General features: G+C 55.9%; 58 protein-coding genes (1 of these 58 cut by a window edge). 19 read left to right on the top strand and 39 right to left on the bottom strand.

The annotated features are described in order from the left end of the window. Window positions 1-247: 247 nt before the first annotated feature. On the bottom strand, window positions 248-811 hold the full coding sequence (gene gmhB / locus ABFX35_RS10740) for a D-glycero-beta-D-manno-heptose 1,7-bisphosphate 7-phosphatase (RefSeq protein ID WP_279029845.1): 564 nt from the start codon (window positions 809-811) through the stop codon (window positions 248-250). Window positions 812-999: 188 nt separating this feature from the next. On the opposite strand from gmhB, the gene metN reads away from it, so the two are divergent. From metN to proS, 6 genes are all read left to right on the top strand, one after another. Continuing rightward, window positions 1,000-2,031: a methionine ABC transporter ATP-binding protein MetN gene (gene metN / locus ABFX35_RS10745; protein ID WP_279029847.1), complete on the top strand. Its 1,032-nt coding sequence runs from the start codon at window positions 1,000-1,002 to the stop codon at window positions 2,029-2,031. Further along, the gene (locus tag ABFX35_RS10750; protein WP_095847479.1) at window positions 2,024-2,677 is read left to right on the top strand and encodes a methionine ABC transporter permease MetI; all 654 of its coding nucleotides are present in this window, start codon (window positions 2,024-2,026) and stop codon (window positions 2,675-2,677) included. Before metN ends, ABFX35_RS10750 begins: the two co-directional genes overlap by 8 nt. Window positions 2,678-2,730: 53 nt before the next feature. Next, entirely contained in the window at window positions 2,731-3,546 is an 816-nt protein-coding gene (locus ABFX35_RS10755) for a MetQ/NlpA family lipoprotein (protein WP_279026784.1), read from the top strand. 240 nt (window positions 3,547-3,786) lie between these two features. Beyond that, entirely contained in the window at window positions 3,787-4,200 is a 414-nt protein-coding gene (gene rcsF, locus ABFX35_RS10760) for an Rcs stress response system protein RcsF (protein ID WP_279026783.1), read from the top strand. After that, window positions 4,197-4,904 (top strand): tRNA (N6-threonylcarbamoyladenosine(37)-N6)-methyltransferase TrmO, encoded by a 708-nt coding sequence (gene tsaA, locus ABFX35_RS10765; RefSeq protein ID WP_279026782.1) that lies wholly within the window; start codon window positions 4,197-4,199, stop codon window positions 4,902-4,904. Before rcsF ends, tsaA begins: the two co-directional genes overlap by 4 nt. Window positions 4,905-5,024: 120 nt before the next feature. Further along, entirely contained in the window at window positions 5,025-6,743 is a 1,719-nt protein-coding gene (gene proS / locus ABFX35_RS10770) for a proline--tRNA ligase (RefSeq protein ID WP_346080973.1), read from the top strand. 78 nt (window positions 6,744-6,821) lie between these two features. Here proS and nlpE read toward each other — a convergent pair whose 3' ends face one another. The 3 genes from nlpE to ABFX35_RS10785 are packed head-to-tail and all read right to left on the bottom strand — an operon-like array spanning window position 6,822 to window position 8,512. Beyond that, window positions 6,822-7,508 carry an envelope stress response activation lipoprotein NlpE gene (gene nlpE, locus ABFX35_RS10775; RefSeq protein WP_279026779.1) on the bottom strand — a complete coding sequence of 229 codons (687 nt, stop codon included), beginning with the start codon at window positions 7,506-7,508 and terminating at the stop codon, window positions 6,822-6,824. Between the two features lie 38 nt (window positions 7,509-7,546). Next, window positions 7,547-7,960 (bottom strand): alternative ribosome rescue aminoacyl-tRNA hydrolase ArfB, encoded by a 414-nt coding sequence (arfB, locus tag ABFX35_RS10780; RefSeq protein ID WP_346080976.1) that lies wholly within the window; start codon window positions 7,958-7,960, stop codon window positions 7,547-7,549. A 3-nt stretch (window positions 7,961-7,963) separates the two neighbouring features. Next, a complete protein-coding gene (locus ABFX35_RS10785; RefSeq protein ID WP_279026776.1) occupies window positions 7,964-8,512 on the bottom strand; it encodes a YaeQ family protein in 549 nt (182 codons plus the stop codon). Between the two features lie 336 nt (window positions 8,513-8,848). Between ABFX35_RS10785 and ABFX35_RS10790 the strand changes: the two genes are divergently transcribed. Continuing rightward, window positions 8,849-9,049, top strand: coding sequence for a YaeP family protein (locus ABFX35_RS10790; protein ID WP_095849075.1), 201 nt, complete (start codon window positions 8,849-8,851; stop codon window positions 9,047-9,049). Further along, window positions 9,036-9,299: a Rho-binding antiterminator gene (rof, locus tag ABFX35_RS10795; RefSeq protein ID WP_095847471.1), complete on the top strand. Its 264-nt coding sequence runs from the start codon at window positions 9,036-9,038 to the stop codon at window positions 9,297-9,299. The genes ABFX35_RS10790 and rof overlap by 14 nt, the downstream gene beginning before the upstream one ends. 63 nt (window positions 9,300-9,362) lie before the next feature. Here the strand turns inward: rof and ABFX35_RS10800 are convergent, their stop codons facing one another. The 21 genes from ABFX35_RS10800 to rpsB all read right to left on the bottom strand — a co-directional run bounded on the left by ABFX35_RS10800 (window position 9,363) and on the right by rpsB (window position 33,816). Further along, window positions 9,363-9,680 (bottom strand): c-type cytochrome, encoded by a 318-nt coding sequence (locus ABFX35_RS10800; RefSeq protein WP_346080979.1) that lies wholly within the window; start codon window positions 9,678-9,680, stop codon window positions 9,363-9,365. Further along, window positions 9,677-11,002 carry a tRNA lysidine(34) synthetase TilS gene (gene tilS, locus ABFX35_RS10805; protein ID WP_346081690.1) on the bottom strand — a complete coding sequence of 442 codons (1,326 nt, stop codon included), beginning with the start codon at window positions 11,000-11,002 and terminating at the stop codon, window positions 9,677-9,679. The genes ABFX35_RS10800 and tilS overlap by 4 nt, the downstream gene beginning before the upstream one ends. A gap of 11 nt (window positions 11,003-11,013) precedes the next feature. Continuing rightward, the gene (locus ABFX35_RS10810) at window positions 11,014-11,406 is read right to left on the bottom strand and encodes a VOC family protein (RefSeq protein WP_346080981.1); all 393 of its coding nucleotides are present in this window, start codon (window positions 11,404-11,406) and stop codon (window positions 11,014-11,016) included. A gap of 22 nt (window positions 11,407-11,428) precedes the next feature. Further along, window positions 11,429-13,591, bottom strand: a complete 2,163-nt coding sequence (locus ABFX35_RS10815) for a lysine decarboxylase LdcC (RefSeq protein ID WP_279026772.1) — start codon at window positions 13,589-13,591, stop codon at window positions 11,429-11,431. A 154-nt stretch (window positions 13,592-13,745) separates the two neighbouring features. Further along, a complete protein-coding gene (accA, locus tag ABFX35_RS10820; protein WP_279026771.1) occupies window positions 13,746-14,705 on the bottom strand; it encodes an acetyl-CoA carboxylase carboxyl transferase subunit alpha in 960 nt (319 codons plus the stop codon). A gap of 12 nt (window positions 14,706-14,717) precedes the next feature. Further along, window positions 14,718-18,206 (bottom strand): DNA polymerase III subunit alpha, encoded by a 3,489-nt coding sequence (gene dnaE, locus ABFX35_RS10825; RefSeq protein WP_279026770.1) that lies wholly within the window; start codon window positions 18,204-18,206, stop codon window positions 14,718-14,720. A gap of 74 nt (window positions 18,207-18,280) precedes the next feature. After that, window positions 18,281-18,877 carry a ribonuclease HII gene (gene rnhB / locus ABFX35_RS10830; protein WP_121553634.1) on the bottom strand — a complete coding sequence of 199 codons (597 nt, stop codon included), beginning with the start codon at window positions 18,875-18,877 and terminating at the stop codon, window positions 18,281-18,283. Continuing rightward, window positions 18,874-20,022, bottom strand: a complete 1,149-nt coding sequence (lpxB, locus tag ABFX35_RS10835; RefSeq protein ID WP_346080985.1) for a lipid-A-disaccharide synthase — start codon at window positions 20,020-20,022, stop codon at window positions 18,874-18,876. Before lpxB ends, rnhB begins: the two co-directional genes overlap by 4 nt. 3 nt (window positions 20,023-20,025) lie before the next feature. Continuing rightward, window positions 20,026-20,814 (bottom strand): acyl-ACP--UDP-N-acetylglucosamine O-acyltransferase, encoded by a 789-nt coding sequence (gene lpxA / locus ABFX35_RS10840; protein ID WP_279026765.1) that lies wholly within the window; start codon window positions 20,812-20,814, stop codon window positions 20,026-20,028. A 3-nt stretch (window positions 20,815-20,817) separates the two neighbouring features. Then, window positions 20,818-21,273, bottom strand: coding sequence for a 3-hydroxyacyl-ACP dehydratase FabZ (gene fabZ, locus ABFX35_RS10845; RefSeq protein ID WP_145957819.1), 456 nt, complete (start codon window positions 21,271-21,273; stop codon window positions 20,818-20,820). A 356-nt stretch (window positions 21,274-21,629) separates the two neighbouring features. Then, the gene (lpxD, locus tag ABFX35_RS10850; protein WP_095847461.1) at window positions 21,630-22,652 is read right to left on the bottom strand and encodes a UDP-3-O-(3-hydroxymyristoyl)glucosamine N-acyltransferase; all 1,023 of its coding nucleotides are present in this window, start codon (window positions 22,650-22,652) and stop codon (window positions 21,630-21,632) included. A gap of 3 nt (window positions 22,653-22,655) precedes the next feature. After that, entirely contained in the window at window positions 22,656-23,153 is a 498-nt protein-coding gene (skp, locus tag ABFX35_RS10855; protein ID WP_095847460.1) for a molecular chaperone Skp, read from the bottom strand. A 221-nt stretch (window positions 23,154-23,374) separates the two neighbouring features. Continuing rightward, the gene (gene bamA, locus ABFX35_RS10860; RefSeq protein WP_346080987.1) at window positions 23,375-25,780 is read right to left on the bottom strand and encodes an outer membrane protein assembly factor BamA; all 2,406 of its coding nucleotides are present in this window, start codon (window positions 25,778-25,780) and stop codon (window positions 23,375-23,377) included. 35 nt (window positions 25,781-25,815) lie between these two features. Then, the gene (gene rseP / locus ABFX35_RS10865) at window positions 25,816-27,171 is read right to left on the bottom strand and encodes a sigma E protease regulator RseP (RefSeq protein ID WP_095847458.1); all 1,356 of its coding nucleotides are present in this window, start codon (window positions 27,169-27,171) and stop codon (window positions 25,816-25,818) included. Between the two features lie 29 nt (window positions 27,172-27,200). Then, window positions 27,201-28,049: a phosphatidate cytidylyltransferase gene (gene cdsA / locus ABFX35_RS10870; protein ID WP_346080989.1), complete on the bottom strand. Its 849-nt coding sequence runs from the start codon at window positions 28,047-28,049 to the stop codon at window positions 27,201-27,203. Between the two features lie 9 nt (window positions 28,050-28,058). Continuing rightward, window positions 28,059-28,817: a (2E,6E)-farnesyl-diphosphate-specific ditrans,polycis-undecaprenyl-diphosphate synthase gene (ispU, locus tag ABFX35_RS10875; RefSeq protein ID WP_095847456.1), complete on the bottom strand. Its 759-nt coding sequence runs from the start codon at window positions 28,815-28,817 to the stop codon at window positions 28,059-28,061. A 279-nt stretch (window positions 28,818-29,096) separates the two neighbouring features. Continuing rightward, window positions 29,097-30,293 carry a 1-deoxy-D-xylulose-5-phosphate reductoisomerase gene (gene ispC, locus ABFX35_RS10880; protein ID WP_346080991.1) on the bottom strand — a complete coding sequence of 399 codons (1,197 nt, stop codon included), beginning with the start codon at window positions 30,291-30,293 and terminating at the stop codon, window positions 29,097-29,099. A gap of 158 nt (window positions 30,294-30,451) precedes the next feature. Continuing rightward, a complete protein-coding gene (frr, locus tag ABFX35_RS10885; RefSeq protein ID WP_346080993.1) occupies window positions 30,452-31,009 on the bottom strand; it encodes a ribosome recycling factor in 558 nt (185 codons plus the stop codon). Between the two features lie 175 nt (window positions 31,010-31,184). Beyond that, window positions 31,185-31,910 (bottom strand): UMP kinase, encoded by a 726-nt coding sequence (gene pyrH, locus ABFX35_RS10890; protein ID WP_279029103.1) that lies wholly within the window; start codon window positions 31,908-31,910, stop codon window positions 31,185-31,187. Between the two features lie 147 nt (window positions 31,911-32,057). Next, window positions 32,058-32,909, bottom strand: coding sequence for a translation elongation factor Ts (tsf, locus tag ABFX35_RS10895; RefSeq protein ID WP_346080996.1), 852 nt, complete (start codon window positions 32,907-32,909; stop codon window positions 32,058-32,060). A gap of 181 nt (window positions 32,910-33,090) precedes the next feature. Beyond that, window positions 33,091-33,816 carry a 30S ribosomal protein S2 gene (gene rpsB, locus ABFX35_RS10900; protein ID WP_279029098.1) on the bottom strand — a complete coding sequence of 242 codons (726 nt, stop codon included), beginning with the start codon at window positions 33,814-33,816 and terminating at the stop codon, window positions 33,091-33,093. Window positions 33,817-34,223: 407 nt separating this feature from the next. Here rpsB and map point away from each other — a divergent pair, with 407 nt between their 5' ends. The 4 genes from map (at window position 34,224) to ABFX35_RS10920 (ending at window position 39,270) form a co-directional block, all read left to right on the top strand. Then, window positions 34,224-35,018, top strand: coding sequence for a type I methionyl aminopeptidase (gene map, locus ABFX35_RS10905; protein ID WP_121553629.1), 795 nt, complete (start codon window positions 34,224-34,226; stop codon window positions 35,016-35,018). Window positions 35,019-35,152: 134 nt separating this feature from the next. Next, on the top strand, window positions 35,153-37,831 hold the full coding sequence (gene glnD / locus ABFX35_RS10910; protein WP_346080999.1) for a bifunctional uridylyltransferase/uridylyl-removing protein GlnD: 2,679 nt from the start codon (window positions 35,153-35,155) through the stop codon (window positions 37,829-37,831). Between the two features lie 42 nt (window positions 37,832-37,873). After that, entirely contained in the window at window positions 37,874-38,698 is an 825-nt protein-coding gene (gene dapD / locus ABFX35_RS10915; RefSeq protein ID WP_095847449.1) for a 2,3,4,5-tetrahydropyridine-2,6-dicarboxylate N-succinyltransferase, read from the top strand. Between the two features lie 185 nt (window positions 38,699-38,883). Then, entirely contained in the window at window positions 38,884-39,270 is a 387-nt protein-coding gene (locus ABFX35_RS10920; protein ID WP_279029787.1) for a DUF3461 family protein, read from the top strand. Between the two features lie 57 nt (window positions 39,271-39,327). Here ABFX35_RS10920 and ABFX35_RS10925 read toward each other — a convergent pair whose 3' ends face one another. The 3 genes from ABFX35_RS10925 to ABFX35_RS10935 are packed head-to-tail and all read right to left on the bottom strand — an operon-like array spanning window position 39,328 to window position 40,910. Next, entirely contained in the window at window positions 39,328-39,777 is a 450-nt protein-coding gene (locus tag ABFX35_RS10925) for a flavodoxin (protein ID WP_346081001.1), read from the bottom strand. A 30-nt stretch (window positions 39,778-39,807) separates the two neighbouring features. After that, complete coding sequence (gene truC, locus ABFX35_RS10930) at window positions 39,808-40,581, bottom strand: tRNA pseudouridine(65) synthase TruC (RefSeq protein WP_346081003.1); 774 nt, start codon at window positions 40,579-40,581, stop codon at window positions 39,808-39,810. Then, entirely contained in the window at window positions 40,581-40,910 is a 330-nt protein-coding gene (locus ABFX35_RS10935; RefSeq protein ID WP_183096509.1) for a YqcC family protein, read from the bottom strand. Before ABFX35_RS10935 ends, truC begins: the two co-directional genes overlap by 1 nt. A gap of 169 nt (window positions 40,911-41,079) precedes the next feature. Between ABFX35_RS10935 and ABFX35_RS10940 the strand changes: the two genes are divergently transcribed. Next, window positions 41,080-42,318: an MFS transporter gene (locus ABFX35_RS10940; RefSeq protein WP_279029067.1), complete on the top strand. Its 1,239-nt coding sequence runs from the start codon at window positions 41,080-41,082 to the stop codon at window positions 42,316-42,318. A gap of 91 nt (window positions 42,319-42,409) precedes the next feature. Here the strand turns inward: ABFX35_RS10940 and ABFX35_RS10945 are convergent, their stop codons facing one another. Continuing rightward, a complete protein-coding gene (locus ABFX35_RS10945) occupies window positions 42,410-42,919 on the bottom strand; it encodes a GNAT family N-acetyltransferase (RefSeq protein ID WP_346081005.1) in 510 nt (169 codons plus the stop codon). 189 nt (window positions 42,920-43,108) lie between these two features. Here ABFX35_RS10945 and ABFX35_RS10950 point away from each other — a divergent pair, with 189 nt between their 5' ends. Beyond that, window positions 43,109-43,747 carry a LysE family transporter gene (locus tag ABFX35_RS10950; RefSeq protein WP_346081007.1) on the top strand — a complete coding sequence of 213 codons (639 nt, stop codon included), beginning with the start codon at window positions 43,109-43,111 and terminating at the stop codon, window positions 43,745-43,747. Here the strand turns inward: ABFX35_RS10950 and ABFX35_RS10955 are convergent. From ABFX35_RS10955 to syd, 4 genes are all read right to left on the bottom strand, one after another. Next, on the bottom strand, window positions 43,718-44,539 hold the full coding sequence (locus ABFX35_RS10955) for an AraC family transcriptional regulator (protein WP_346081692.1): 822 nt from the start codon (window positions 44,537-44,539) through the stop codon (window positions 43,718-43,720). The genes ABFX35_RS10950 and ABFX35_RS10955 overlap by 30 nt on opposite strands. A gap of 281 nt (window positions 44,540-44,820) precedes the next feature. Next, window positions 44,821-45,396 (bottom strand): VapC50 family PIN domain-containing toxin, encoded by a 576-nt coding sequence (locus ABFX35_RS10960; RefSeq protein ID WP_346081009.1) that lies wholly within the window; start codon window positions 45,394-45,396, stop codon window positions 44,821-44,823. Then, window positions 45,396-45,857 (bottom strand): helix-turn-helix domain-containing protein, encoded by a 462-nt coding sequence (locus ABFX35_RS10965; RefSeq protein WP_346081011.1) that lies wholly within the window; start codon window positions 45,855-45,857, stop codon window positions 45,396-45,398. The genes ABFX35_RS10960 and ABFX35_RS10965 overlap by 1 nt, the downstream gene beginning before the upstream one ends. Before the next feature lie 829 nt (window positions 45,858-46,686). Continuing rightward, window positions 46,687-47,238, bottom strand: a complete 552-nt coding sequence (syd, locus tag ABFX35_RS10970) for a SecY-interacting protein (protein WP_346081013.1) — start codon at window positions 47,236-47,238, stop codon at window positions 46,687-46,689. Between the two features lie 62 nt (window positions 47,239-47,300). Between syd and queF the strand changes: the two genes are divergently transcribed. From queF to xni, 3 genes are all read left to right on the top strand, one after another. Beyond that, window positions 47,301-48,146: an NADPH-dependent 7-cyano-7-deazaguanine reductase QueF gene (gene queF / locus ABFX35_RS10975; RefSeq protein WP_346081015.1), complete on the top strand. Its 846-nt coding sequence runs from the start codon at window positions 47,301-47,303 to the stop codon at window positions 48,144-48,146. A 196-nt stretch (window positions 48,147-48,342) separates the two neighbouring features. Further along, window positions 48,343-49,710 (top strand): nucleotide 5'-monophosphate nucleosidase PpnN, encoded by a 1,368-nt coding sequence (ppnN, locus tag ABFX35_RS10980; protein WP_346081017.1) that lies wholly within the window; start codon window positions 48,343-48,345, stop codon window positions 49,708-49,710. A 94-nt stretch (window positions 49,711-49,804) separates the two neighbouring features. Then, a complete protein-coding gene (gene xni / locus ABFX35_RS10985; RefSeq protein WP_346081019.1) occupies window positions 49,805-50,563 on the top strand; it encodes a flap endonuclease Xni in 759 nt (252 codons plus the stop codon). 255 nt (window positions 50,564-50,818) lie between these two features. Here xni and rlmM read toward each other — a convergent pair whose 3' ends face one another. From rlmM to ABFX35_RS11005, 4 genes are all read right to left on the bottom strand, one after another. Beyond that, on the bottom strand, window positions 50,819-51,919 hold the full coding sequence (rlmM, locus tag ABFX35_RS10990; protein WP_346081021.1) for a 23S rRNA (cytidine(2498)-2'-O)-methyltransferase RlmM: 1,101 nt from the start codon (window positions 51,917-51,919) through the stop codon (window positions 50,819-50,821). Beyond that, the gene (locus ABFX35_RS10995) at window positions 51,912-52,307 is read right to left on the bottom strand and encodes a DUF423 domain-containing protein (RefSeq protein WP_279029018.1); all 396 of its coding nucleotides are present in this window, start codon (window positions 52,305-52,307) and stop codon (window positions 51,912-51,914) included. The genes rlmM and ABFX35_RS10995 overlap by 8 nt, the downstream gene beginning before the upstream one ends. A 48-nt stretch (window positions 52,308-52,355) precedes the next feature. Beyond that, window positions 52,356-53,273, bottom strand: coding sequence for a transcriptional regulator GcvA (locus ABFX35_RS11000; RefSeq protein WP_095847431.1), 918 nt, complete (start codon window positions 53,271-53,273; stop codon window positions 52,356-52,358). Window positions 53,274-53,650: 377 nt separating this feature from the next. After that, window positions 53,651-53,875, bottom strand: coding sequence for a YgdI/YgdR family lipoprotein (locus ABFX35_RS11005; protein ID WP_095847430.1), 225 nt, complete (start codon window positions 53,873-53,875; stop codon window positions 53,651-53,653). 193 nt (window positions 53,876-54,068) lie between these two features. Here ABFX35_RS11005 and csdA point away from each other — a divergent pair, with 193 nt between their 5' ends. Both csdA and csdE read left to right on the top strand, forming a co-directional pair. Continuing rightward, window positions 54,069-55,274 (top strand): cysteine desulfurase CsdA, encoded by a 1,206-nt coding sequence (csdA, locus tag ABFX35_RS11010; protein ID WP_346081024.1) that lies wholly within the window; start codon window positions 54,069-54,071, stop codon window positions 55,272-55,274. A gap of 19 nt (window positions 55,275-55,293) precedes the next feature. Continuing rightward, window positions 55,294-55,728, top strand: a complete 435-nt coding sequence (csdE, locus tag ABFX35_RS11015; protein ID WP_346081026.1) for a cysteine desulfurase sulfur acceptor subunit CsdE — start codon at window positions 55,294-55,296, stop codon at window positions 55,726-55,728. Here csdE and tcdA read toward each other — a convergent pair. Beyond that, the gene (gene tcdA, locus ABFX35_RS11020; protein WP_095847427.1) at window positions 55,719-56,525 is read right to left on the bottom strand and encodes a tRNA cyclic N6-threonylcarbamoyladenosine(37) synthase TcdA; all 807 of its coding nucleotides are present in this window, start codon (window positions 56,523-56,525) and stop codon (window positions 55,719-55,721) included. The two genes, csdE and tcdA, sit on opposite strands and share 10 nt — an antisense overlap. 103 nt (window positions 56,526-56,628) lie before the next feature. Next, a protein-coding gene (mltA, locus tag ABFX35_RS11025; RefSeq protein ID WP_279029009.1) for a murein transglycosylase A crosses the window boundary here: on the bottom strand, window positions 56,629-56,797 show its 3' end. It continues 971 nt past the right edge of the window; only the last 169 of its 1,140 coding nucleotides appear in the window; its start codon lies beyond the right edge, outside the window; the stop codon is at window positions 56,629-56,631.

Below are 56,797 nucleotides of genomic sequence, written 5' to 3' on the forward strand. Positions count from 1 at the left end.
TCTGATAAATTGTTAAAGAGCAATGAGTTACGAGACTTGGCTCGTTCACTCGAGGTGGCGTATATTACGCTTTCCTCTTTCAGAGTCAACCCCAAATTTCAGGATTTTCTCTTTTCTTCCCGGCCGCCTCGTGAAGTGAATCACTTGCGCCGTGTCGATGGAGGCGCATTATAGGGAGCCGATTCAGAATGACAAGCGATAATCTGCACTTTTCTTTCAACCGCTCACTATTCGGCCGGAGCGTTTATTAAACCCGCGATTTAATCGCTTTCGGCAAGTCCGCCAGGCTATCTAGCACCCAGTCGGCCAATTCTTCACCCGCTTGCGTCACCGGCTTGCCGGTACGCACCAAAACCTTGGTGCCGACGCCAGCGGCAATCGCCGCCTGCATATCTTCCGGTTTATCCCCCACCATATAAGAGGCGGCCATATCAATATTCAATTCTTGCTGCGCCTGCAGCAGCATGCCCGGCTGCGGTTTACGGCAATCACACACCTGGCGATATTCTTCGATTGCCGCATCCGGCAAATGTGGGCAGAAATAGATACCGTCGAGATCCACATCGCGATCGGCCAATGACCAGTCCATCCATTCGGTCAACTGCATAAACTGATCTTCGCTAAACTTGCCGCGCGCAATGCCGGACTGGTTAGTCACCAACACCAGAACATAGCCCATCTTTTTTAATTCACGGCATGCATCTATGACACCGTCGATAAATTGAAAATCGTCAATTTCATGGACATAACCATGATCTATATTAATGGTACCGTCACGGTCTAAAAAAATAGCTGGAACGCGTTGTGTCACCGGTTTACTCCTGAGGGCCTGAAATCGGCCACAGTATCGCATGTTTTACCCACGGCTGAGAACGCCGGATAATATGCGTGTCCGTTGACTTAGACGTCTAGACACCTTAGCATCGGCCCACATCTTGGTACCAGGCCAAGAGCAACTGTTATCTAGCCACGGGCAACCACGCGACAAATTAGAAGAATATGATAAAACTTTCTAACATAACTAAAGTGTTTCAGCAGGGGGCGCATACCATTAACGCGCTCACCGACGTCACGCTTCACGTCCCCGCCGGGCAGATCTTCGGTGTTATCGGCGCATCAGGCGCGGGCAAAAGCACCCTGATCCGCTGCGCCAATATGCTTGAGCGCCCAACCTCCGGCCAGGTACTGATCGGCGGCCAGGATCTCACCGCCATGTCTGACAGCGAACTGACGCGTGCGCGCCGCCAGATTGGTATGATTTTCCAGCACTTCAACCTGCTGTCATCGCGCACCGTATTTGGCAATGTCGCCCTGCCGTTAGAACTGGACAATACCCCACGCGCTGAAATCAAAAAGCGCGTCACCGATTTGTTGGATCTGGTCGGGCTGGCGGACAAACACGATGCCTATCCGGCCAACCTGTCCGGCGGGCAAAAACAGCGGGTGGCGATCGCCCGTGCGTTGGCAAGCCAGCCTAAAGTATTGCTGTGCGATGAAGCCACCAGCGCATTGGATCCCGCTACTACCCGCTCGATTCTGGAATTGTTGAAAGACATTAACCGCCGTCTGGGCCTGACGATCTTGCTGATCACGCATGAAATGGATGTGGTAAAACGCATCTGTGACCAGGTGGCGGTCATCAGCCAGGGCCGGCTGATTGAGAAAGACACGGTGAGTGAAATCTTCTCGCACCCCAAAACGCCGTTGGCGCAGCAGTTCATTCAATCCACTCTGCATCTGGATATTCCCAATGACTATGCAGAGCGTCTCAACCCGGTGCGCACGGGCAACCTGAAGCCACTGCTACGCCTGGAGTTCACCGGCCAATCGGTTGATGCGCCCCTGCTTTCGGAAGCGGCACGCCGCTTTAACGTCAACAATAATATTATCAGCGCGCAAATGGATTATGCCGGCGGCGTGAAATTCGGCGTAATGTTGGCCGAACTGCAAGGCGATGAAGCCGGCACGGCGGCAACCATCCAGTTCCTGCAGGAAAATCAGGTTAACGTAGAGGTTTTGGGGTATGTCTGAAGCAATGATGTGGTTAATGGCGCGAGGCGTATGGGAAACCGTCATGATGACGCTGGTCTCGGGCTTCTTCGGCTTTGTGCTTGGCCTGCCGGTTGGCGTTCTGCTGTATGTCACCCGCCCGGGGCAGATTGTCGCCAACAACACGCTGTATAAGGTGCTGTCTGGGCTGGTTAACATTTTCCGCTCGATTCCGTTCATTATCCTGCTGGTGTGGATGATCCCCTTTACCCGCATGATTGTCGGCACCTCTATCGGCCTGCAGGCGGCCATCGTGCCGCTGACCGTCGGCTCCGCGCCCTTTATCGCCCGCATGGTGGAAAATGCCCTGCTGGAAATCCCCTCCGGCCTGGTTGAAGCGGCGCGTGCCATGGGCGCAACGCCGATGCAAATCATCAAGAAGGTTCTGCTGCCGGAAGCGTTACCCGGTTTGGTGAACGCTGCTACCATCACGCTCATTACGCTGGTAGGCTATTCGGCGATGGGCGGTGCGGTCGGCGCCGGCGGGCTGGGGCAAATCGGTTACCAATACGGTTATATCGGCTACAACGCGACCGTAATGAATACCGTATTAGTGCTACTGGTTATTTTAGTGTATCTGATTCAGTTTTGTGGTGAACGCGTCGCCAAGGCCGTTACCCATAAATAAGCTCATAGCAAACACGCAACGTATATATATACGAGTCTAATTGAGGAAGGGATATGTCGTTAAAATTTAAATCCATTGCGGCAATCGGCGCACTGATCGGTACTCTGGCTCTGGCCGGCTGTGGGCAAGATGAAAAAGATCCGAACCATATCAAAGTGGGGGTGATCGTCGGTGCGGAACAGCAGGTTGCCGAAGTGGCGCAAAAGGTTGCGAAGGAAAAATATGGCCTGGACGTGGAACTGGTGACGTTCAACGACTATGTGCTGCCAAACGAAGCGCTGAGCAAAGGCGATATCGATCTTAACGCCTTCCAGCATAAGCCTTACCTGGATCAGCAGATCAAAGACCGCGGCTACAAGCTGGTTTCCGTCGGCAACACCTTTGTTTATCCCATCGCCGCCTACTCCAAAAAAATCAAGTCGCTGTCTGAACTGCAAGACGGTGCGCAGATCGCCCTGCCAAACGATCCCACCAACCTGGGGCGTTCACTGTTACTGCTGCAGAAACAAGGCCTGATCAAGCTGAAAGACGGCGTTGGCCTGTTGCCGACCTCACTGGACGTGGTTGAAAACCCGAAAAACCTGAAGCTGGTAGAGCTGGAAGCGCCGCAGTTGCCGCGCTCACTGGACGATCAGCAAATTACGCTGGCGATCATCAACACTACCTATGCCAGCCAGATTGGGCTGACGCCGGCCAAAGACGGCCTGTTTGTTGAAGACAAAGACTCGCCGTATGTGAACCTGCTGGTTGCCCGCGAAGATAATAAAGACGCGGAAAACGTAAAGAAATTTGTACAAGCTTACCAAACGGATGAAGTTAACGAAGCAGCCAACAAGATTTTCAACGGCGGCGCGGTGAAAGGCTGGTAAGCCGGTTATTCACTTTTATACTCTAAATAATTCGAGTTGCAGGAAGGCGGCGACGCAGCGAGTCCCCAGGAGCTTACTCCAGTAAGTGACTGGGGTGAGTGAGGAAAGCCAACACACCTGCAACTTGAAGTATGACGAGTATAGGCGTTTTATTGTAAGGCGGGCTTAGGCCCGTCTTGTTATTTCCACCATAGCTTGCTTCAATAGCGCCACTTTATATAAAAAGGCAGAGGAATTTCTATGCGTGTTTTACCTCTCTGTTTGTTCGCGCTTACGTTGAGCGGTTGCTCCATGCTGCCCGGGGGTTCAACCCCAGCAAACAAGACCAGCAAACCCGCTGCTACCAGCAGCAGTACGCCGGCTAAAACGGCGCCGGCGCCGCGCCCGGCACCGGTAAAGCTTTATAAGAATGCAGAAGAATTAGTCGGCAAGCCCTTCCGCGATCTGGGCGAGGTTTCCGGTGAATCATGCCAGACGACCGCGCAAGATTCGCCACCGAACCTGGCAACGGCGCGCAAACGTATGCAGATCCGCGCTTCCTACATGAAGGCCAACGCCGTGTTGCTGCACGACTGCCAAATCATCAGCGGCGTGGCAGGTTGTTACCAACAGGCCGTTTGCCAGGGATCCGCGCTGAACGTTTCCTCCAAATGACAGCCTTTCATTTCAACCAGATAGGTACCATTCGTTCACCGTATAAAGAGAAGTTTGCCGTTCCCCGCCAGCCAGGGCTGGTGGAGGATGGCGGCGGTGAGCTGGTGCTGCTGCCGCCGTACAATCAGGCAGAAGCGGTGCGAGGCCTGGACGATTTCAGCCATCTGTGGCTAATGTTTGTGTTCCATCAAACCATGGCAGGGGGCTGGCGGCCAACGGTTCGGCCACCGCGCCTGGGTGGCAATGCCCGCATGGGCGTGTTCGCCACCCGCTCCACCTTCCGGCCAAACCCGCTCGGCATGTCCCTGGTGGAATTGAAAGGCATCCGTGCCCAGGGGGGAAATGTGGTGTTGGAGCTCGGCAGCCTCGATCTGGTTGACGGCACGCCGGTGATCGATATCAAGCCCTATCTGCCGTTCGCCGAAAGCCAGCCCCAGGCCCGCGCGGGCTTTGCCCAGGAAGCGCCGGCCGGCGATATGCCGGTTTACTTTTCGCCCCAGGCGGAGCAGCACCTGCAACTGCACCAACGGCGCTATCCACAGCTGCGCCGTTTTATCACCCAGGTGTTGGCGCAGGATCCGCGCCCGGCCTACCGGAAAAACGAAACGGCCGAGCGCGAATATGCCGTCTGGCTGCTGGATTTCAACGTGCGTTGGCGGGTGGTTGATCGGCAAACTGAAGTGCTGGCCCTGGAGGCCCGTTAAAATTCCTTCCGCTCTCTTTTGGCGGCCGGCTCACGCTGGTAAACTAAACCACTTTTATTTTTTTCGGCTGCCATGCTGACAGCCCGATGCTACTTGCTGTTCTAACGGAACCAAAACACCATGCGTACTAGCCAATACCTGCTCTCCACCTTGAAGGAGACACCTGCCGATGCCGAAGTGATCAGCCACCAACTGATGCTCCGCGCCGGGATGATTCGCAAGCTGGCCTCCGGTCTTTATACCTGGTTGCCCACCGGCCTGCGCGTTCTGAAGAAAGTTGAAAACATCGTTCGCGAAGAAATGAATAACGCCAATGCGATCGAAATCTCGATGCCGGTAGTGCAGCCCGCGGATTTGTGGCAAGAAAGCGGGCGCTGGGAACAGTACGGCCCGGAACTGCTGCGCTTTGTCGATCGCGGCGAACGCCCGTTTGTGCTTGGCCCAACGCATGAAGAAGTCATTACCGATCTGATCCGCAACGAAATCAGCTCATACAAACAGCTGCCGCTAAACTTTTTCCAGATCCAGACCAAGTTCCGTGACGAAGTCCGCCCACGCTTCGGCGTGATGCGCTCGCGCGAGTTCCTGATGAAGGATGCCTACTCGTTCCACACTTCACAGGAATCGCTGCAGGCGACCTACGACGCCATGTATGCCGCTTACAGCAAAATCTTCAGCCGCATCGGCCTGGATTTCCGCCCGGTGCAGGCAGATACCGGTTCGATCGGCGGCAGCGCGTCGCATGAATTCCAGGTGCTGGCGGATAGCGGTGAAGACGATATCGTGTTCTCCACCGGCTCCGACTACGCGGCCAATATCGAATTGGCAGAAGCGGTCGCCCCGGCAGAACCGCGCGCGGCAGCCACGGAAACGTTGCGCCAGGTTGATACGCCGAACGCCAAAACCATCGCCGAGCTGGTTGAGCAGTTTAAACTGCCGATCGAAAAAACGGTGAAAACCCTGCTGGTTCGCGCCAAAGAAAACAGCGGGCACCAGTTAGTTGCGCTGTTGGTGCGTGGCGATCACGAACTGAACGAAGTGAAGGCGGAAAAACTGCCGCAGGTGGCTGCGCCGCTCACCTTCGCCAGTGAAGAAGAAATCCGCGCCATTGTGGGTGCCGGCCCTGGCTCCCTGGGCCCAATCAACATGCCGCTGCCGGTAGTGATTGACCGCAGCGTAGCGGCAATGAGCGATTTCGGCGCCGGCGCCAATATCGACGGCAAACATTACTTCGGTATTAACTGGGAGCGCGATTTGCCGCTGCCGCAGGTTGCCGATATTCGCAACGTGGTCGAAGGCGACGCCAGCCCAGACGGCAAAGGCACCTTGCTGATCAAACGCGGGATTGAAGTTGGCCACATTTTCCAGTTGGGCACCAAGTATTCGGAAGCCCTGAAGGCAACGGTACAAGGCGAAGACGGCCGCAACCAGATCCTGACCATGGGTTGCTACGGCATCGGCGTGACCCGCGTGGTTGCAGCGGCGATTGAGCAAAACCACGACGATCGCGGCATTATCTGGCCAGACGCTATCGCGCCTTTCCAGGTGGCGATTCTGCCAATGAACATGCACAAGTCCTTCCGCGTGCAGGAACTGGCGGAAAAACTGTACGCTGAACTGCGTGGCCACGGCATCGACGTGATCCTTGACGACCGTAAAGAGCGCCCAGGCGTGATGTTCGCAGATATGGAGTTGATCGGCGTGCCGCACTCTATCGTGATTGGCGACCGTAACCTTGACAGCGACGAGATCGAATACAAGAACCGCCGCATTGGTGAAAAACAGATGATCAAAACCGGCGAAATCGTTGATTTCCTGCTGGCGCAGATCGTACGTTAATCGGTAAAACCCCATTGCCCTCTGGCGGTGGGTTAACGCTGACAGCAACAACCCGCCACGGCGGGTTGTTTTTTATCGTTACGATGCGCTGTCGCAGTGCTTGGCGTTATCGAACACCGCATTGCCATCCGGCACCAGCGCCTTGTGCATCTGCCCGTCTTCTGTTGATGGCTGAGTGCTAAAGTGGCCATCAAGCATCAAAAACACCGGTTCGCCGGCGGCCTTGCGGGCCCTGGCATACCCCTGTTCGAGGCTGACGTTGTTATCGATAGGGAAAGTTTTACCGGTGACGCAGTCTTTAAAGATCGCCGCATCGGCCATATAGGTGTAGCTGCCTTTCAGCGCCATCGGGGTGCTCGGCAGTTTCTTTTCCACCGGTGCCAACTGGTAGTTCAACGGCGAGCGAATCGGCACACCGCTTTGATCAAGCATTTCCAGGTTTTTACCCAGCGGGCGGAAATAGCGCTTATCCCCGTTGCTGCCGGTTAGCACCAGTTTATCAGCGGTGCGCTCCCATTTGCCGTACTCGGCAAAGGTTTGATCGCCATCTTTCGTCTCGCGATAGGTTTCCTGCAGCACAAAGGTCCCGTCGGTATCCAGATACAGTAACGTATCCAAACCGCTGCAGTCTGCGCAGGGCAATACCCCCTGATAGCTTTGCTGCATCGGCTGGAGCGGCTGCTCTTTAGGTTGAAAGTGGTTATTACATCCCAGTAATGAAAGTGCGCCCGCTGCTAAAAACAGGGCAACTGATATATTCTTCACAGTTTTTCTCCTACTGTGTTGCCGTATCCCATACTCCATCAGGTGCGGATCTTGCCGCGCAGTGCTTTGGTTGCGCCTTTGCGAACTTTGCCTTCTAACCGGCGTAATTTCGCCCCTTTGCTGGGCTTGGTCGCTTTACGTGTTTTTTCGACTACCAGCGCCTGAGCGATCAGCACTGCCAGGCGCGCTAATGCCGCCTCGCGGTTGAGCTCCTGGCTGCGGTATTCCTGCGCTTTGATAATAACCACGCCTTCGTCTGTCACCAAATGGTGCTTAAGCGCCAATAGCCTTTGTTTGTAATACTCTGGCAGGCTGGAGGCCCGGATGTCAAAGCGCAAATGGATAGCCGTTGAAGTTTTATTCACATGCTGCCCACCGGCACCCTGGGCGCGAATTGCCGTAAGGACTATCTCCGAATCCGGTATAACCACGTTTTTTGATAAAACCAACACCCATTACACCTGCGGCCGTTGCCATTCGGCAAATTGAATTTCCAGACTATTCTGAGCATCGGACAGCCAGATCATCCCTTCTTGCAGCGTGGCTTGCAGCACCATATTACGGTTTGCCAATGCCGCAAGCCGGGCTAGCTGGGCGTCGTCCAGAAAGCGTATATGCAAATTTTTGTGATTGGCCACTTTTGCCTGCATGCCCTGCCACCACACCTGGCCGGCGCGCTCGCCATAGGCATATAACACCACCTGCGCCGCCTGATTACAGGCTTTGCGCAGGCGTTTTTCATCCGGCAGCCCCAGCTCAACCCACAACTCCAGGCCGTTATGATCGTTACGCTGCCAGATTTCCGGCTCATCGGCAGTGCTCAGCCCCTTGGTGAACACCAGGCGCTCATTGGCATGGCAGATCCAGGCCAACAGACGCAGCATCATACGCTGCTCGGTTTCTGAAGGATGCTGCGCCAGCGTAAGCGCGGCGTCATAGTAAAAATGGCGATCCATATCCGCGATATTGACCGTGGCTTTGTAAATAGTTGCTTTTAGCGCCATGAGAAACCTCGTAATTATCAGGCGATAGTGTACTTGATTTCCCTCGCCGGCGCAGTGAAAGCTCGGCGCAGCAGCCAATGCGAGCCGCTAATAAATTAACAATATACTCTAAATAATTCGAGTTGCAGGAAGGCGGCGACGCAGCGAGTCCCCAGGAGCTTACTCAGGTAAGTGACTGGGGTAAGCGAGGAAAGCCAACGCACCTGCAACTTGAAGTATGACGAGTATAGCTGTGCTATAGTCGTCTAAGTCAGGTTAGTAGCGCCAAGATCCTGCGCTTCATCACGATAATGATAATGCTTCCCGATGATGCAGAGGCTCTTGTGGGAGGAAACTGTGCAACAATACTGTGAGTTAGTACGCCGTTTTTACGCTGGGATAGGCAGTGGAGATCTCGGTTACGTGCCCGATGCACTAACATGTGTATTGAAAGCATTGGACGATGTTGCCGCAAATGAGGCACTTCCGTCCTCCGTTAGGGAACAGGCGGCTTTTGCCGCCGCTAACTTATTGGTGAGCGACTATGTTGATGAATGATGAGTATCAACCCATCAATTGTGATGACTACGACAACCTGGAACTCGCCTGTCAGCATAAACTTGTACTGAAGCTGGCGTTACGCGACGGCGAAGAGATCGAGGCCAAAGCCCTCGATTTACTGCAAAAAAAACGTGTTGAATACCTGACCATTGAGCTCAATGGCGAGCAACGCGATCTGCGCCTGGATTATATCCACAGCTTTAGCCACCCGGAAATCGGCACCGTCGTCGTGAGTCTATCCGACTAAACAGCGCTGGCATACAACCACGCAGGGCAGCCATTGGCTGCCCTGCTTTGTTTCTACGGCCGCTCAAGGTTTCAGGCTGGCATAGTAGGCGGCCAGATCGGCGATGTCATCATCGGACAGGCCGGAAACATAGGCCCGCATCACTTCGGCCTGCCCCCCGGAACGCTCCCCTTTCTTATACGCCTGCAGCGCTGCCCCCAAATACATGGCATTCTGGCCGGCAAGGTTCGGGTACATCGGCACGCTGGCCTTTCCCTGCATACCGTGGCAGGCCATACAGCTTGCCGCTTTCGTCTTGCCCACGGCGGCATCCCCCGCCGCCATCGCCGGCAGGCTCAGAAAGCCAACGGCCAACAACATGGCGCTCACCCATTTCATCATTGCTCCTTGGTATTTTCTTCTTCTTTATCCCAGCGCAAACGCCACGGCTGCTCATCTGGCGGCACGCTGCCGGCTTCAGTCACGAAGACGCCAAGCGCGGCGATCAGCCGGGCATCATAATAGATCAGCGGCGTACGCTCACGCAGCCAGGGCGGAACGCCCAGTTCCTGCCACAGCTTCTTGATCGGCCGGGAATGCGTTCGCCCGATAATACGGTGCTTGCCCTCTGCGCTAAAACGCACACTCACCTGCTCCCCCGGCCGCGGCGCACGCAGCAGGATATCCCCTTCCCCACCGACCAGCGTGCCCAGGCCATCCGGCAGCGGCAACCGCGGCTGCCACGGCAGGCACAGCGCATGCAGATCGGCCATTTGCGGCAGCAGATACAGGTGCTGGCGATAGCGGCGTATTTGATACTGGCCCAGTTGCAACTGTGGCGCGGCATCCGGCCGAGCCATCGCCACTTCTTCCCACAGCCGCTGAAGTTGCTCCCGCGCCGGCATGGTCACGCCAAAGCGGGCGATCCAGCGGCGCAGCAGGGCAAAGCGGCGCACGGGTGAGCAGGCCACCAGCCCCGCGATGGCCAGCGAACCGTCATTTGCCAGCAATGCGTGTAGCTCTTCCGCCAGCAGTTCATCCAACAATTGCTCCTGCTCGGCGCACAGGCTGGCGCTGCGGGCGCTGGCTGCGGCAAAGTGCGGCCACCGCTGCTGCAACAACGGCAACACCTGCAGGCGCAGGAAATTGCGATCGAAACGCGCATCCTGATTGCTGTCATCCTCAATCCAGCGCAGTGAGTGCTGCCGGGCATAGGCTTCCAACTGCACGCGGGAAAAATCCAGCAGCGGGCGCAGCAACGGCTTCCCACTCAGTTGGCTTTGCGCCGCCATGGCGGAAAGCCCGGCCGGGCCGCTGCCGCGCTTTAGCGCCAGCAAAAAGGTTTCACACTGGTCATCAAGATGCTGCGCGGTCAGCAGCGTGTCGCCATCAGCCAATGCCTCTGCCAGCGCGGCGTAGCGCGCATTACGGGCGGCGGCTTCGATACCGCCGTGCTGGCTGTCAACCTGCACATGCTGCACTTGCAGCGGCACCTGCCATTCCAGGCACTGCTGCCGGCAATGTTCTACCCACTGGTCGGCAAAACGGCTCAGCCCGTGGTGCACGTGCACCGCGCGCACCTGCAGTTCAGGGCGCTGCCGGCGCAGTTGCACCAGCAGGTGCAGCAACACGCTGGAATCCAGCCCGCCGCTGAACGCCACCAGCAGCTTGCTGTGCCCGGCCAACCGTTCAGTAACCTGTTCGGCTAAACGTTCGCTATCCATCGTGGGCTTTGTCACCGTTGTTCATACAGTTCCAGCGGCAGCCCGTCCGGATCGCTAAAGAAAGTGAAGTGGGCCTGGGTGTAAGGATCCACACGCACCGGTTCGCAGGCAACGCCCGCCTGCTGCAGATGCGCCATCGCCTGATCGATATCGGCCACGCTGAAGGCCAAATGGCGCAGGCCACAGGCCTCGGGGCGGCTCACACGCGCCGGCGGCGAAGGGAAGGAAAACAGTTCCAGGGTATACTCACCATTGAGCGCCAAATCGGCTTTCCAAGAATCACGCTCGGCGCGGTAAACCTCCGCCTGCAGCGTGAAGCCAAGAATGTCGCAATAAAAATGCTTGCTGGCCGCATAGTCAGAAGCAATAACCGCGATGTGATGGAGCTTGCGTAATGCCAACATTGAACACCCTCTTTCAGGATAACTACCGCTGTGGTTCCACTTCAGGCTGCGGCGCTTTCAGCACCTTGACCAGGTAACGCCCGTCTTCCGTCAGCCTGGTGCCGTGAATATCGGTTTCAAAGCCGGGATAGTGTTCCCCGATCGAACACAGCATCAGCAGGAAATCAAGCACCGCTCGGCTCTCTTCGGTGATCATTTCCCCCGGCATCACCAGTGGAACGCCCGGCGGATAAGGCAGGATCATATTCGCCGCCACTTTGCCGATCAACTGGCCGATCTCGCAGGTTTCGACATTGCCGCGCACCTGCTGCTGGAACATTTGGTGCGGGGTCATTTTCATTTCCGGCAGCACATCGAAGGCGCGTTGCATCAGGCGCGGCAGATCGTGCTGGCGGATCAAATTATGGATCCCGGCCGCCAGATCCTGAATACGCATCGTGCGGTAGAAATCCGGATCTTCCGCGTACAGATCCGGCAGCATGTTCCTCACCCGCAGATTGAGATCATAAGAACGTTTGAAGTCGGTCAGGCCGCGCAGCAAACTCATCGACTTGGTTTTATCAATGCCAATGCTGAACAGGAACAGCAGGTTGTACGGCCCGGTTTTCTCAACCACGATCCCGCGCTCATCAAGGTATTTCGCCACCAGCGCGGCGGGGATGCCGTCATCCGCCAGGCCGCCCGCCTCGCTCATGCCCGGCGTGAGAATGGTTACCTTGATCGGATCAAGATACATATGATCGCGATCCGTCTGCCCAAAACCGTGCCAGTTATCATCCGGATTCAACGGCCAGCATTGCGCTTCACCGATCTCATCCGGCTGCCAAATATCAAAAAACCAGCTGTCGCTCTCTTCACGCAGGCGCTGTATCTCATGCCGGAAGTGCAGTGCACGCTCCAATGAGCGATAAATCATGCGCCGGCCAGGGTTGCCGCGCAGCATCGCCGCGGCGGTCTCCATGGACGCCACGATGCCGTAATGCGGCGAGGTGGTGGTATGCATCATATAGGCTTCATTGAAGGTATCTTCATCATATTCACCTTTGATATGAATCATCGATGCCTGTGAGAATGCCGCCAGCAGCTTATGCGTTGACTGGGTTTCGTAGATCACTTTGCCGGGAATGCGCTCGCCGCTCATACCGCTTTTGCCCTCATACATCGGGTGAAAATTGGTATAGGGCACCCAGGCGGAGTCAAAGTGGATCGAAGGCACATCCAGTGTGCGTTTGATGTAATCGGTGTTGTACAGCAGGCCGTCATAGGTGGAGTTGGTGATCACCGCGTGCACCGGCCAACTGGCGCCAGCGGTTTCCGCCACCCGCTTGGCAATGCTGTCGCGCGTGAATTCACGCTGCGGGATCCCCCCGAGGATGCCATAAGCATTACGCAACGGGCGCAGGTAAATCGGCACGATATCGGTCATCATCATTAAATGGCACAAGGACTTGTGGCAGTTACGATCGATTAATACCGTGCTGCCCGCCGGCGCCGAGTACATGCCGACAATCTTATTGGCCGTCGAAGTGCCGTTGGTCACCATATAGCTTTGCTCGGCATTGAAGGTGCGGGCGATATACTCTTCCGCCTCAAGGTGCGGGCCGGTGTGATCCAGCAATGAGCCCAGTTCGGTGACCGAGATAGACACGTCCGCCTTCATGGTGTTGGCGCCGAAAAAATCATAAAACAGGCTGCCCACCGGGCTTTTCTGAAACGCGGTGCCGGCCATATGCCCCGGTGTGCAGAAGGTATACTTCCCCTCTTTCACGTAGTTGAACAACGCCTTGGTCAGCGGCGGCGTGATGGTATCCACATATTCGTCGGTGTACTGGCGAATACGTTGCGCGATATCGCCCGCCGCGTGCAGATCGTACTCGAAGAAATACAGCACCATACGCATTTCATGCAGGCTAACGTCAAAGGTGGAATGGGTATTAATGAACGCATACAGCGGCAGGTATTCATTCAGTTCGTTAATTTCGCTGCACAGCTCCAGGCTGTATTCATCCCAGTCAAACACCACGCCGCAAATGCGCGCATTGTGTTCAATAAGCTTGAGCAAATCGCTGCTGCTCTTCGGGTATACCAACTGAAACCCCATGGCGGCCAGCGCCTGGTGAAGTTCGCGGATGGGTTCATCTTTGTAGTACACGCCCATTGGGCTCATGATGGCGATGATGTTCATCGGGCGACTCCTGTCGGTTAACGGTCTTTATAACAACATGATTTACCGCCATTGTGTACCCCAGACGCCAGGGCGGGCAGCGCGCGGCGGATAAAAAAAAGCCAGTCAGCTTAACTGACTGGCTTTTTTTACAACTGCGGCAGAAACGCCAGGATCAGCAGTAACCGTAGCTCATCAGGCGCTGATAGCGGCGGTTGAGCAACTCTTCGGTGTTCAACCCGTCAAGATCGGTCAGATCGGCCAGCAACTGGGCTTTCAACGCGGCCGACATCGCCGGCACGTCGCGATGCGCGCCGCCCAGCGGTTCCGGGATCACCGAGTCAATCAGCTTCAGCTCTTTCAAGCGCGGCGCGGTGATGCCCATGGCTTCCGCGGCCAACGGTGCTTTATCAGCGCTTTTCCACAGGATCGAAGCGCAACCCTCCGGCGAGATCACCGAATAAGTGCTGTATTGCAGCATATTCACTTTATCGCCAACGCCGATCGCCAGCGCGCCGCCGGAACCACCTTCGCCGATAACGGTGCAAATCACCGGAACGTTCAGCCGGGACATTTCGCGCAGGTTGCGGGCGATCGCCTCAGACTGGCCGCGTTCTTCCGCGCCCACGCCCGGATATGCCCCCGGCGTATCGATGAAAGTGATGATCGGCATATTGAAACGGGAAGCCATTTCCATCAGGCGCAGTGCCTTACGGTAGCCTTCCGGTGCCGGCATGCCGAAGTTGCGACGGATTTTCTCTTTGGTTTCACGCCCTTTTTGATGACCAATGATCATCACCGGGCGGCCATCCAGCCGCGCAATGCCGCCAACGATCGCTTTGTCATCGGCATAGGCGCGATCGCCCGCCAGCTCTTCGAAGTCGGTAAAGATGTGTTTGATATAATCCAGGGTATAAGGACGGCGCGGGTGGCGTGCCAATTGGGCAACCTGCCAGGCACCAAGATCAGAAAAAATCTTGCGCGTCAGTTCAACGCTTTTTTCGCGCAGACGCAGAACCTCTTCGTCCAGATTAATATCCAATTTTTCGTCTTGACGACTGACTGCAGTCAGCGAATCGATTTTCGCTTCCAGCTCTGCAATCGGCTGTTCAAAATCAAGAAAATTCAGACTCATAGCATTCCTATTTTAGTCAAATTCCAGGTCCACCTGCTCATTACCTACCAAAGTCCGCAAATCTATCAACAAGCGGTCAGTGGGCGTTACACGCCATGCGGCCCCAAAACGCAGCCTTGCGCGCGCATCTTCCCGTTGATAGTAGAGATGCACTGGAATCGTCCCCGAGCGATGGGGTTCCAACGACTGACGGAGACGGGTCAAAAGCTGGTCATCAATTTGCCTGTCCGTCAGCGAGATAGCAAGCCCGCGAGCGTATTTTTCACGGGCTTCACTGATATCCATTAGCTCGCGGGCCATCATTTTAAGCCCACCGCTAAAGTCATCAAAGCTGACCTGTCCACTGGCGATCAGGATACGGTCTTTTTCCAACAAATGCTGGTATTTTTCCAACGCCTCGGTGAATAACATCACCTCCAGGCGCCCGGAACGGTCATCCAGCGTACAAATCCCAATGCGGTTGCCGCGCTTGGTGATCATCACCCTGGCGGCGACCACCAGCCCGGCGGCGGTGATCATTTTTCCGCGCTCGGTTGGGTGCATGTCCTTCAGGCGCTGGCCGCCGGCGTAACGTTCGATTTCCTTCAGATACTGTGTGATCGGGTGGCCGGTCAAATACAGCCCCAGAGTCTCACGCTCACCGTCCAGCACCACCTGCTCCGGCCACGGCGCCACGCTGGCGTAGGATTGCTCCACCTGCTCCGGCGCTTCCGCCAGCACGCCAAACATATCCACCTGGCCGATCGCTTCGGCTTTGGCGTGCTGATCGGCCGCTTTCAGCGCATCGCCCAGCGCATTCATCAGCGCGGCGCGGTGCGGCCCTAGCCGATCGAACGCCCCGGACATGATCAGTTTTTCCAGCACCCGGCGATTGAGCTTTTTAATATCCGAGCGGGCGCACAGATCGAACAGGTCTTTGAAATAGCCCTGCTCGCCGCTGTTGCGCGCTTCGATAATCGCTTCAATCGGGCCTTCGCCAACGCCTTTAATGGCACCAATGCCGTAGACGATTTCCCCGTCATCGTTAACGTGGAAATGATACAGACCGCTGTTGATATCCGGCGGCAGGATTTTCAGCCCCATACGCCAGCACTCATCCACCAGGCCAACCACCTTATCGGTGTTGTCCATATCGGCGGTCATCACCGCGGCCATAAACTCGGCCGGATAGTGCGCCTTCAGCCACAGCGTCTGGTAGGAAACCAGCGCATAAGCCGCGGAGTGGGATTTGTTGAAACCGTAACCGGCAAACTTTTCCACCAGATCGAAGATTTTCATCGACAGCTCGCCGTCGATGCCCTGGCTCTTGGCGCCGGCTTCAAACACCGAGCGCTGTTTCGCCATCTCTTCCGGCTTCTTCTTACCCATGGCGCGGCGCAACATATCTGCGCCGCCCAGCGTATAGCCCGCCAAGACCTGGGCTATCTGCATCACCTGTTCCTGATACAGGATGATGCCGTAGGTCGGTTCCAGCACCGGCTTCAGCGATTCATGCTGCCACTGAATATCCGGGTAAGATAATTCTTCGCGCCCGTGCTTACGGTCGATAAAGTTATCCACCATGCCGGATTGCAACGGCCCGGGGCGGAACAGGGCCACCAGCGCGATCATATCTTCGAAGCAGTCGGGCTTCAGGCGCTTAATCAAATCCTTCATGCCGCGCGATTCAAGCTGGAATACCGCTGTGGTTTCCGAACGCTGCAACATGTCGAAGCTTTTCTTGTCATCAAGCGGGATGGCGGCGATGTCTATCGGCTCTTGCCCTGCCTTGGCCCGCCGAGCGTTGATCATCTCCAGCGCCCAGTCGATGATGGTCAGCGTACGCAAGCCCAGGAAGTCGAACTTCACCAGGCCGGCATACTCAACGTCGTTTTTATCAAACTGGGTAACCGGGTGGTTCCCTTCAGCATCGCAGTACAGCGGCGCAAAGTCGGTGATTTTGGTCGGTGCGATCACCACCCCACCGGCGTGCTTACCGGCGTTACGCGTCACCCCTTCCAGCTTGCGCGCCATGTCGATCAGCGCCTTGACTTCTTCGTCCGCTTCGTAAATTTCCGGCAGTTGCGGCTCGGCGGCAAAGGCTTTTTCCAGCGTCATGCCCGGATCGGGCGGCACCAGCTTGGAGATGCGATCGACAAAACCGTACGGGTGCCCCAATACGCGGCCGACGTCGCGGATAACCGCTTTCGCCGCCATGGTGCCAAAGGTGATGATCTGCGAAACCGCATCGCGGCCGTACATGTCCGCTACGTGGTCAATGACCCGATCGCGTTTTTCCATGCAGAAATCGACGTCGAAGTCAGGCATCGAGACACGTTCCGGGTTCAGGAAACGTTCGAACAGCAGATCGAATTCCAGCGGATCAAGATCGGTGATTTTCAGCGAATAGGCCACCAGCGAGCCCGCACCGGAGCCGCGCCCCGGCCCAACCGGCACGTCATTGTCCTTGGACCATTGGATAAACTCCATCACGATCAGGAAGTAGCCGGGGAAGCCCATCTGGTTGATAACCTGCAGTTCGATCTCCAGGCGTTCATCGTATTCCGGCCGGCGCTTGGCGCGTTCATCTGGATCGGGGAACAGGAATTCCAGGCGCTCTTCCAGGCCCTGCTTGGCCTTGGCAACCAGGAAATCTTCGGTGGTCATGTCACCGGTCGGGAACTGCGGCAGGAAGTACTCGCCCAGGCGAATGGTCACGTTGCAGCGTTTGGCGATCTCAACGCTGTTTAGCAGCGCTTCCGGAATGTCGGCAAACAGCTCGCACATTTCCTCTTCGCTGCGCATATATTGCTGTGCGCTATAGTTACGCGGGCGCTTCGGATCGTCGAGGGTAAAACCGTCATGGATCGCCACGCGGATTTCGTGGGCATCAAAATCATCGGCCACCAGGAAGCGCACATCGTTGGTCGCTACCACCGGCAGGCCGCGCTCGGCCGCCAGCGACACGGCGGCATGCAGGTAGTTTTCTTCATCCTGCCGGCCGGTACGAATCAGCTCCAGATAGTAGCTATCCGGGAAATATTCCTGATAAAACGCCAGGCATTGATCAACCACCGCCTGGTTGCCGCGCAGGATAAACTTGCCCACGTCGCCCATCCGGCCGCCGGAGAGCAGGATCAGGCCGTTGCGGTGTTCGATCAGCCAATCGCGGTCGATAGTCGGGCCTTCGCCGCCGTAGCCGCGCTGATAGGCGCGCGAAATCAACAGCGTCAGGTTCTGATAACCTTCGTTATTCGCGGCCAGCACCGTCAGCTGCGCCAACTCATCGCCCAGGGCTTCGCTTTGCACATGGAAATCGGCGCCGATAATCGGTTTTATCCCGGCACCATGCGCACTGCCATAAAACTTGACCAGGCCGCACAGGTTGGTGAAATCGGTAATGGCCAAGGCAGGCATGGTTAACGCGGCGGCTCGTTTCACCAATGGCCCGACTTTAGCCAGCCCATCGATCATGGAATAGTCGCTATGAACACGCAGATGAATAAAACGGGGTTCGGCCATATCCAGATACCAGAAACGAATGAGTGAATAACCTGCGTATTATGCCGCAGCGCGGGGCCCAGTTGTAGGGGGCATTACAATGCCAGCACCCTGCGCACCGGGGCAAAACTGCGGCGATGGTGTTCCGTCGCCCCCAGCTGCGCCAGTTTCTCCAGGTGGAAAGCCGTCGGGTAACCTTTGTGCTGGGCAAAACCGTAGGCGGGAAAAACCTTGTCCAGCTCGGCCATTTCACGATCGCGGGTGACCTTGGCGAGAATAGAGGCGGCGCTGATTTCCGCCACCCGGCTATCGCCTTTCACCACCGCCAGAGCCGCCATCGGCAAGGCCGGGCAGCGGTTGCCGTCAATCAGCACGTAGTCTGGTATCACAGACAGGCCGGCTACCGCCCGCTGCATGGCCAGCATGGTGGCATGCAGAATATTCAACTGGTCGATCTCCTGCGGCTCGGCGCGCCCCAGGCTCCAGGCTAAGGCTTTATCGGTGATTTCGTCATACAACGCCAGCCGCCGTTTTTCACTCAGCTTTTTTGAATCCGCCAGCCCAACGATCGGCCGGGCCGGATCGAGGATCACCGCAGCTGTTACCACCGCGCCCACCAAGGGGCCGCGGCCGACTTCATCCACACCGGCGATTAACCGGGCCGCGGCAGGGTAAATAAAGGGATCTATCATGATTTCGCCAGTTCCAAAACGGCCTGAGCAGCCTGTTGGTCGGCACCGCAGCGAATGCGCTGGTGCAACTCAAGGAAAGTCTGTTTCAAGCGCGCGGATTCAGGGCTGTCTTCCAGCAACGGTAGCAGCGCCGCCGCCAGCTTGGCCGGCACGCAGTCGTGCTGCAGCAGCTCGGTAACCAACTCGCGCCCCGCCAGCAGGTTGGGCAATGAAACATAAGGGGTCTTCACCAGCCGCTCAGCCAGCCAGAAGGTCAATGGCTGCATGCGGTAGCCCACGACCATCGGGCATTTCGCCAGCATGCATTCCAGCGCCGCCGTGCCGGAAGCCAGCAACGCCGCATCGCTGGCGATCATCGCTTCGCGCCCTTTACCATCCAACAGATGAGCCGGCAAATCGGGCGCTACCTCGGCCTTGATGCGTTCGAACTGCGCGCGGCGTTTGGCGTTGACCAACGGCACCACCACTTCCAGATCCGGATAGTGGCTGCGCAACTGCAGCGCAGTTTTCAGGAAATCAGCGCTCAGCATTTCCACTTCGGCGTTACGGCTGCCCGGCAGCAGCGCCAGGCAACGCGCACCGGGCGCAATGCCCAACGCCGCGCGGGCTGCCTGCCGATCCGGCTGCAGCGGCATGGCATCGGCCATGGTGTGGCCGATAAAGCGGCAGGGAACGTTGAAACGATCGTAAAACGCTTTTTCAAAAGGAAGAAACGCCAATACCAGATTGGTCGCTTTACCGATTTTGAAAACACGCTTTTGGCGCCATGCCCAAACGGAGGGGCTGACGTAATGAATGGTACGGATGCCGCGCTGTTTCAAGCGGCCTTCCAGGGTGATATTGAAGTCCGGAGCGTCGATACCGACAAACACATCCGGCTTCAACTCGCTGAACCGGCGGGTAAGATCGCGGCGGATCTTCAACAAGCGTGGCAAACGTTCAAGCACTTCCACCACGCCCATCACCGCCAGCTCCTCCATCTCGTACCAGGCTTCGCACCCTTCGGCCTGCATCAGCGGGCCGGCGACGCCGACAAAACGCGCGCCGGGGCACTGCGCCTTGAGCGCGCGGATTAATCCGGCGCCCAGGATATCGCCGGAGGTTTCCCCGGCAACCAAGCCGATAGTCAATGGACGATTAGGCATAACTCAGCGAATGATGCCGCGGGTGGAACGGCTAAAGAAATCAAGATATTGCTGCACCACCGGCTGTTGCTTCGCCAGTTCAGCAAGCTCTGCTTTAGCTTCATCCAGCGTCTTTTCGCTGCGGTAGATGATCTTGTAGGCATTACGGATCGCCTGCATTTCATCCTTATCAAAACCACGGCGTTTAAGGCCGACGGCGTTGATGCCGAAAGGCGTCGCATGGTTGCCCTGTGCGATGACAAAAGGAGGTACGTCTTGCGCAACGCCGGAACAGCCGCCAACCATCACATGGGCGCCAATGATGCAGAACTGGTGGATTGCCGTCATGCCGCCAATGATGGCGTGATCGTCAATTTCCACATGGCCTGCCAGCGTCGCGTTGTTGGCGAGAATGCATGAATCGCCCACCACGCAGTCATGAGCGACATGCACGTTGACCATCAGCAGGTTACCGCTGCCGACTTTGGTCACACCGTGGCCTTGTACCGTCCCACGATGAATGGTGACGCTTTCGCGTATGCTGTTGCGATCGCCGATTTCCACACGCGTGGGCTCGCCCGCGTATTTCAGATCCTGATTTACCTCACCGATGGAAGCAAACTGGTAGATCTGGTTTTCGCGGCCGATACGGGTAATACCGTTCACCACGACATGGGATTTCAGCACCGTACCTTCGCCGATTTCCACCTGGGAGCCGACGTAGCAGAAGGGACCGATATGCGCGCCAGCGCCGATCACGGCGCCCTCTTCAACAATCGCGCTTGGGTGGATAAAGGCGGTTTTGTCTGTCACAGATTAAGCCTCCCGGCTACGGGCACACATCATGGTTGCTTCACAAGCAATTTTACCGTCGACGGTCGTGACCCCTTTAAAGCGCGTCAAACCACGACGAGTTTTTTCGAAGGTGACTTCCATGATCATTTGATCCCCTGGCACAACGGGGCGCTTGAATCGCGCTTCGTCAATCCCGGCGAAGTAGTACAGCTCGCCTGGCTCCAGTTTACCGACGCTTTTGAATGCCAGAATGCCGGTGGCCTGCGCCATCGCTTCCAGGATCAATACGCCCGGGAAAATCGGTTTACCAGGAAAATGCCCCTGGAAAAACGGTTCGTTTACGGAAACATTCTTCACAGCACGCAGATATTTATGTTCTTCGAACTCCAGTACACGGTCAACCAATAGGAACGGATAACGATGAGGAAGCAGTTCCAAAATCTCTGCAATATCTAGAGTATGAGTGTCAGTAGTCAAAATACTCTTCCTGTCTAAAAAAACTTATGATATCAACAACACGGCCTGCATTTATCCCCAAAAGAGGGAGTCAGGCAGGCCGCAAATTAACAACGCAATACGCTTGGGGAACCTGTTCAATCGGCGTTATTATCGCAGACAGTGTAGGCCTGGCGAGCACGGAAAAACTGGGAACGCACGCAAGGTACGCAAATTTTATCCGTAACGCTCACCAGATTGAGTGTTAACAAGGCTGCCAGATGCCAGCATGTATCAACTCGGCCCCTGTCCAAATGGCTGGTAAATGGCCTGTTTGAACCGGTTCCTGGCCTCGCGGCCAACGCATTCGTTTTACCCAGAATGACGGGCGGTAGTGACTAGTCTTTTCCGACTTTTCGTTCGACAGCTTTTAAGCGCTTGCTAATCTCATCGATATTCATCACCAACGCGGCGGTTTTACGCCAAACTTTGTTGGGCTGGAGCGGAATCCCCGAAGAGTATACCCCAGGTTCGGTGATTGGTCGCATAACCATTCCCATCCCGGTCACCACAACCTGATCGGCAATCTCCATATGACCATTGATCACACTGGCGCCGCCGATTTGGCAATAACGACCGATTTTCAGGCTGCCCGCCATGATCACACCGCCGGCAACGGCGGTATTCTCACCAATCACCACGTTGTGCGCAATCTGGCACTGGTTGTCGATGATAACACCATTCCCAATCACGGTGTTATCCAGCGCGCCGCGGTCGATGGTGGTACAGGCGCCGATTTCTACGCGATCGCCAATAATCACTGTTCCCAACTGCGGGATTTTCACCCAGTTGCCGCGTTCATTGGCATAGCCAAAGCCATCGGCGCCGATCACCGTACCGGACTGGATCAGGCAACGCTGGCCAATTTCAACTTCATGATAAACGGTAACGTTCGCCCACAGGCGGGAGCCAGCGCCAATCCGCGCGCGTTGCCCAACAAAGCAACCGGGGCCAATAACAACGTTATCACCCAGCACCGCACCCGATTCGATAACCGCATTCGCGCCGACAGCAACATTCTGCCCCAGTTGGGCATCGGCGGCGATCACCGCGCTGGGCGCGATGTCCTGCGCCGGCGAAGGCGTGGTATCCATCAACTGCGCCATACGCGCGTAGGTGAGGTAGGGATTTTTCACTACCAGCGCCGCACATTTGCAGTGCGGTAAATCCGCCTCGGTAAGCACGATAGCGCTCGCCTGGCAGGCCGCCAGCTGTTCTTGATAACGGCTGTTTGACAAAAACGTGATTTGGCCAGCCTGTGCCGAATGCATAGAAGCAATGCCGGTGATGACGATATCGCCATCACCGTGCAATTGTGCATCCAACTGCTGTGCTAAATCAGCCAGTCGAATTGAAGGCATGTCTTATTTAACCTGTTTCAGCACGTCAGCAGTAATATCTTTAGACGTTCCTGCGTAAGCAACGGCGTTGGCGTCGATCACCACGTCATAGCCTTCTTTGCTGGCAACAGATTTCACCGCGTCCTGAATACGGCTCAGGATTTTGTTACGTTCTTCCATCTGGCGGCGACGGTTGTCCTGCTCGAAAGCCTGGGCTTTCTGAGAGAACTGTTCACGCTGCGCCATCACGTCTTTTTCCAGTTTGGTACGTTCGCTGGCTTTCATGGTAGAACCATCGCGCTGCAGCTTCTGCATTTTGGTCTGCAGGCTGCGCTCCATGTTCTGGAGTTCGCCCGCACGGCCTTTGAACTCATTTTCCAATTGCTTAGCCACGGTGTCACGTGCCGGTAATTGCTGGAAAATGCTGGCTACGTTCACTACAGCGATTTTATCTGCAGCCTGAACGCCAGCCGAAGCAGCCATTGCTAAACCGAGGCCTGCGGCACACAACCACTTTTTCACTATAAACTCCTTACCATCACCCATATGTGTCATATGACACTTTGAAGTACACAATTTGCCAGATGCATTCCGCCAGACAATGAGAATTATCCCTCTCTGCCTGGGCAAGGCCCGGCAATGTGATGCTCAGCTACAACTGCTTATACTTTCGTTCTGCAGGTTGCAGAAGGCTTTACTGCAACCTGCCATCATTGGCTACCCCTCAGAGAGGAACCGGCCCGTTACCAGGTCTTGCCAATGTTAAACTGGAACTGCTCTGACTTATCGCCATCATATTTCTTGATAGGATCGGCATACGAGAACACCAGTGGCCCCAACGGCGACATCCACTGCAGCGCGATACCGGCAGAAACGCGGATATTGCCCGCCTTGCTGTAATCCGGAATATCATACATCCGCGTCAGATCGGTATTCTGCCACTTGGTATCCCACACGGTACCGGCGTCGACAAACAGCGAGGTACGCACGGAGTTAGCGTATTTTTCGCTGATGAACGGCGTTGGCGTAATCAACTCCATGCTGGCGACCGCCATGGCGTTACCGCCCACCGCATCGTCAGAGTTACAGATCGTAGTGCTGCCGGAACAGCTGTACGAATTGGAATTGTAGTATACCGCTTTCGGCCCGATGGTATTGGACTGGAAGCCACGCACGGTGCTGGAGCCACCGGCATAGAAGTTTTCATAGAACGGCATCTCTTTGCCGCCCAGCCCATCGGCATAGCCCAGGCGGCCACGGCCCAACAGCACCCAAGTGCGATCTTCGTTGATCGGCACATACTGCACGCTGTCTAACGTCAGCTTGTAGTAGGAGTTGTCAGAGCCAGGGATCGTCACCTTGCCATTCAGCGTGGTGCGGTTACCGGCGGTTGGGAAGTAGCCACGGTCAAGGTTGTTGTAGGTCCAACCCAGATTCAGCGTAAAGTCGTCAGCCTTGTAGCTGGCGCGATCGGTGGAGTTCGGATCCTGGCCCACGGACTCCAGGTAACGCCACATGGCGATCTGCGGCTGCATGTCCGACAACGAGTTATGCACGTAACCCAGGCCGGCGCGCAACGAGTTGAACTCGTTGATTGGGAAGCCCAGCGTGCCGTCAAGGCCGTAGCTCTTGTTGGTGTAATCCGACAGATCGGCGTCGTACGCTTTAAAGCTGTTGTAGAAGATGCGGCCACCCAGGCTAACACCGTCAACGGTGAAGTACGGGTTGGTTACCGACAGTTCGGAATACGTCTGGTAGTCGTTCTTGGTGCCGCTGATCCCAACCGAGTAGCCGGTACCCAGCCAGTTGTCCTGCTGAACGCCCGCCTGGAAGCTGACGCCGCTTTCCGTGCCGTAACCGATACCGAAGTTCAGCGTACCGGTATTGCGTTCTTTCACCTTGTAGGTCACGTCCACCTGATCGGCGGTGCCGGGAACGCGCTGGGTTTCAACATCGACGGTTTCAAAATAGCCCAGGCGGTTCAAACGCTCTTTGCCCTGCTCAACCTGATCGTTGCCCAACCATGCGCCTTCCATCTGGCGCATTTCGCGGCGCAGCACCGAATCTTTACTGGTGTCGTTGCCTTCGAACTTGATACGGCGCACATAGAAGCGGTTGCCGGCATCAACGTTGACGTGCAGCTTGACGGTTTTATCCGCGTCGTTGATTTCCGGCTGGGTCTGTACGCGTGGGTAAGCATAACCATAACGGCCGAACATCTTCTTGATGTTGTCTTCCATCTTGGTCACTTTACTGCCGTTGTACAGCTCGCCCGGCTCGATTTTGGTCAACTGCGTCACTTCCGCCGAGTGGCCGGCCAGGCTGCCGTTCACTACCACGTCGGACAGTTTGTACTGCTCGCCTTCGGTGATATTGATAGTGATGTAGATGCCTTTTTTGTCCGGCGTCAGGCTGACCTGCGTCGAATCAATATTGAAACGCGCATAGCCGCGATCCAGATAGAAGCTGCGCAGGACTTCAAGATCCCCGGCCAGTTTCTGTTTCTGGTATTTGCGATCGCCGACAACGTTCCACCACGGCACTTCATCGCGCAGTTGGAAGCGGGAAATCAGCTCATCGTTGGTGAAGGCGTGATTCCCCACGATATTGATTTGTTGAATCTTGGCGGAAACCCCTTCCGTGAAGACCAGCTTAAGATCGACACGGTTGCGCGGCAGCGGCGTGACCACGGCTTTCACCGAAGCACTGTACTTACCGACGCTGTAGTAGAAGTCTTCCAGGCCTTTTTCAATGCTGGAAATCGTGGTGCGATCGAGTGCTTCCCCCACCCGGACGCCGGAGGCTTCCAGGTTTTGCTTCAGCATGTCATCTTTCACCGACTTGTTGCCGGAGAAGGTGATGCTGGCAATGGTTGGGCGCTCTTTCACCTGGACGATCAGCGTATTCCCATCACGCAGGACGCGGACGTCCTCGAAGTTGCCCGTGGCAAACAACGCGCGGATGGTATTACTGATGTCATCGTCAGTGACGGTATCGCCTACGCGAACCGGCATATTGAGTAACGCCGCACCGACGGCAACCCGTTGCAGGCCTTCGAAATGAATATCTCTCACTACGAACCCGTCTGCACCGTATACGGTGGCGCTGCCAAACAGCAGCGACGCTATGAGCAACTTTTTCATCGCCATCGTTGTTATGCGTTCTTCCTAACCTGTCCCCGCCCCTAAAGGCGAGAAAAATCATTGAAAAGCGCAAGCCCCATCAGCAACACCAGCACGATCGATCCAATGCGGTAGCTGTAGTCCTGCACTCGCTCAGAAACCGGCCCTCCCTTCAGCTTTTCTATCGCCAAGAAGAGAAGATGCCCACCATCTAATACCGGCAAGGGGAACAGGTTGATGATCCCGAGGTTGACGCTAATCAACGCCAGAAACATCATGTAGTACACAAACCCGACCCCGGCTGACGCCCCTGCTCCCTGTGCAATAGAGATAGGGCCGCTTAGGTTATCCAGCTTTACATCACCGGTTATTAATTTGCCCAGCATGCTGACCGTAAGCCGCATCAGTTGCCAGGTTTTGTCCCCGGCCTGATACAGCGCCTGGAACGGCCCATACTGACGAATCGTTTTGTACTCATCCGGCAGCGGCAGCACTTTCGGAATTATACCGGCAAATCCCACCACCTTGCCTTTGCCCACCGGCTTTGTATCCGGAATCAGCGTTAAAGACAAGGGGGCGCCGTTTCTTTCAATCTCTAAAGCCAGCGCTTGCCCCGGGCCGTCGTGGATTCGCTTCACCAGCGTTTGCCAACGCCCCAACAGTTGCCCATCGACTTTAACGATCCTGTCCCCGGCTTGCAAACCCGCCTTTTGCGCCGCCGACCCGGCTTGAACTTCCGCCAGTACCGATTCTATCTGTGGACCGCGTGGAATAATACCCAGCGATACCACGGGATCCTGCTGGTCCGGTTCAAAGTGCCAATCGCGCAAATCCAGCGTTTTATGCACCACTTGCGAACTGCCAAACGGCGCGATACCCACTTCGCTTTGCGCATCGCCGATTTTACCGACCAGGGCCAAACGAACAGATTCCCAATCAGGCGTTTCGATACCGTCAACGGACTTTAGTTCCATTCCTGGAGAAATTTGCGCCTGCTCGGCAATGGACTGCGGTGATATTTCACCGATCACTGGGCGGTAGCTGGGCACACCGATGATGAACACCAGCCAGTAGGCAAGAATGGCGAACAGAAAGTTGGCGACGGGCCCGGCGCTGACGATCGCCGCACGCTGCCAAACGGTTTTGTTGTTGAAGGCACTATGGCGCCGCTCCGGCGCCACCGTATCGACGCGCTCATCCAACATTTTGACGTAGCCGCCCAGCGGGATCAGCGCAATCACATATTCTGTGCCCTGCCGATCGGTGCGCCGCCATAGCGCGCGGCCAAAACCGATTGAAAAGCGTTCAACGTAGACACCGCAGCGGCGAGCCACCCAAAAGTGCCCAAACTCATGCACAGTGATCAACACACCGAGAGCAATAATAAACGCTACCAGGTTCCAGAGCACACTGACCATTCTATCTCCACTTTGCCGCTACTGACGGATTAAAACACTAACAGCATCAGGCAAGCAAATACAGGCACTGCCGCCGTTAGGCTATCGATACGATCCAGTATCCCGCCGTGCCCAGGTATCAGGCTACCGCTGTCTTTGATACCCGCTTCGCGTTTGAACATACTTTCCGTCAGATCGCCCAGCACCGAAGCCAGCGCGGCAACCACCGAACAGACAAGCAGCGTCACCGGCACCACGCTTAGCGGCGCGTAACGGCCAAACAGCCAGGAAATCACCGCCGAAGTAACCAAACCGCCAATCAACCCTTCCCAGGTCTTGCCTGGCGAAACCTTCGGCGCCAGCTTGTGTTTGCCGAACAGCTTGCCAAACATATAGGCGCCGGAATCCGCGCCCCACACCAACAGCATCACGTACAGCAACCACCAGGCGCCGGTAAACGGGTTTTGGGCATAATCATATTGGCGCAGCGCCAGCATGCCCCAAAAGAACGGCACGATGGTCAACAGGCCGAAAACCAGCCGCAACGAGCGCGAATTACGCCACACGCCGGCAGAGCCAGGGTAAAACAGCACCAGTAGCAATGCGGCCAGCCACCAGGCCAGCGACAGCCACAGTGAGCCGCCTATCTGCAGCAAATGGACGGAATGTTGATAAGCAGGAATGCTCAGCACCATCAGCGCCAACAGCAGGCCACACAACACGGCCAGCCAAATGCGCTGTGAACGGGAAGAGAAGCCGGCCAACGGCCCCCACTCCCAAGCGGCCAGCATGCACACAGCGAGCGTGACCAGCGTAAAGCCCAGCGGCGGCAGCAAGAACAGGGCCGCAATAACAACCGGTATTAAAATCAGAGCGGTAATGAGGCGATACTTCAGCAAAAGTTCCCCCTAGGACACATGGGTGCCGATAGGTGTTGTTCCCCCGAAGCGACGCTCACGTTGTGCAAACGCATTCAGCGCACCTTCAAAGACAAGTTCATCAAAATCGGGCCAGAGCACATCGGTAAAATACAGTTCAGCATACGCAATCTGCCACAGCAGGAAATTACTGATGCGATGCTCACCACCGGTACGGATCACCAGATCCACTGGCGCCAAATCGCTCATACAAATTTTTTCGCTCAGTAAACGCTCACTGATTTGAGACGGACGCAGCATGCCTTCCTGCACCTGCTCAGCCAGTTGCCTGACACCCTGAATGATATCCCAACGGCCGCCATAATTCGCAGCGATATTCAGCGTTAGCCCATCGTTATTTTCCGTCAGCTGTTCGGAACGGCGGATCCGCTCTTGCAAACGCTCGCTGAAACGGCTGGTATCGCCGATGACGCGCAACCGGACATTATGTTTATGAAGGCTTTTTACTTCGCTGTCCAACGCACGGACAAACAATTCCATCAATGCAGAGACTTCTTGAGCCGGACGATTCCAGTTCTCACTGCTGAAGGCATAAAGCGTGAGCGCATCCAAATGGTGGCTGGCAGCAAAACTGACTGCCCGACGCACGGATTTCACTCCTGCTTTATGACCGAAGACACGTAATTTACCCTGACGTTTAGCCCAACGCCCGTTACCATCCATGATAATAGCGACATGACGTGGCCCAGGAGCGGACAGATTAGCCTCTTGTTGGTTTGCGGACGACATAACTCGTACTTATTTCCTCAATAGAAATACAACGGCCTTCCCGGAATAAAGAGCCCTTACGCGCAAAAAAAAACCGCGTGCCCGACACGGCTTTTTTAGTCTGCCCGCCAATGCCCCAGAAAGCCCCGGAAATTGCCTGGCATCAACCGCCAGACCGGCCATTATTCAACGGTATATCCGCTGACAGGTGGCGCAGACTATATCACCTCAGCAGGACACGAACAAACAACCCCACTTCAGCCACACGATTAACCGCCAAAAATCAGGAAATATCGAACGCTAATTACGCAGTGCCGCCACCATGCCAGCAGCAGTTTCGCGTGCCTGGCGATCGATCGCCAGAACTTCATCAATGCTGACCGGTTCCGGCAACGCCAGTTGCTCAACCACGCGGCGGTTAACCGCGGCAATATCGCTAAAGCGGATCTGCTGCTGCAAAAATGCCGCGACCGCAATTTCATTGGCGGCGTTGAGCGTAGTCGTCGCCGCCTGGCCGGCATCGCAAGCTTCGATCGCCAGATACAGGCAAGGGTAGCGTTTAGGATCGGGCTCAGAGAAGCTCAGCGCCCCCATGCGGCAGAAATCCAACGCCGCCACGCCCGAGCTGACGCGCTGCGGATAGGCCATGGCATGCGCGATCGGCGTACGCATGTCCGGCGTGCCCAACTGCGCGATCACGCTGCCGTCCACATAGCGCACCATCGAGTGAATCACCGACTGCGGGTGCAAAATCACTTCCATTTGCTCTGCCGAGGCATTAAATAACCAGCGGGCTTCGATATATTCCAGACCTTTATTCATCATGGTGGCAGAATCGACCGATATCTTGCGCCCCATCGACCAATTGGGGTGGGCGCAGGCTTGATCCGGCGTCACGTCCGCCAGTTGCTCTGGCGGCGTCGTACGGAACGGCCCGCCAGAGCCGGTCAGCACGATGCGTGAAATCCCATGATCCTGCAAAGAAGCATATCCCAACTGGCGCTGAATGCTCTCGGGCAAACTCTGAAAAATCGCGTTATGCTCGCTATCCAACGGCAACAGTTGCGCTTTGCTCTTTTGCACCGCATCCATAAACAAACGGCCGCAGGTCACCAGGGATTCCTTATTGGCCAGCAACACCTGCTTGCCCGCCCGCACTGCCGCCATGGTCGGCAACAGGCCGGCGGCGCCCACGATAGCCGCCGTCACCTGGTCAACGCCGCTCAACGCGGCCAGTTCACAGGCCGACTGTTCCCCCGCCAACACCTCGGTTTTCACGCCGTTTTCCGCCAGCACGCTGCGCAGCTCACGCGCGGCGCCTTCATCCGCCATAGCCGCGTAGTCCGGCCGAAATTCCATACATTGACGAGCCATTACCGCTACGTTGCGCCCAGCCACCAGGGCCTTAATCGCGAAACGCTCGGGGTTTTCCCTGACCACGGCCAGGGTGCTGGTGCCCACAGAGCCGGTGGAGCCCAGAATAGTCAGTTGCTTCATGAGTTCGCTCTGAATAACTGTCTGATCAGATCGGAGGTGCACCAGTTTGAAACCTTCGCTACCGCTTGTCTATGATCTTTCAGTACGGTGAAACGGGATCTGTTTCATAAAAAAACAAAGCGCCGCACAGGCGACGCTTGATAACCGCTAAGTGCTGATTAGAAATCCATCAACTCTTTTTCTTTGTCTGCCAGGGCGGCATCCACCTGCTTGATGTAGACATCGGTCAGCTTCTGAATATCATCTTGTGAACGGCGCTCTTCGTCTTCGCTGATTTCTTTATCCTTCAGCAGCGCTTTCACTTTGTCGTTGGCATCGCGACGCACGTTGCGCACGGCCACACGGCCCTGTTCAGCTTCACCGCGCACCACTTTGATCAAATCCTTACGGCGCTCTTCCGTCAGCGGCGGCAGCGGAACGCGAATGTCAGAACCGGCGGAGGATGGGTTCAGGCCCAGATCGGATGTCATGATGGCTTTTTCAACGGCCTGGCTCAGGGAGCGATCGAACACGTTGATTTTCAGCGTGCGGGAATCTTCAACCGTCACGTTAGCCAGTTGGCGCAGCGGCGTAGCGGCGCCATAGTATTCCACCATGATGCCGTCCAGAATGCTTGGGGAAGCACGGCCGGTGCGGATTTTGCTGATTTGGTTTTTAAATGCTTCGACGCTTTTTTCCATGCGTGCTTGCGCATCTTTTCTGATGTCGTTGATCACGTTGCGAACCCTTGGAAGCTGGTTACTTGGCAGGCCATAACGCATTACAGCCCGTGCGTTTCACTTGGCGCCTATCCCACTTGCCGTTTTGGCCAGGCATAGACTCAAAAGCGTGAACAGAACATCGCGCACCGGGCGCTGCCGTTCCCGCTCAATAAAATCATGCGATCGGCAATTACTTGCTGATCAGCGTACCTTCGTTTTCACCCATCACCACGCGGCGCAGCGCGCCAGGCTTGTTCATATTGAACACGCGGATCGGCAGGCCATGATCCCGGGCCAACGTAAACGCCGCCAGGTCCATCACTTTCAGCTCGCGTTCCAGCACGTCCTGATAGGTTAATTGTTCGTAAAGCGTTGCATCCGGATTTTTTACCGGGTCAGCAGAGTATACACCATCTACTTTAGTCGCTTTCAATACTACATCCGCTTCAATTTCAATCCCACGCAGGCAAGCGGCGGAATCGGTGGTGAAGAACGGGTTGCCGGTGCCGGCGGAAAAAATCACCACGCGGTTGTTACGCAGCAGGCTGATAGCCTCTGCCCAACTGTAGTTGTCACACACGCCATTGAGCGGGATTGCCGACATCAGGCGGGCGTTCACATAGGCGCGGTGCAGCGCATCACGCATCGCCAGGCCGTTCATTACGGTCGCCAGCATCCCCATGTGGTCGCCTACTACGCGATTCATGCCGGCTTGCGCCAGGCCCGCACCGCGGAACAAGTTGCCACCGCCAATCACTACACCGACCTGAATGCCCAGCTCAACCAGCTCTTTCACTTCCTGAGCCATGCGATCCAAAATGCTAGCATCGATACCAAAGCCTTCTGCACCTTGCAGGGCTTCGCCGCTCAGTTTGAGCAGGATACGCTGATATACGGGTTTTGCATTGGTTGCCATGGTGTTTTGTCCTAAGAAGCAGTAATAGTATTGGGGATTTTAGCCGATAAGCAGCGCCTGTCTGAGTATAGCGCGACAGGGGTCATCGTCGGCGATTTCTGGCTGGATAAAACGGAACCGCCTGACCGGCGGTTCCATTTACAAGCATTAAGACTGTTTGCTCATTGCTGCAACTTCAGCAGCAAAGTCAGTTTCAACTTTCTCGATGCCTTCACCCACTTCAAAGCGGATGAAACCTTTCACGTCAGCGTTGTGTTCTTTCAGCAGCTGAGCAACGGTTTTGCTTGGGTCCATTACGAAGTGCTGGCCGGTCAGAGAAACTTCGCCGGTGAACTTACGCATACGGCCTTCAACCATTTTTTCTGCGATTTCGCGTGGTTTGCCAGACTGCATGGCGATATCCAACTGAATCTGGTGTTCACGTTCAACCACTTCAGCAGGAACGTCTTCAGGCTTCACGTATTCTGGTTTGCTTGCCGCGATGTGCATCGCGATATGCTTAACCAGTTCTTCGTCAGCGCCGGTTGCAGCAACCAGAACACCGATACGTGCGCCGTGCAGGTAAGAACCCAGCACATCGCCTTCCAGCGCGGCAACGCGGCGGATATTGATGTTTTCACCAATTTTAGCCACCAGCGCGGTACGCTGATCTTCGAATTGCGCTTTCAGCGCTTCGATGTCGGTGATGCGGCCAGCCAGGGCAGCGTTGATCACTTCTTCGCCGAAGGCTTTGAAGCCGGCATCTTTAGCCACGAAGTCTGTTTCGCAGTTCAGTTCAACGATAACCGCGTAGTTACCGTCGATTTTGGTCAGGATGATGCCTTCAGCAGCCACACGGCCTGCTTTCTTGGCAGCCTTAGCCTGGCCGGATTTACGCATGTTGTCGATGGCCAGTTCGATGTCGCCGTTAGCTTCAACCAGCGCTTTCTTACATTCCATCATGCCTGCGCCAGTACGTTCACGCAGTTCTTTTACCAGGGCAGCGGTAATATCAGCCATTTTATTTTCCTCGGTTATCTCGCACGGAGATAGCCCTTCATCTTTCATGCCGCGTTGCCGCAATATGAAAGCTATCGGGCATGGTTCTCATTCAGATAAGCAAAGGGGGCCTTTCTAGGCCCCCCTAACCAACATATGTCAATACCTGGTTAATAAGGGCTCGGGTTGCGAGCTTGCCTTATTATTCAGCTTCTACGAAGCCTTCTTCCGCCTGAACGGCCAGATCTTGAGAACGACCTTCACGTACAGCGGCAGCAACGGCGGTCAGGTACAGGCTTACTGCACGGATTGCGTCGTCGTTACCAGGGATGATGAAGTCAACGCCGTCCGGATCAGAGTTGGTATCAACGATAGAGAATACCGGGATACCCAGGTTGTTGGCTTCTTTGATCGCGATGTGTTCGTGATCGGCATCGATAACAAACAGAGCGTCTGGCAGGCCACCCATGTCTTTGATACCACCCAGGGAGTTTTCCAGCTTGTCCAGTTCGCGAGTACGCATCAGCGCCTCTTTCTTGGTCAGCTTGTCAAAGGTGCCGTCTTGAGACTGAGTTTCCAGATCTTTCAAACGCTTGATGGACTGACGAACGGTTTTCCAGTTGGTCAGCATGCCGCCCAGCCAACGGTGGTTCACGAAGAACTGATCGCAGTTGGTTGCAGCTTCTTTTACCGCTTCGCTAGCTGCGCGTTTGGTACCAACAAACAGGATCTTGCCTTTACGGGAAGAGATCTTGCTCAATTCAGCCAGCGCTTCGTTGAACATTGGTACGGTTTTCTCAAGGTTGATGATGTGAACTTTGTTGCGAGAACCGAAGATGAAAGGCTTCATTTTCGGGTTCCAGTAACGGGTCTGGTGACCGAAGTGAACACCGGCCTTGAGCATATCGCGCATGGAAACAGTTGCCATGATTAAAACCTCTATAGATTAATTGGGGTTATGCCTCCACGTATCCCATAACGCCGACCCGACAAGCGCAGACCGCTTTCAGGCACCCCGGCGCATGTGCCGATACGTGTGTGTTATTTACACAATGTGAGTGCAGTTCAGTATTTTCGGCCAGAACCTGCGTTGCCATGAAGAGCAACATCAATGGATCTGCCGGCGCGCTTTATACCATAAACCCGCCCGCGACTCCAACTTTTGTTGCGCTTTCAGCGGCGATTTCATCACGGCCAGGCCCCCGACGGCTCACGCTTCCGTTCGGTTCCCGCCGACCATGGAAAAAAATGAAATTTGGCAGCGGCCCGGCTGGGCTGGTACCATAGGGTACTGCTTCTCATTGTCGATAATACAGACCCTTGCGGACAACTTTCATGGCAATTTCAATTAAATCATCAGAAGACATCCAGAAAATGCGCGTAGTCGGCCGCCTGGCCGCCGAAGTGCTGGAAATCGTTGGGCCATACGTAAAACCCGGCGTCACCACCGGCGAACTCGACCGTATCTGCCACAACCACATTATTAACGAACAGCACGCGGTCTCTGCCTGCCTTGGTTACCACGGTTTTCCCAAGTCAGTGTGCATCTCCGTTAACGAAGTCGTCTGCCACGGTATCCCCAGCGATGAAAAAGTGTTGAAAGACGGCGACATCATCAACATTGATGTGACGGTCATCAAAGACGGTTTCCATGGTGATACGTCAACGATGTTCATCGTCGGCAAACCCACCATTCTGGGTGAGCGGCTCTGCCGCATCACGCAAGAGAGCCTGTATCTGGGGCTGAAAATGGTAAAACCGGGCATCCGCCTGCGCTCACTGGGTAAAGCCATTCAGCAATTCGTTGAAGCGGAAAAATTCTCCGTGGTGCGTGAATATTGCGGCCATGGCATCGGCGAAGGGTTCCACGAAGAGCCGCAAGTGCTGCACTATGACGCCGATGACGGCGGCGTGGTACTGCAACCGGGCATGGCATTCACCATCGAGCCGATGGTCAATGCCGGTGACTACCGCATCCGCACCATGAAAGACGGCTGGACGGTAAAAACCAAGGATCGCAGCTTGTCGGCGCAGTACGAGCATACTATTGTGGTTACCGATAACGGCTGCGAGATAATGACGTTGCGCAAGGATGAAACTATCCCCAACATCATTACGCACGAACAGTAAAGAAAAGGCGGCCCGCTGCCGCCGTTTCTTGTGATAAGCCGGCTTTATATCTGAGCGTTGGCTCTGCCCCGCCGTGGCGGCGGCTGGAACAACGGCGGGGGTATAACCGGCTTTTTTATGGGCTGCTTACTACTATGTCTGAAAATTTTCGCCAACAGGCCGCGCCGGCCATCCCCTCACAGGCCATACCGAAGCAGCCGGAATATCCCAACGCCTATGGCGATGAGGAAATTAATTGCGTTGCGCTGAAACAGCGCCTTGAGCAATTCCAGCTTTGGCTGGCCGCGGCGTTCAACGCCGGCGCCAGCGTGGAAAGCCTGGTGGCCGCACGCTGCGAGTTTATCGATCGGCTGTTGCGGCGGCTGTGGTTGTTCTATGGTTTTGAGGATATCCCGGCCACCGCACTGGTGGCGGTGGGCGGCTACGGCCGCGGCGAACTGCACCCGCTTTCCGATATTGATGTGTTGGTGCTGAGCCAACAACGTTTAAGCGACCAGCAAGCGGCGCGGGTGGGCGAATTCATCACCCTGATGTGGGATTTGAAGCTGGAAGTCGGCCACAGCGTGCGTACGCTGGAAGAGTGCCTGCTGGAAGGGCTGGCGGATCTGACCATCGCCACCAACCTGATCGAATCCCGCATGATCTGCGGCGACGTGGCGCTGTTTCTGCAACTGCAAAAACACATCTTCAGCGACGGCTTCTGGCCCTCGTCCAAGTTCTTCCCGGCCAAAGTGGCGGAGCAGCACGAACGCCACCAGCGCTACCACGGCACCAGCTACAACCTGGAGCCGGACATCAAAAGCAGCCCCGGTGGCCTGCGCGACATCCATACCCTGCTATGGGTCGCCCGGCGCCACTTCGGCGCCACCTCGCTTGACGAAATGGTCGGTTTCGGTTTTCTGACGCAAGCCGAACGTAACGAACTCAATGAATGCCAAAGCTTCCTGTGGCGCATTCGCTTTGCTCTGCACCTGGTGCTGCCGCGCTACGATAACCGGCTGCTGTTCGATCGCCAACTGAGCGTGGCCCAGCTCTTGTGCTACGAAGGCGAAGGCAACCAGCCCGTTGAGCGCATGATGAAAGACTTCTATCGCATGACGCGCCGCGTCGGCGAGCTTAATCACATGCTGTTGCAGTTGTTCGACGAAGCGATTCTGGCGCTCGACGCCACCGAGAGGCCGCGGCCGCTGGACGAGGATTTCCAACTGCGCGGCAACCTGATCGATCTGCGCGACGAAACGCTGTTTATCCGCCAGCCGGAAGCCATCATCCGTATGTTCTACGTGATGGTGCGCAATCGCGAAATCGCCGGCATCTATTCCACCACTGTGCGCCAACTGCGCCATGCCCGCCGCCACCTGAAACAGCCGCTGTGCACGATCCCGCAGGCGCGGGAGCTGTTTATGGCCATTTTGCGCCACCCGGGCGCCGTATCGCGCGCGCTGGTGCCGATGCACCGTCACAGCGTGCTGTGGGCCTATATGCCGCAGTGGGGCAATATCGTCGGCCAGATGCAGTTTGATCTGTTCCACGCCTATACCGTGGATGAACACACGATCCGCGTGCTGCAAAAGCTCGAAAGCTTCGCCGATAATCAAAACCGGCCAAGCCACCCATTGTGCGTCGAGCTGTACACCCGGCTGCCGAATCTGGAGCTGTTGCTGATTGCCGCCCTGTTCCATGATATCGCCAAGGGGCGCGGCGGCGATCACTCGCTGCTCGGCGCACAGGACGTAGCGGAATTCGCCCAGCAGCACGGCCTGAATGTGCGCGAAACCCAACTGGTTGCCTGGTTGGTGCGTTGCCACTTGCTAATGTCGGTCACCGCCCAGCGCCGTGATATTCAGGATCCCGCCGTTATCCAACAGTTCAGCAACGAAGTACAAAACGAAACCCGTCTGCGCTATTTGATTTGCCTGACGGTTGCGGATATCTGCGCCACCAACGAAAGCCTGTGGAACAGTTGGAAGCAAAGCCTGCTGCGCGAGCTGTATTTCGCCACCGAAAAACAGTTGCGCCGCGGCATGCAAAACGGCCCGGATCTGCGCGAACGTGTGCGCCACCACCGCTTGCAGGCGCTGGCGCTATTGCGTATGGATAATATCGACGAAGAGGCGCTACACCGCATCTGGAGCCGTTGCCGCGCCGATTACTTCCTGCGCCATTCGCCGAACCAGTTGGCCTGGCATGCGCGCCATCTGCTGGCCCATGACTCCACCAAACCGCTGGTGTTGTTGAGCCCGCAGGCCACGCGCGGGGGCACCGAGATCTTTATCTGGAGCCCGGACCGCCCGTACCTGTTCGCCGCCGTGGCCGGGGAAATGGATCGCCGCAACCTGAGCGTGCATGATGCGCAGATCTTTACCAACCGCGACGGAATGGCGATGGATACCTTCATCGTGCTGGAACCGGACGGCAGCCCGTTGGCACCGGATCGCCACGAGGCCACGCGTTTCGCGCTGGAGCAGGCGCTAATGCAGCGGGAATACCAACCGCCGCGGACACGGCGTCCCTCTTCCAAGCTGCGCCACTTCAGCGTGCCGACCGAGGTCACCTTCTTGCCGACCCATACCGATCGCCGCAGCTACCTGGAAATGGTGGCGCTCGATCAGCCCGGCCTGCTGGCGCGGGTAGCGGAAGTGTTCGCCGATCTGGGGGTTTCGCTGCACGGTGCGCGTATCTCGACCATCGGCGAACGGGTTGAGGATTTGTTCATTCTTGCCGATAGCGATCGCCGGGCGTTGAATAGCGAAACGCGCAAAAAGTTGGCGCAGCGGCTGGTCGAGGCGCTCAACCCGAACGAAAAAATGTGATACAAGTAATCTTTTGACTAACAAAATCAGGAAAGAAACAGAATGCAGCAATTACAGAACGTTATTGAAAACGCCTTCGAGCGCCGCGCGGAGATCACCCCGGCGAACGTAGACACGGTAACGCGTGAAGCAGTAAACCAAGTGATCGCCCTGCTGGACAGCGGCGCACTGCGCGTGGCTGAAAAAATCAACGGTCAGTGGGTCACCCATCAATGGCTGAAAAAGGCCGTGCTGCTTTCTTTCCGAATCAGCGACAATAAAGTCATCGACGGCGCCGAAACCCGTTTCTACGATAAAGTGCCAATGAAATTCGCCGATTACGACGAAGCCCGCTTCCAGAAAGAAGGCTTCCGCGTGGTGCCGCCGGCCAGCGTACGCAAAGGGGCGTTCATCGCCCGCAATACCGTGCTGATGCCTTCTTATGTCAACATCGGCGCTCACGTGGATGAAGGCACCATGGTGGATACCTGGGCCACCGTCGGCTCATGCGCGCAAATCGGCAAAAACGTTCACCTGTCGGGCGGTGTCGGCATCGGCGGCGTATTGGAACCGCTGCAGGCAAACCCAACCATCATCGAAGACAACTGCTTTATCGGCGCACGTTCCGAAGTGGTTGAAGGTGTGATCGTGGAAGAAGGTTCCGTGATCTCCATGGGCGTATTTATCGGCCAAAGCACCCGTATTTACGATCGTGAAACCGGTGAAGTTCATTACGGCCGCGTTCCTGCCGGTTCCGTGGTGGTTTCCGGCAACCTGCCTTCCAAAGATGGCACCTACAGCCTGTACTGCGCCGTTATCGTGAAGAAAGTGGATGCGAAAACGCGCAGTAAAGTCGGTATTAATGAGTTATTGAGAACGATCGACTAAAATGAAATAGCGGGTATTTACCCGCTATTTTTTTATCTTCAATCTGCGGGCGATCACTGCCGTAGGCTGGCGCAGGCGCCATAATCACCGCACGCGGTATACCCCGTGGATTGCAGGCTAGCGGCAAATCGGCAGGCACGGCCGGCGTACAGGTATGAAGGGTATAAAATCTAAAGGGGCGCTCTATGTACGATAATCTGAAAAGCTTAGGCATTAATCAACCGGAAGACATCGATCGTTATACTCTTCGCCAAGAGGCCAATAACGATATTCTCAAAATTTATTTCCGCAAGGATAAAGGCGAGTTCTTTGCAAAAAGCGTCAAGTTCAAATACCCACGCCAGCGCAAAACCGTGGTTTCAGATAGCAGCCAGGGTTACAAAGAAATCCACGAAATCAACCCAAACCTGCGCTACGTGATCGATGAACTCGATCAGCTATGCCAGCACGAACAAGCAGACGTTGATCTTAAACGCAAAATTCTTGACGATCTGCGCCACTTGGAAAACGTGGTTTCCAACAAAATTGCCGAGATCGAAGCCGATCTGGACAAACTGACGCACGGGAAATAACCCACGCGGCGCTGCATCGGGTCGGCGCATCCGCACCGACCCAGCACTGGCCGCGAATTATTTCAGCAGCGTGCTCCACTGCTCAACCCATGGGCAGGAGATCGCCTCCGGCTCTGGGTGCTCAATCGCATCAATTTCCAGCACATCGCCTATCCGCGTCGCCCCCTGCTCCTGCAACAGCGCGTCAAACACCCGCCCGCCGCCGCAGAAACGATCGTAGCTGCTATCGCCCAATGCGATCAGGCCATAACGCAACTCCTGCTGGTAGCCAACCTGATCGCGGATCGCGGTGAACAGCGGCGCGATGTTATCGGGCAGATCGCCCTGCCCGGTGGTGGAAGTGATCACCAGTGCATAATGCTGGCGGTAGTATTGCCAGGCTTCCAGCGTGCCTTCTTCAAACAGTTTGACCGTATGCCCCTGTTCGTTAAGAATGTTTTCCGCCTCTTCCGCAACCAGCAAAGCATTACCGTAAACCGTCCCGACGAAAATACCGACCTGAGCCATCGCTCAAACTCCCTTGATGATCCATAAAAATTACGGGCTATCCTGACCGCTTACCGGGGGAAACTCAACCCTGGCGAGTTCAGGGACAACGTCCAGCCAGCCAAATTGTGACATCAAGTGCTGCCACGGGCTATCCCAGCGCGCAGAAATCTGCAGCGGCTCACCGCTGATCGGGTGCGCCAGGCGCAAGTGGCTGGCGTGCAACATCAGGCGCGGGCAGCCAAAGTGCTGTGCCATCGCCCGGTTCTGGCGCAGATCGCCATGCTTACTGTCGCCGACGATCGGGTGCCGGATATGCACCATATGGCGGCGCAGCTGATGTTTACGCCCGGTTTCCGGCCGCAGTTCCATCAGCGTATAGCGGGCGCTGGCATAGCGGCCCACCGCGACCGGCATTTCCACCCGCGCCAGCGGCCGATAGTGCGTCAGCGCAGACTGGGGCGCTTTGTCTGCGCTGGCGAACCTGTCGGCGACTTTATCCCGCTCTTGCGTGAGCGGGTAATCCAAGGTGGCGGCGTCATGCACATAGCCGCGCACCACCGCGTGATACGTTTTCTGCACCTGATGCTGTTCAAACTGTTGCGACAACCGATGCGCCACCTCGCTGGAGAGCGCCAACAACAGCACGCCGGAAGTGGGACGATCGAGACGGTGCACGGTGAACACATGCTGGCCGATCTGGTCACGCACGGTCTGCATCACAAAAACCGTCTCGTGGCGATCCAACCAACTGCGATGCACCAGCCAACCGGCCGGCTTATTCACGGCCACCAGATGCGCATCCTGATAAAGAATCTCCAGCATTACGGCGATTCTTGATTCAGCATGTTGTCCAGGCGCTGCAGCACCACCAGCAGCGGCAGGCAAACCGGCTCTCTATGCTTAAGCGCCTCTTCAAAATAAGGCGTGATGGCAAAGCGCGTGGGCAGCGGCGCGTTCGCATCCAGCAGCGCATACATCCGCGGCAGGAAGACCCATTGCAGCCACTCTTCCGCCTGCATGCTGTCAACGCAGAACGGTTCCACGCTGGTGAAAGCCTCAGGCTCCGGCGGCGCCGATTGCCACAGCGCCAAATCGCGCATTGACTGCTCAATTGCCAGCAAACATTGGCGAACCTGATTTTCTATACTCATCTGCATTCCCGATAGTGTAAATCATGATCTTCAGCGGCCCGGCTGAAGGGCGGCAAAGCATAGCATCTTCCCGGTGTGCGCCCAAACCCTAGCCTACTGAATTTATTATGGAGACTCTGCGCGCTCGGCGGCACAATACCTGTTCCAGATAAACAACAAGATAAAAAATATGCCCAACCACACACAGCGTAATCATCATGCAACACCCGGTAAGGCGATGCTGGCTTCCGTTAGCGGCTATGCCATGGACGGCTTCGATTTACTGATCCTTGGCTTTATGCTGCCGCTTATCGCCGCTGAACTGCAGCTCACCTCCCCGGAGGCCGGCTCGCTGGTCACCTGGACGTTAATCGGCGCGGTGCTCGGCGGCGTGATTTTCGGCCATCTTAGCGATCGCTTTGGCCGCATCCGCGTTCTCACCGTCACGATTTTGATGTTTTCCCTCTTCACCGGCCTGTGCGCCATCGCACAGGGTTACTGGGATTTGCTCGCCTACCGTACGCTGGCCGGTATCGGCCTGGGTGGGGAATTCGGCATCGGCATGGCGTTGATCGCCGAGGCCTGGCCCGCGGAAAAGCGCAACCGCGCTTCCGCCTACGTCGGCATGGGCTGGCAGCTTGGCGTATTGGCCGCAGCCTTTTTAACGCCGTTATTGCTGCCGCACATTGGCTGGCGCGGCATGTTCCTGGTCGGCCTGTTGCCGGCGCTGGCGTCGTTTCTTATCCGCCGCACCATGGGGGAACCCGAGGCCTTTGCCCAGCGGAAAAGCCACAGCCATACGCTGTCTTTCGGCCAGCGCATCCGGCTACTGTTTAAAGATAGCGCCACCAGCAAGGCCAGTCTGGGTATTTTCATTCTCTGTTCAGTGCAGAACTTCGGCTACTACGGCCTGATGATCTGGATGCCTACCTATCTGGCGAAGAACTTTGGCTTTTCACTGACAAAGTCTGGGATATGGACCGCAGTCACGGTGGTCGGTATGACCTTCGGCATCTGGCTGTTCGGCGTGCTGGCTGACCGCTTCGCCCGCTGGAAAATTTTCGTTGCTTATCAGATTGGCGCTGTGGTGATGGTTATTTGCTACGCCCAGCTTAGCGATCCCACCCTGATGCTGTTTGCCGGCGCGGTCATGGGGCTGTTCGTGAACGGTATGATCGGCGGCTACGGCGCGTTGATCTCCGATACCTACCCGGTTGAAGCGCGCGCCACCGCACAGAATATCCTGTTCAACTTTGGCCGCGGCGTCGGCGGTCTGGGCCCCTGGGCGATTGGCGCATTAGCCAGCCAGATTTCCTTCAATGCGGCCATTAGCCTGCTGGCGGCAATTTATCTGCTGGATATTTACGCCACGTTGTTCCTGCTGCCGAAGAAACAAAGCCAGGGCGATACGCTGGGGGCCATTGGCTAAGGGGAATGCGCTTAGCCCTGAGCTGGCATTTTGCGGCTCAGGGCTCTATCCAGGTCTGATAGGCAGATTCAGCGTTGAGAATAATAATATTCTAATAGTACAGTTGCATGGCGACGCGACGTTGCGGATCCATTCCCGATGCGGCTTCTTTATCGAGCAGATCTTTCAGCCGCCGTTGAATTCCCTCCCCTTCCACAATTTTAAACCCCAGAGAGGCGTAAAAAGATGCGTTGCAAGGCACGTAGCGATCGGTGGTCAGAGTAGCGCCAGTGAAACCACGAGCCTTCCCTGCAGAAAGCAGCGTATTCATCAGGCGCCGACCTATTCCGCGGTGCTGCCAGTTCGGGTGCACGTCAACTTCTGCAATGTGCAGCCAATTATCAACGATTGACGCTCCAGCGAATCCTACCGGGATATCGGCCGGGGCAAAAGCGACAAAGAGCAGTCCTTCATGGCATAACTGGTTGAAGTCATCAATGCTGCCTGCGGCAGGAGGCCCTGTCACTGCGCCTCCTGCGCGTAGCGTCTCAAACGCCGCTAACTCAATGATGCGAAGCGCGGCCAGGTGTTCATTTCGCGCAAGACTGATCGTGATGTCCATGATTAGGTTGATCCATATTTTAGCAATGCCGGTAGTACGGCGTATGAGTAAGGCTCCGGCAAGGAAATAACCTGTTGTCTAAAAAGACAGTATCATTTCATACACTCTGCGCAATTCCTTCCAATACCGGTTACGCATGCAATGGTTAAGTAAACGTCTCGGCATGCTTAAAATCAAAGGCTTCACTTTATGATCCCGTTTTCAAATGGTTTTTTACTGAGCCTTTCGCTGTGTCTCGATATCGGCATTGCCAATATCGCCATGATTACGCTGGCCATGCAACGTGGATATTTTCATGGTTTCTGGCTGGGAATTGGCACCTGCGTGGGCGATTTAGCCTATGCGTTACTGGCGCTGGCAGGAATGACCCTATTGCTCCAGTATGAAGCCGTTCGCTGGGTCTTATGGATTGGGGGCGGCGCGATGCTGTTGTGGTTCGCAGGCAAAATGCTCATTGCAGCTTTCCAGAAGGCTGCAGAGCTTAACGTGAACGAAGCCCATCAATACCGTTCACTACTGCGCGAATTCGGACGAGGAGTCTTGCTCGCGATGTCCTCTCCCACGGCCATCCTGTGGTTTGCTACAGTGGGAGGGGCGCTGATTTCCCGGATGGGGCAACACAGCGTAACGGCATCATCCTGGTTTTTAAGTGGCTTCTTTATTGCGGGCGTGTTCTGGACCTGTGTGCTGTGCCTGGTCGGTAGTTTTGGTGGCAGGCTACTTGGCCATCGTCTGCTTAAATATTCCTACATAGCGTCAGCGCTGATATTCAGCTACTTTGCCCTTTATGTGATCGTGTCAGGTTACCAGGAGTTTATGGTGGCCTGACCTTACCTGAGAAGCATAGTGATGGGGCGTCGTTCCCATCACTTTGCGAAAAGAATTGATGAAATGACTCTGGTCATAAAATCCCAGCATAATGGCCACATCAAGCGGATGAACATTCCTGCGCAACAAATCGCGGGCCTGGTGCAAGCGCAACTGCATATGATATTGCAAAGGCGGCATGCCCGTCTGTCGGGTGAAACAGCGAACAAGATGGTATTTACTCAACCCGGCCATCTGCGACAGTATTTCCAGCTGTGGTTTTACGTTGAGATGCTCGCGTAAATATTCAATGACTAAGTTAACCCTCTGTTTATCACTGCCCTGCAGCATGGTAGGTGTTTCCAGTAGCTCGCCACAAAGTAATATCAGCTCCTGCTCCTGATTAATGCTGTGTTGTTCCTGCCGAGCGGATGTTGCAAAACGGCACAGAGCATCAAATAAGCGCACATTATTGATTATGCCCTCACGCAGGATCGGTGCTTCACGATCGCTGCGTACATTTTCCTCATCGGCAAGCGTTTTCATCACTGACTGAGGCATATGCACGCTGATAAATTCAACGCACTGACTGTCAAAGCGCGACGCTTGAATCGTGCCAGGGTTATATAAGGTCACCTGACCACTTTTAACGTATGCAGTTTCTCCTGACAGCCAGATCTCCTCGACACCCGTCAGGTTTGCACTGATAACATATTCATCATGGAGATGTTTCGGAAAGCAGGAATTTCTGGCTTTTACTCGGGAGCACTCTACCCCATTCCGGCTAAACCACTCTGCAGACTGTAATGACAACATATCTGACCTTATGCTGGAATGGTGAATAGTTATTAAGGTTTAATAAAACCATTGGCTGCCCATTTTTTCAACTATTGGTTTGGACTCCCTGCTTTCGATGAACGGTAATGCGAACCCCGGCCCCCAGCAATGGGCCTGACAGAAACAACTACCTGCGGTATGCACCAGGCCTGGCTGTCTGAGCTGGAAGACAAAAAGCAATAAACGGGGAGCAGACCATTTGATGACGATTTTCAGTTGAAGCCGTTTGCCAGTGGCCGAAGCGGCCAGCAAGCTGACTAAATAAGGGCGCGGAATTTACTCAATTCTTTTACTGTTTGTGGTAAAGCCTGGCGAAGTAGCGCATCAAGATACTCATCAACCGATTTCGGCGGCTTTCTCATATTGCAGCGCTGCTTGTTTACGGCCGCCAGAACAAGTGCCTGATTCAAATCGAACAAATCAGTAATAAAATCATCTGGATGTAACGCTTCAATGCCGAAACTATTCAGATATTGTAGTGGGAAATCTTTCAAGTTGAACGTAACGACGATTTCAGCATTGCTGCAAATGGCGGCAGCAACAACATGCCTGTCATCAGCATCAGGAAGATCGATACTGGCAACGAGCGGCTCGAAACCTGTAACCATTGCATCAGGCAATGCCCGATTCATAAGCTCCCCAGTTTGTTTGATTTGGTCAGAATTTAAGTCAGGTCTATCCTTAATCAAATTACGCTGCCATTCTTCTTCGATAATGGCCGACCATTTCGGTTGATACAGCCCGGTCAGTCCCAGATGCATCAATAAATCCCGTAGTAAGGATGGATAGAGTACGCAAGCATCTAATACTACGGGATAAGGTGAAAGAGTCATCAGTAAAATCCAAGTTCCTGGCTATGATCTGCCAATACCTGCATTGCTTTGTGGCTTTCGCTATCTCGCTGATCTTTGTACCTCATTAAATCGGCGAAAAGCACGCGGCGATGGCGACCTGTTTTGTGAAAAGGTAGCTTCCCATCTTCCAGTAGTTTCACCATATGAGGGCGAGAAACATTCAGAATGTTGGCAGCTTCCTGCGTTGTTAATTCAGCATGCACAGGAACAACCTGAACCGCGTTACCGACGGCCAACTCTCCTAAAATCGACATAAGCAGCGTCAATGAATACGTTGGCAACTCGATCTGGCGAGTGTTGTTATCTGCGTCCTGAATCGAAATTTTTTGTGTTTCCATTTTCGTGGAGAGGTAGGCAGCAAGCTCCCTTTGCCCACGAACAGCTGCCTCAATCTCCCCTTGAGCCGGAAGGCTCAGGCTATCAAGAATTGAGTTTTTCATTTAAGTATCCGATAGTTAGGTTTAGTTTATGAGTTTCAGTTTTACGATTTAGTGTTGACAGCAATCATTGATGGCAGATTAGTCGAAACAAACGAAAAACACAACAAACGAAATAGACGAAGCAAACAAAACAGACGAAACGGACAAAAGTAAATTTAGACGGGAATGGTTACCGGTACGGTGTGCTGGCAGTGGATAAGGCGTATTGCCTTCGATTATTGGCTACCGCACACGCCCTTATCACATTCTCCCGGACACAATGAATGGGTAAAAAAATAGGGGCACTGCGTTAACAGTGCCCCCAGTTCGTTTTATAGCCATCCAGCTACAAAGTGTGCTCCCTGCTCAATCCCTGAAAACTTTTCCCTATGGCCATCCTGGCCCAACATCCGTGCAAATCCCTGAACGCCTTCCCAGCGTGGTTCCTTATAGCCTTTCATGGCCCGCCAATATTCCGTTATCGGCTCCCGATCTCCTTCCTGGAGGTGTCCCGAGTTCATCCTGAAAATCGCAAGGCCCTTGCCAGATTGGCGGCCTTCTGCCCTTCGTGGGCATGTGTTCATGCAGCCCTTAAAACACCCGGCGCCTGCCGTTTCCGTTTCAAGTTCATATATTCTGTAAACATTAAGATCGCTTAATTTTCATTATTTCACAATATACCGAGAACACGGCTGCCGGACGGATGAGGGAAAAACACGAAGAGATCAAAAACAACTTATTGATAAACAAATAGATGATATTGATCTGGAACAAATTTCGAAAAAAATAAAAAGCGATATCTCACACGTAATGTGAGATATCTCTTACACGGCATGACTTATAAACGTAATTAATCAGAAAGGGTTGGCCGCAGCGCGTCGAGGAAATTGCCCAGTGAGGCCGCCAGCAGCGTGCGTTTGCTGCTGCCGAACTGCTCCAGCACCACATTGCCGCTGACGTTGCAAAGCGATACCACCGTCATCTCTGATGACGTGGTAGCGAGGAACAGCGTGGGTGAGAGTTTCAGGCGTTTTTGCGTCACCAGGTGACCGATCAGGTTTTCCTGCAGGCGAATGAAATCGTCTTCACTCCACACCTGCAGCAGCGTCAGATGCTGCTCGCCAAATTGAGCGGTCATATCGCCGGCATATTGCTGCGTGTAGAAAGTATGGATATCCGGCTGCAGCCGCAGTTCAAGCGCAGTTTCCACCCGGGCCAGCGTCGCCGGCGGCGTGAACGGCTGCGGCAACCACAGCACATCGTCAGCGCGGCTTTCCACAATGCAAGGCGAAGCCACGCCGTACAGTTCGCTACTGGCCGGCGCCTGGCCGCGCTGCTGTTGCCAAAGTGCAACATAACGCTGGGTAAATTCACGCAGAGCGTGTGCTACATCATGGTCCATATTTTATCCCATATACGGTAAACTGGCGGCCATTGTATCGTTCTGGGACCAAGGTGACATCTATGTCCACATATCAAAACAATCAGGCGCTCGCCGGCCTGAAGCTCGGTAAACCCACCGCCTATCACGATCAGTACGACGCCACACTGCTACAGCCGGTGCCGCGCAGCCTGAACCGCGAGCCGCTGGGGCTGTATCCGCAGAGCCTGCCTTTCCACGGCGCCGATATCTGGACGCTGTACGAACTCTCCTGGCTGAATGATAAAGGCCTACCGCAGGTGGCCGTGGGGGAAATCAGCCTGAACGCCAATAGCGCCAACCTGATCGAATCCAAAAGCTTCAAGCTGTATCTCAACAGCTTCAACCAGACGCGCTTTGCTAATTGGGACGCCGTGCGCAGCACCCTGCAGCGCGATCTGGCGGCCTGTGCGCAAGGCGAAGTCAGCGTCGCCCTGTTCCGCCTGGAACAACTGGCCGGACAGCCGATCGCCATGCTGGCGGGGGAATGCATCGACGAACAAGACATCGCTATCGATAACTATGACTTCAACGCCGGCTATCTGCAAGGCGCCAACACCGGCCCGCAGGTGGAAGAAACGCTCGTCAGCAATCTGCTGAAATCCAACTGCCTGATCACCAACCAGCCGGACTGGGGTTCAGTGCAGATCCAATACCGCGGGCCGCAGATCGATCGGGAAGCGCTGCTGCGTTACCTGGTGTCTTTTCGCCATCACAACGAGTTCCACGAGCAATGCGTTGAACGCATCTTTAATGATGTGCTGCGTTTTTGCCAACCGGAGCAACTGTCGGTATACGCGCGCTACACGCGCCGCGGCGGGCTGGATATCAACCCCTGGCGCAGCAATACGGCGTTCACCCCGAATGCCGGGCGGCTGGCCCGCCAATAAGCCAACCGTTGCTCAACGAGTGCGCTAACGCGCTGCGTTGTATTGGTAAAAATCAAGGGACGGCGGTAAGGTTAAACCAGAGTATCCGCCGCCGTAGAATGCGTTCCGGCACGCAGGCGCCAAGCGCGATGCTCGCACACAATAACAAGCTGCTGTATGGATTGCTAATGCCCAGCCAGGGCGCAAAGGAGTTATCTTGATTACACATATCAGCCCACTCGGCTCTATGGACTTGTTGTCGCAGTTGGAAGTAGACATGCTCAAGCGTACCGCCAGCAGCGACCTGTACCGTTTGTTCCGCAACTGCTCACTGGCCGTATTGAACTCCGGTAGCCAGACTGACAACAGCAAGCAACTGCTGTCACGCTATGAAAACTTTGACATCAACGTGTTGCGCCGTGAGCGCGGCGTTAAACTGGAATTGATTAACCCGCCGGAAGAGGCCTTCGTTGATGGCCGTATCATCCGTTCACTGCAAGCCAATCTGTTTGCCGTACTGCGTGATATTCTGTTTGTGCATGGTCAGATCGCCAACGCCACCGGCCGTTTTCAAAACTTAAACCTGGAAAATTCCACGCATATCACCAACCTGGTGTTCTCCATCCTGCGCAACGCCCGCACGCTGCATCTGGATGAAGATCCGAATATGATCGTCTGTTGGGGCGGCCACTCCATCAACCCGACCGAATACCTGTATGCGCGCAAGGTGGGCAGCGAGCTGGGCCTGCGCGAGCTGAACATCTGCACGGGCTGTGGGCCTGGCGCGATGGAAGCGCCGATGAAAGGCGCTGCGGTGGGCCATGCCCAGCAGCGTTACCGCAACAGCCGTTTTATCGGCATGACCGAGCCTTCGATCATCGCCGCCGAGCCGCCTAACCCGTTGGTCAATGAACTGGTGATCATGCCGGATATTGAAAAACGGCTGGAAGCCTTTGTGCGCATTGCGCACGGCATCATTATCTTCCCTGGTGGCGTTGGCACCGCCGAGGAATTGCTCTACCTGTTGGGGATCTTGATGACCCCGGAAAACAGCGAGCAGGTGCTGCCGCTGATCCTGACCGGGCCAAAAGAGAGCGCCGACTACTTCCGCGTGCTGGATGAGTTTATCGGCAATACGCTGGGTGAACAGGCCCGCCGCCACTACCAGATCATCATTGACGATCCGGCCGAGGTTGCACGCCGCATGCGTAATACCATGCCATTGGTTAAAGAAAACCGCCGTAATACCGGCGATGCCTACAGCTTCAACTGGTCAATGCGCATTGCGCCGGATCTGCAATTGCCGTTTGAGCCGACCCATGAAAACATGGCTAATCTCAACCTGTCGCCGGCCCAGCCAGCCGAACAGTTGGCGGCGGCGCTGCGCCGTGCGTTTTCCGGTATTGTGGCGGGCAACGTGAAAGAAAATGGCATCCAGGCCATTGAAGAGTTCGGCCCCTACAGGCTGCATGGCGATCGGCAAATGATGAAGCAGATGGACCAGCTGCTGCAGGGTTTTGTCGTCCAGCACCGGATGAAACTGCCGGGCACGGCCTATGTGCCCTGCTATGAAATCATCGCCTGATTGTCTCCAGCCCAGCATGCGGGCGGTCAACGCCGCCCGCCGTTAATAACGCTTATCATGGCGTTGCCGGCCAATATTCCGACAGCGATTAACGATGCCTATACACTTACTGATTGTTGACGCCCTGAACCTGATCCGCCGCATTCATGCGGTGCAGGGTTCCCCCTGCGTGGATGCCTGCCGCCATGCGCTGCAACAGCTCATCCAGCACAGCCAGCCTACGCATGCGGTGGCGGTATTTGATGAAGACGATCGCCGCGACAGCTGGCGCCATCAACGCCTGCCCGACTATAAAGCCGGCCGCTCGCCGATGCCGGAAAACCTGCAGCAGGAGATGCCGCAGTTGCGCCAGGCCTTTGAAGCCAGCGGCGTGGCCTGCTGGCATTCGCCCGGTAATGAAGCAGACGATCTGGCCGCCACGCTTGCGGCAAAAGTGGCCGCGGGCGGCCATCAGGTCACGATTGTTTCAACCGACAAAGGCTACTGCCAACTGTTGGCGCCCAGCGTACAACTGCGTGATTATTTTCAGAAACGCTGGTTGGATATGCCTTTTGTTCAGCGTGAGTTTGGCGTGCTGCCACAGCAACTGCCGGATTTCTGGGGGCTGGCGGGCATCAGCAGCAGCAAGATCCCCGGCGTTGCCGGCATTGGCGCCAAAACCGCCGCGTTGCTGCTGCAACAGGCCGGCGATCTCGACAAGCTTTATCAGGATTTGGCAAGCGTGCCAACGAAGTGGCGAACCAAACTGGAGCAACAGCGTGAAATGGCCTACGCCTGCAAGCAGGTTGCCACGCTGCGTACCGATCTTCAGCTAAGCGGCAATCTGCAGCAGTTGCGCTTGCCGGCAAGATAATGCCCCTCGCCCTTCCCCTCACCCCAACCCTCTCCCATCGGGAGAGGGAGCAGCCCGAGTGAATATGGAGCGATGGTAAAAGAGGACGGCAGACTTTAGCTACTGATACAGGCAGACACTCCCCCCAACCCATCCGGAGAAGGAGCAGCCCGAGTGAGTATGGCAGGCAGAAAGCGTTAGTTATTCATTGTGCGCCGGACGGTCCCCTCTCCCTTAGGGAGAGGGCTAGGGTGAGGGAGAGGAACAAAGAAAAGATTAACGCTCGTCGCGGCGCCCTGGGATCGCCGACCAGATACGGCGCACGTGCACAGTGATCTCTTCGCGATCGTGATACAAATGCCGGGCATGAATCTCTGAATTAATACCAAACGCGTCAAGCGCTTCGCGGATCGTCTGCAGGTTTTGCGAAACCTCTTCATAGCGCTTTTTCATCGGCAGCTTCAGGTTGAAAATCGCCTCGCGGCACCAGCCTTTGGTCAGCCAGTCGATCATCAACTGTGTTACGCGCGCCGGCTTCTCTACCATATCGCACACCAGCCAATAGATATTGCTGCGCGTCGGCTCAAACTTGAAGCCGTCGGCGCGATGGTGGGTCACTTGCCCGGTATCCATCAGGCTGGGCGCCATTGGGCCATTGTCCACCGCATGAACCATCATGCTGCGTTTCACCAATTGGTAAGTCCAGCCGCCCGGGCAGGCGCCCAGATCCACCGCATGCATCCCGCTGCCCAAACGTTCATCCCACTCATCGGCGGGAATGAACACGTGAAACGCCTCTTCTAACTTCAACGTGGAACGGCTTGGCGCATCAGCCGGGAACTTCAACCGTGGAATGCCCATATAGAACGGAGAATTGTTGTTGCTGTAGGAATAGCCCACGTAGCAGCAGCCCGGCGCGATAAAGAACACGTGCACCACCGGGCGGGTTGGATCCTCGCGCGCCATCAGTACTTTTTCCTGCCGCATCGCCGCGCGCAGCGGCACCGTCAACTTACGGCAGAACTTCATCAGCTCTTTGCTTTCGTTGGTATCCGGCACTTCCACCCGCAGCTCGCCAGCGTGCTCCACCACGCCCATCAGCATACCGACGATCGGCGTAACGCGATCTTCCGGCGGCAGATCGCGCAACAGCTCGCCCACCACGATCATCTGGCGGGCGAAAATCATCTCGCGGAACGGCAGCTCGCGCGCCAGGCGGTCAGCATCTTCCGGCTGGTAACATTCGAACAGCACGTAGCCACTGTTCTCTTTCACCCTGGCGAAGCCAAACACCTCGCGCTGCGCGGCCTTATCGGTGATCTCCGCCGCGCACTCTTTCTCAAAGCCCGGGCGGCAGTACAGTGCAATCTTATTCATGGCGCTCGGCCTTTTTCCTCAGACGCAAAGCGCCAATCAACATCAGTATCCAACCGATCAGGAAGCACACGCCCCCGATTGGCGTGACATAAACCCAGAGCTTCAGGTGCGAAAGCGCCAGGCAGTAAAGGCTGCCGCTAAACAGCACGGTGCCCAGCGCCAACAGCGCGGCACTCCAGTAAAACCACAAACAGGCGCGGCGCTGCATCGCCACGGCCAATGCCAGAATCGCCAGGGTATGAAAGCCCTGATATTCCAACCCGGTATGGATCCAGGCCATTTCATCGGCGCCCAGCGTATTACTTAATACGTGGGAGCCGATCGCCCCCAGGGCGACAAAAACAAAACCGCTGATCGCGGCAAAAATAAACATGGAACGACTCGTCATCGTTATTTTACCTTTTGATCTTTACCGGCGGTGGCGCCGCCACCGGCCTTATTGTTCATAGCGGAAACGGAATTTTTCCTGCTCACTGGCGGCGCGCGTCAGTATCCATTGGCGAAAGGCGGCTATTTTACCCAGTTCTGCCTGGCTGTCATGGCATACCAGATAATACGCATTTTTACTTACCAGCACGTCGTTGAACGGGCAGACCAGGCGCCCAGCCTCCATTTCCGTTTGCGCCATCACATTATTCACCAGGGCCACCCCTTGCCCATGCACCGCCGCCTGCACCACCATCGCGCTATGGCTAAAGATCGGCCCCTGCTGCACATTGATATGCTGCAGCCCAAGTTGGCGGGTGTAAGTCTGCCAGTCACGGCGCGAAGTATCATGCAACAGGGTATGATAAACCAGATCGCCCGGCGATTTTAATGCATGCTCGCCGCCGAGCAGCGCCGGGGAGCAAACCGGCAGCAGGTATTCCGCATACAGGCGCTCGGCCCGCAGCCCCGGCCAGTTACCGCGCCCGTAGAAAATCGCGACGTCAACGTCATCTGCCAACTTATCCTCTTCGCGGTCAACGGCCTGAATGCGCACGTCGATCCCCGGATAAGCGGAGTTAAAGCCCGAAAGGCGCGGCACCAACCATTGAATGGCAAAACTGGGCGGCACGCTGACGGTCAATGCGCCCTTGGCGCTGCGCGCCTGGAGTTTGCGGGTAGCCTCGTTAATAGAAGAAAAAATCTCTTTGATATCCAGGTAATAGCTCTGCCCTTCTTCCGTCAGCAACAGTGACCGGTTGCGCCGCCGAAACAGTTTCAGCCCCAGAAAATCCTCCAGCGATTTGATCTGATGGCTCACTGCCGCCTGGGTAACAAACAGCTCTTCAGCGGCTTTGGTGAAGCTAAGATGACGGGCGGCGGCATCAAAGACCCGCAGCGCGTTAAGGGGGGGTAAGCGTTTTGACATGAATTATCGGCTTTTTTACCAATTTATCGGATTAAGCTGCGTAAAAAATCAGGCGGCATCCGGCGTTCGCCGCTACGGCGCCACCAGAAACCGCTAATATTAGTTTTTTTTATCCGAGGCATTATAAATTGTCCGTTGAGGCTACGCCAGCAAATACCTATAGTGGCGGCACTTCCTGGGCCGGAACGAAAAGGGATTGGGTGTTCAAGGCACTGATGAACTTTTGGCCTGTGGTTGTGATGTTGTGTTTGCAAATTGTCCGGCTTTTCGGACATGGTAGCCAAGCTACTTTTTTCACTTCCTGTACATTTACCCTGTCTGTCCATAGTGATTTTTTGCAGCACCGCAAGCTTGCGGTGCTTTTTTTTACCTGCCGTTTACTGGTCGGTTTCGAGCATTTCTTTGACTTCAGAGCGGTTAATCTGCTGCTGTACACCGTTGGCGTCTTTGTAGCTGATCATCCCGGTATCTTCATCTACCTTGGGTTTTCCATCTGCGACAATGGTGCGCCCATCGTTGGTATGCATAACATAGTTACTGGAACACGCGGCCAGCGTAAACACCAACATCAGGGAAGAGATAACTGCGGCTGTTTTCTTCATTTGGCACTCCTTGTAGATAAAAATTCTGTTATAAAACTTCTTATTCATCTAAGAAACTGCTACATGCCGTCTATAACAGCATAACAAACTTTCACCAGTTTTCCAGAAAACGGGCCGATTGTTCAGGGTAACTTGTCTGAAAAGACAAAATAGGACAGGATCACCCCATCTTCAGGCCAGTGATAATCAGGGTATGTCGCCATTTAACCCCACGCTTTTCCGTAACCAGTTCCCGGCGCTCCGCCGAAGCGGTATCTATCTCGATAGCGCCGCCACGGCGTTGAAACCGCAGGCCGTCATCGACGCCACGCAGCAGTTCTATTGCAGCAGCGGCGCCACCGTACACCGTAGCCAACACCGTGCCGCACAGGATCTGACCGCCCGCTTCGAGCTGGCGCGCCAGTGGGTGGCCGAATGGCTTAATGCCCCTTCAGCGCAAGACATCGTCTGGGTGCGCGGCGCCACCGAGGCGATCAACCTGGTGGCGCAAAGCTACGCCCGCCCGCGCCTGCAGCCGGGTGATGAGATCATCGTCAGCGAAGCAGAACACCACGCCAACCTGATCCCGTGGTTGATCGTCGCCGAACAGACCGGCGCCAGGGTGGTTAAGCTGCCGCTAGGGGGCGATCTGCTGCCCGATTTAGCGCAGTTGCCGACCCTGCTGACCCAGAAAACCCGCCTGCTGGCGCTGACGCAGATGTCCAACGTCACCGGCGGTTGCCCGGATCTGGCACAAGCGATCGGCCTGGCCCATATGGCCGGGGCAGTGGTAGTGATCGACGGTGCGCAGGGGATGGTCCACCGCCCGGTGGATCTGCAGCAGTTGGATATCGATTTTTACGCTTTTTCCGGCCACAAGCTGTATGGCCCAACCGGTATCGGCGCGCTGTATGGCAAAAGCGAATTGCTGGCGCAGATGGCCCCGTGGCAGGGCGGAGGGAAAATGCTCACCCAGGCTTCCTTTAACGGCTTCACCCCGCAAAAGCCCCCGCACTGCTTTGAGGCGGGAACACCAAACATTGCCGGCGTGGTCGGCCTGGCGGCTGCGCTGGAGTGGTTGCGCACGCAGGATATGGTCGGGGCCGAACGCTATAGCAGCGAACTGGCGGCAAGCACGCAGCAGCGCCTGGCGCAGTTGCCCAGTTTTCGCAGCTTCCGTAGCCCCGGCGCCAGCCTGTTGGCATTTGACATCGCCGGGATTCATCACAGCGATATCGTCACCCTGCTGGCCGAACAGGGCATTGCGCTACGCGCCGGCCAGCACTGCGCCCAACCGCTGATGGAGGCGCTGGGGGTGAGCGGCCTGCTGCGCGCCTCCTTCGCCCCGTACAACACGCCGGAAGATGCCGATGCGCTGGTCAACGCCATGATCAACGCCATCGCGCTGCTGGCCGATTAATCCGATGACCGGAGGAACCATGCTCGCCCCTCATCCGTTTGGCAACACCCTAACCACAGGGACGCTGGCCGCCCGGTTCGCCCCGCTGCGCCAATGGGAAGATCGCTATCGCCAGGTGATCTTGTTGGCCAAGCAACTGCCGCCGCTGCCGGAGGCGCTACGCACGCCGGATATTGAACTGAGCGGTTGTGAGAACCGTGTGTGGCTGGGGCACCAGTTGCTGGAAGACGGAACGCTGCACTTTTATGGCGACAGCGAAGGCCGTATCGTGCGGGGGTTACTGGCGGTGTTGCTCACCGCCATAGAAGGCAAAACCCCCGCAGAAGTGTTAACGCAGGATCCCCTGGCGTTATTTGATCGCCTGGGGCTGCGCGCCCAGCTTAGCGCCACCCGGGCCAGTGGGCTGGCGGCGCTGGCTGCCGGCGCCAAAGCAGCGGCGGCGCGCTACGCCTGACGCGCCGCCTTCGCCAGCATTTTCTTCAACGCGTGGGAAACCGCCACAAAACCAAAGGTGGCGGTCACCATGGTCGCCGCCCCGAAGCCGGCGCTGCAGTCCATCCGTTTTGGCCCTTCCGCCGTGCTGCGTGACGCACACACCGTGCCGTCCGGTTGCGGGTAAACCAACGGTTCGCTGGAGAACACGCAGTCAATCCCCAGGCGGCCCTTGCTGTTTTTCACCACGTTGAAATCATGCTTCAGGCGCTCGCGCAGTTTGGCGGCCAGCGGATCCTGAATGGTTTTGGCCAGATCGGCCACGGCAATGCGCGTTGGGTCGATCTGCCCACCCGCGCCGCCGGTGGTGACCACCGGGATCTTAAAACGGCGGCAATAGGCCAACAGCGCCGCTTTTGGGCGCACGCTGTCGATGGCATCAATCACATAGCTGAAGTTTTGCGCCAGCAGTTCGGCAACGTTATCCGGGGTAATAAAGTCATCTACACAGGTCACGCGGCACTCGGGGTTAATGGCCTGAATACGCGCCGCCATCACCTCGGTTTTCGACTGGCCCACGTGCTGGCGCAGCGCGTGAATTTGGCGGTTGGTGTTCGTTACGCACACATCGTCCATATCAATCAGGGTGATGGCGCCGATGCCAGTGCGCGCCAGCGCCTCCGCAGCCCATGAGCCCACGCCGCCGATGCCGATCACGCACACATGCGCCTGCGCAAACAGCGCCAACGCCTGCTGGCCATATAAACGTGCCGTGCCGCCAAAACGCTGCAGATAGGCTTCCGAATAGGGTGTACTCATAACGCGTTACTTACCTTAACGATTGCAAATGACAAGGGCCGGAAGATCCGGCCCTGGCTTTGGGCGCAGCCCTGCATGGGAGCACCGCGGGAAACAGGTGCGCTCAGCGGTTAACCAGCAGCGAACCGCCACCGGGTGCCGGCGAGTTGGCGCTAAACAGCGTACCCGCATTCGCCCCTTTCAGCACCCAAACGCGACCATAGTGGTTGTAATAACCCGCTGCGTGGCCGGCCTCTGGCCCAATGCCCTGATAAATATCGAAGTGCTGCCCT

This window comes from Gibbsiella dentisursi (assembly GCF_039539505.1).
Taxonomy (GTDB): Bacteria; Pseudomonadota; Gammaproteobacteria; order Enterobacterales; family Enterobacteriaceae; genus Gibbsiella; species Gibbsiella quercinecans.

Coding starts and splice junctions, on each gene's coding strand:
- metN (WP_279029847.1), top strand. CDS start 1,000: ATGATAAAACTTTCTAACATAACTAAAGTGTTTCAGCAGGGGGCGCAT.
- ABFX35_RS10750 (WP_095847479.1), top strand. CDS start 2,024: ATGTCTGAAGCAATGATGTGGTTAATGGCGCGAGGCGTATGGGAAACC.
- ABFX35_RS10755 (WP_279026784.1), top strand. CDS start 2,731: ATGTCGTTAAAATTTAAATCCATTGCGGCAATCGGCGCACTGATCGGT.
- rcsF (WP_279026783.1), top strand. CDS start 3,787: ATGCGTGTTTTACCTCTCTGTTTGTTCGCGCTTACGTTGAGCGGTTGC.
- tsaA (WP_279026782.1), top strand. CDS start 4,197: ATGACAGCCTTTCATTTCAACCAGATAGGTACCATTCGTTCACCGTAT.
- proS (WP_346080973.1), top strand. CDS start 5,025: ATGCGTACTAGCCAATACCTGCTCTCCACCTTGAAGGAGACACCTGCC.
- ABFX35_RS10785 (WP_279026776.1), bottom strand. CDS start 8,512: ATGGCGCTAAAAGCAACTATTTACAAAGCCACGGTCAATATCGCGGAT.
- rof (WP_095847471.1), top strand. CDS start 9,036: ATGTTGATGAATGATGAGTATCAACCCATCAATTGTGATGACTACGAC.
- ABFX35_RS10800 (WP_346080979.1), bottom strand. CDS start 9,680: ATGATGAAATGGGTGAGCGCCATGTTGTTGGCCGTTGGCTTTCTGAGC.
- tilS (WP_346081690.1), bottom strand. CDS start 11,002: ATGGATAGCGAACGTTTAGCCGAACAGGTTACTGAACGGTTGGCCGGG.
- ABFX35_RS10810 (WP_346080981.1), bottom strand. CDS start 11,406: ATGTTGGCATTACGCAAGCTCCATCACATCGCGGTTATTGCTTCTGAC.
- ABFX35_RS10815 (WP_279026772.1), bottom strand. CDS start 13,591: ATGAACATCATCGCCATCATGAGCCCAATGGGCGTGTACTACAAAGAT.
- accA (WP_279026771.1), bottom strand. CDS start 14,705: ATGAGTCTGAATTTTCTTGATTTTGAACAGCCGATTGCAGAGCTGGAA.
- dnaE (WP_279026770.1), bottom strand. CDS start 18,206: ATGGCCGAACCCCGTTTTATTCATCTGCGTGTTCATAGCGACTATTCC.
- rnhB (WP_121553634.1), bottom strand. CDS start 18,877: ATGATAGATCCCTTTATTTACCCTGCCGCGGCCCGGTTAATCGCCGGT.
- lpxB (WP_346080985.1), bottom strand. CDS start 20,022: ATGCCTAATCGTCCATTGACTATCGGCTTGGTTGCCGGGGAAACCTCC.
- lpxD (WP_095847461.1), bottom strand. CDS start 22,652: ATGCCTTCAATTCGACTGGCTGATTTAGCACAGCAGTTGGATGCACAA.
- bamA (WP_346080987.1), bottom strand. CDS start 25,780: ATGGCGATGAAAAAGTTGCTCATAGCGTCGCTGCTGTTTGGCAGCGCC.
- rseP (WP_095847458.1), bottom strand. CDS start 27,171: ATGGTCAGTGTGCTCTGGAACCTGGTAGCGTTTATTATTGCTCTCGGT.
- ispU (WP_095847456.1), bottom strand. CDS start 28,817: ATGTCGTCCGCAAACCAACAAGAGGCTAATCTGTCCGCTCCTGGGCCA.
- ispC (WP_346080991.1), bottom strand. CDS start 30,293: ATGAAGCAACTGACTATTCTGGGCTCCACCGGCTCTGTGGGCACCAGC.
- pyrH (WP_279029103.1), bottom strand. CDS start 31,910: ATGGCAACCAATGCAAAACCCGTATATCAGCGTATCCTGCTCAAACTG.
- tsf (WP_346080996.1), bottom strand. CDS start 32,909: ATGGCTGATATTACCGCTGCCCTGGTAAAAGAACTGCGTGAACGTACT.
- rpsB (WP_279029098.1), bottom strand. CDS start 33,816: ATGGCAACTGTTTCCATGCGCGATATGCTCAAGGCCGGTGTTCACTTC.
- map (WP_121553629.1), top strand. CDS start 34,224: ATGGCAATTTCAATTAAATCATCAGAAGACATCCAGAAAATGCGCGTA.
- glnD (WP_346080999.1), top strand. CDS start 35,153: ATGTCTGAAAATTTTCGCCAACAGGCCGCGCCGGCCATCCCCTCACAG.
- dapD (WP_095847449.1), top strand. CDS start 37,874: ATGCAGCAATTACAGAACGTTATTGAAAACGCCTTCGAGCGCCGCGCG.
- ABFX35_RS10920 (WP_279029787.1), top strand. CDS start 38,884: ATGTACGATAATCTGAAAAGCTTAGGCATTAATCAACCGGAAGACATC.
- ABFX35_RS10925 (WP_346081001.1), bottom strand. CDS start 39,777: ATGGCTCAGGTCGGTATTTTCGTCGGGACGGTTTACGGTAATGCTTTG.
- truC (WP_346081003.1), bottom strand. CDS start 40,581: ATGCTGGAGATTCTTTATCAGGATGCGCATCTGGTGGCCGTGAATAAG.
- ABFX35_RS10935 (WP_183096509.1), bottom strand. CDS start 40,910: ATGAGTATAGAAAATCAGGTTCGCCAATGTTTGCTGGCAATTGAGCAG.
- ABFX35_RS10940 (WP_279029067.1), top strand. CDS start 41,080: ATGCCCAACCACACACAGCGTAATCATCATGCAACACCCGGTAAGGCG.
- ABFX35_RS10945 (WP_346081005.1), bottom strand. CDS start 42,919: ATGGACATCACGATCAGTCTTGCGCGAAATGAACACCTGGCCGCGCTT.
- ABFX35_RS10950 (WP_346081007.1), top strand. CDS start 43,109: ATGATCCCGTTTTCAAATGGTTTTTTACTGAGCCTTTCGCTGTGTCTC.
- ABFX35_RS10960 (WP_346081009.1), bottom strand. CDS start 45,396: ATGACTCTTTCACCTTATCCCGTAGTATTAGATGCTTGCGTACTCTAT.
- ABFX35_RS10965 (WP_346081011.1), bottom strand. CDS start 45,857: ATGAAAAACTCAATTCTTGATAGCCTGAGCCTTCCGGCTCAAGGGGAG.
- syd (WP_346081013.1), bottom strand. CDS start 47,238: ATGGACCATGATGTAGCACACGCTCTGCGTGAATTTACCCAGCGTTAT.
- queF (WP_346081015.1), top strand. CDS start 47,301: ATGTCCACATATCAAAACAATCAGGCGCTCGCCGGCCTGAAGCTCGGT.
- xni (WP_346081019.1), top strand. CDS start 49,805: ATGCCTATACACTTACTGATTGTTGACGCCCTGAACCTGATCCGCCGC.
- rlmM (WP_346081021.1), bottom strand. CDS start 51,919: ATGAATAAGATTGCACTGTACTGCCGCCCGGGCTTTGAGAAAGAGTGC.
- ABFX35_RS10995 (WP_279029018.1), bottom strand. CDS start 52,307: ATGACGAGTCGTTCCATGTTTATTTTTGCCGCGATCAGCGGTTTTGTT.
- ABFX35_RS11000 (WP_095847431.1), bottom strand. CDS start 53,273: ATGTCAAAACGCTTACCCCCCCTTAACGCGCTGCGGGTCTTTGATGCC.
- ABFX35_RS11005 (WP_095847430.1), bottom strand. CDS start 53,875: ATGAAGAAAACAGCCGCAGTTATCTCTTCCCTGATGTTGGTGTTTACG.
- csdA (WP_346081024.1), top strand. CDS start 54,069: ATGTCGCCATTTAACCCCACGCTTTTCCGTAACCAGTTCCCGGCGCTC.
- csdE (WP_346081026.1), top strand. CDS start 55,294: ATGCTCGCCCCTCATCCGTTTGGCAACACCCTAACCACAGGGACGCTG.
- tcdA (WP_095847427.1), bottom strand. CDS start 56,525: ATGAGTACACCCTATTCGGAAGCCTATCTGCAGCGTTTTGGCGGCACG.